38 protein-coding genes, 2 tRNA genes and 2 pseudogenes (1 of these 42 only partly in view) are annotated in these 50,828 nt (G+C 59.6%); 21 read left to right on the plus strand and 21 right to left on the minus strand.

The genetic code is table 11. The features are described 5' to 3' along the window. The 3 genes from glmS to EK16_RS11305 all read right to left on the minus strand — a co-directional run. Positions 1–114, minus strand: the 5' portion of a protein-coding gene (gene glmS / locus EK16_RS02690; RefSeq protein ID WP_038034446.1) for a glutamine--fructose-6-phosphate transaminase (isomerizing). It extends 1,710 nt beyond the left edge of the window; only the first 114 of its 1,824 coding nucleotides appear in the window; it begins with the start codon at positions 112–114; its stop codon lies off the left edge, out of view. Between the two features lie 235 nt (positions 115–349). After that, entirely contained in the window at positions 350–1,705 is a 1,356-nt protein-coding gene (gene glmU, locus EK16_RS02695) for a bifunctional UDP-N-acetylglucosamine diphosphorylase/glucosamine-1-phosphate N-acetyltransferase GlmU (RefSeq protein WP_038034451.1), read from the minus strand. A gap of 160 nt (positions 1,706–1,865) precedes the next feature. Continuing rightward, positions 1,866–2,597, minus strand: coding sequence for a PilZ domain-containing protein (locus tag EK16_RS11305; protein ID WP_051928819.1), 732 nt, complete (start codon positions 2,595–2,597; stop codon positions 1,866–1,868). A gap of 266 nt (positions 2,598–2,863) precedes the next feature. Between EK16_RS11305 and EK16_RS02705 the strand changes: the two genes are divergently transcribed. The 5 genes and pseudogenes from EK16_RS02705 to EK16_RS02725 all read left to right on the plus strand — a co-directional run. Further along, positions 2,864–2,940, plus strand: a tRNA-Pro gene (locus tag EK16_RS02705). A gap of 60 nt (positions 2,941–3,000) precedes the next feature. Continuing rightward, entirely contained in the window at positions 3,001–3,306 is a 306-nt protein-coding gene (locus tag EK16_RS02710; protein WP_038034454.1) for an ETC complex I subunit, read from the plus strand. A gap of 120 nt (positions 3,307–3,426) precedes the next feature. Beyond that, positions 3,427–3,503 (plus strand) — tRNA-Arg (locus EK16_RS02715). 509 nt (positions 3,504–4,012) lie between these two features. Continuing rightward, a complete protein-coding gene (locus tag EK16_RS02720; RefSeq protein ID WP_038034456.1) occupies positions 4,013–4,576 on the plus strand; it encodes a hypothetical protein in 564 nt (187 codons plus the stop codon). A 69-nt stretch (positions 4,577–4,645) separates the two neighbouring features. Further along, positions 4,646–5,098: pseudogene (locus EK16_RS02725) on the plus strand (IS5 family transposase); the annotation flags it as partial. 58 nt (positions 5,099–5,156) lie between these two features. Here EK16_RS02725 and EK16_RS11310 read toward each other — a convergent pair. Then, on the minus strand, positions 5,157–8,426 hold the full coding sequence (locus EK16_RS11310) for a DUF11 domain-containing protein (RefSeq protein ID WP_051928820.1): 3,270 nt from the start codon (positions 8,424–8,426) through the stop codon (positions 5,157–5,159). A 308-nt stretch (positions 8,427–8,734) separates the two neighbouring features. Here EK16_RS11310 and EK16_RS02735 point away from each other — a divergent pair, with 308 nt between their 5' ends. After that, complete coding sequence (locus tag EK16_RS02735) at positions 8,735–8,983, plus strand: GDCCVxC domain-containing (seleno)protein (RefSeq protein WP_038034461.1); 249 nt, start codon at positions 8,735–8,737, stop codon at positions 8,981–8,983. A 17-nt stretch (positions 8,984–9,000) separates the two neighbouring features. Here the strand turns inward: EK16_RS02735 and glpX are convergent, their stop codons facing one another. The 7 genes from glpX to EK16_RS02770 form a co-directional block, all read right to left on the minus strand. Then, positions 9,001–9,975: a class II fructose-bisphosphatase gene (gene glpX / locus EK16_RS02740; protein WP_051928821.1), complete on the minus strand. Its 975-nt coding sequence runs from the start codon at positions 9,973–9,975 to the stop codon at positions 9,001–9,003. 95 nt (positions 9,976–10,070) lie between these two features. Continuing rightward, positions 10,071–11,408, minus strand: coding sequence for a homoserine dehydrogenase (locus EK16_RS02745; protein ID WP_038034464.1), 1,338 nt, complete (start codon positions 11,406–11,408; stop codon positions 10,071–10,073). A gap of 152 nt (positions 11,409–11,560) precedes the next feature. Further along, positions 11,561–12,796 carry an LL-diaminopimelate aminotransferase gene (locus EK16_RS02750; RefSeq protein WP_051928822.1) on the minus strand — a complete coding sequence of 412 codons (1,236 nt, stop codon included), beginning with the start codon at positions 12,794–12,796 and terminating at the stop codon, positions 11,561–11,563. 238 nt (positions 12,797–13,034) lie between these two features. Further along, on the minus strand, positions 13,035–14,225 hold the full coding sequence (locus EK16_RS02755; protein WP_231573577.1) for an ABC transporter ATP-binding protein: 1,191 nt from the start codon (positions 14,223–14,225) through the stop codon (positions 13,035–13,037). Next, entirely contained in the window at positions 14,222–15,094 is an 873-nt protein-coding gene (locus EK16_RS02760) for an ABC transporter permease (protein WP_051928835.1), read from the minus strand. Before EK16_RS02760 ends, EK16_RS02755 begins: the two co-directional genes overlap by 4 nt. 14 nt (positions 15,095–15,108) lie before the next feature. Beyond that, a complete protein-coding gene (locus tag EK16_RS02765) occupies positions 15,109–16,002 on the minus strand; it encodes an ABC transporter permease (protein WP_038034571.1) in 894 nt (297 codons plus the stop codon). Between the two features lie 251 nt (positions 16,003–16,253). Next, positions 16,254–19,808: a YhdP family protein gene (locus EK16_RS02770; RefSeq protein ID WP_197059584.1), complete on the minus strand. Its 3,555-nt coding sequence runs from the start codon at positions 19,806–19,808 to the stop codon at positions 16,254–16,256. A gap of 260 nt (positions 19,809–20,068) precedes the next feature. Between EK16_RS02770 and EK16_RS02775 the strand changes: the two genes are divergently transcribed. Further along, complete coding sequence (locus tag EK16_RS02775; RefSeq protein WP_038034468.1) at positions 20,069–20,539, plus strand: peroxiredoxin; 471 nt, start codon at positions 20,069–20,071, stop codon at positions 20,537–20,539. Between the two features lie 230 nt (positions 20,540–20,769). Continuing rightward, positions 20,770–21,450: a bactofilin family protein gene (locus tag EK16_RS11315; protein ID WP_051928823.1), complete on the plus strand. Its 681-nt coding sequence runs from the start codon at positions 20,770–20,772 to the stop codon at positions 21,448–21,450. Positions 21,451–21,637: 187 nt separating this feature from the next. Here the strand turns inward: EK16_RS11315 and EK16_RS02785 are convergent, their stop codons facing one another. Next, positions 21,638–23,059, minus strand: a complete 1,422-nt coding sequence (locus tag EK16_RS02785) for a DegQ family serine endoprotease (protein ID WP_038034577.1) — start codon at positions 23,057–23,059, stop codon at positions 21,638–21,640. Between the two features lie 370 nt (positions 23,060–23,429). On the opposite strand from EK16_RS02785, the gene uvrA reads away from it, so the two are divergent. The 5 genes from uvrA to EK16_RS02805 all read left to right on the plus strand — a co-directional run bounded on the left by uvrA (position 23,430) and on the right by EK16_RS02805 (position 30,983). Beyond that, positions 23,430–26,321, plus strand: coding sequence for an excinuclease ABC subunit UvrA (gene uvrA / locus EK16_RS02790; RefSeq protein WP_038034470.1), 2,892 nt, complete (start codon positions 23,430–23,432; stop codon positions 26,319–26,321). A gap of 5 nt (positions 26,322–26,326) precedes the next feature. Beyond that, entirely contained in the window at positions 26,327–26,932 is a 606-nt protein-coding gene (locus tag EK16_RS12135; protein ID WP_156098447.1) for a hypothetical protein, read from the plus strand. A 23-nt stretch (positions 26,933–26,955) separates the two neighbouring features. Beyond that, on the plus strand, positions 26,956–27,282 hold the full coding sequence (locus EK16_RS02795; RefSeq protein ID WP_231573578.1) for a hypothetical protein: 327 nt from the start codon (positions 26,956–26,958) through the stop codon (positions 27,280–27,282). Positions 27,283–27,657: 375 nt separating this feature from the next. Further along, positions 27,658–29,247, plus strand: coding sequence for a tetratricopeptide repeat protein (locus EK16_RS02800; RefSeq protein ID WP_038034477.1), 1,590 nt, complete (start codon positions 27,658–27,660; stop codon positions 29,245–29,247). Beyond that, complete coding sequence (locus EK16_RS02805; protein ID WP_038034478.1) at positions 29,244–30,983, plus strand: tetratricopeptide repeat protein; 1,740 nt, start codon at positions 29,244–29,246, stop codon at positions 30,981–30,983. Before EK16_RS02800 ends, EK16_RS02805 begins: the two co-directional genes overlap by 4 nt. Positions 30,984–31,157: 174 nt before the next feature. Here the strand turns inward: EK16_RS02805 and pyrE are convergent, their stop codons facing one another. Further along, a complete protein-coding gene (pyrE, locus tag EK16_RS02810) occupies positions 31,158–31,784 on the minus strand; it encodes an orotate phosphoribosyltransferase (protein ID WP_051928824.1) in 627 nt (208 codons plus the stop codon). 114 nt (positions 31,785–31,898) lie between these two features. Continuing rightward, complete coding sequence (locus EK16_RS02815) at positions 31,899–32,495, minus strand: invasion associated locus B family protein (protein WP_038034480.1); 597 nt, start codon at positions 32,493–32,495, stop codon at positions 31,899–31,901. A 260-nt stretch (positions 32,496–32,755) separates the two neighbouring features. On the opposite strand from EK16_RS02815, the gene EK16_RS02825 reads away from it, so the two are divergent. Continuing rightward, positions 32,756–33,337 (plus strand): NnrU family protein, encoded by a 582-nt coding sequence (locus EK16_RS02825; protein ID WP_038034482.1) that lies wholly within the window; start codon positions 32,756–32,758, stop codon positions 33,335–33,337. A 568-nt stretch (positions 33,338–33,905) separates the two neighbouring features. Here EK16_RS02825 and EK16_RS02830 read toward each other — a convergent pair. Together EK16_RS02830 and cutA are read right to left on the minus strand one after the other, a co-directional pair. Beyond that, complete coding sequence (locus EK16_RS02830) at positions 33,906–34,958, minus strand: SLAC1 anion channel family protein (RefSeq protein ID WP_081910191.1); 1,053 nt, start codon at positions 34,956–34,958, stop codon at positions 33,906–33,908. Positions 34,959–35,203: 245 nt separating this feature from the next. Further along, the gene (cutA, locus tag EK16_RS02835; RefSeq protein ID WP_038034584.1) at positions 35,204–35,557 is read right to left on the minus strand and encodes a divalent-cation tolerance protein CutA; all 354 of its coding nucleotides are present in this window, start codon (positions 35,555–35,557) and stop codon (positions 35,204–35,206) included. 222 nt (positions 35,558–35,779) lie between these two features. Between cutA and cobW the strand changes: the two genes are divergently transcribed. The 6 genes from cobW (at position 35,780) to EK16_RS02870 (ending at position 46,073) form a co-directional block, all read left to right on the plus strand. After that, positions 35,780–36,823, plus strand: coding sequence for a cobalamin biosynthesis protein CobW (gene cobW, locus EK16_RS02840; RefSeq protein ID WP_038034483.1), 1,044 nt, complete (start codon positions 35,780–35,782; stop codon positions 36,821–36,823). A gap of 49 nt (positions 36,824–36,872) precedes the next feature. Next, complete coding sequence (gene cobN / locus EK16_RS02845) at positions 36,873–40,676, plus strand: cobaltochelatase subunit CobN (protein ID WP_038034484.1); 3,804 nt, start codon at positions 36,873–36,875, stop codon at positions 40,674–40,676. Positions 40,677–40,763: 87 nt separating this feature from the next. Next, positions 40,764–41,480, plus strand: a complete 717-nt coding sequence (locus EK16_RS02850; protein ID WP_038034486.1) for an HAD-IA family hydrolase — start codon at positions 40,764–40,766, stop codon at positions 41,478–41,480. Continuing rightward, complete coding sequence (locus EK16_RS02855; protein ID WP_051928825.1) at positions 41,477–42,346, plus strand: ATP12 family chaperone protein; 870 nt, start codon at positions 41,477–41,479, stop codon at positions 42,344–42,346. Before EK16_RS02850 ends, EK16_RS02855 begins: the two co-directional genes overlap by 4 nt. 606 nt (positions 42,347–42,952) lie before the next feature. Then, positions 42,953–44,485, plus strand: a complete 1,533-nt coding sequence (locus EK16_RS02865; RefSeq protein ID WP_038034488.1) for an acyl-CoA carboxylase subunit beta — start codon at positions 42,953–42,955, stop codon at positions 44,483–44,485. Positions 44,486–45,173: 688 nt separating this feature from the next. Then, positions 45,174–46,073: an FTR1 family iron permease gene (locus tag EK16_RS02870; protein WP_051928826.1), complete on the plus strand. Its 900-nt coding sequence runs from the start codon at positions 45,174–45,176 to the stop codon at positions 46,071–46,073. A gap of 440 nt (positions 46,074–46,513) precedes the next feature. Here EK16_RS02870 and EK16_RS11825 read toward each other — a convergent pair whose 3' ends face one another. Then, a complete protein-coding gene (locus tag EK16_RS11825; protein WP_081910193.1) occupies positions 46,514–47,893 on the minus strand; it encodes an ATP-dependent DNA helicase in 1,380 nt (459 codons plus the stop codon). Positions 47,894–47,937: 44 nt separating this feature from the next. After that, complete coding sequence (locus EK16_RS02875; RefSeq protein WP_038034489.1) at positions 47,938–48,801, minus strand: DEAD/DEAH box helicase family protein; 864 nt, start codon at positions 48,799–48,801, stop codon at positions 47,938–47,940. A 353-nt stretch (positions 48,802–49,154) separates the two neighbouring features. On the opposite strand from EK16_RS02875, the gene dksA reads away from it, so the two are divergent. Beyond that, on the plus strand, positions 49,155–49,577 hold the full coding sequence (gene dksA, locus EK16_RS02880; RefSeq protein WP_038034591.1) for an RNA polymerase-binding protein DksA: 423 nt from the start codon (positions 49,155–49,157) through the stop codon (positions 49,575–49,577). A gap of 232 nt (positions 49,578–49,809) precedes the next feature. On the opposite strand, the gene EK16_RS02885 is transcribed toward dksA, so the two are convergent. From EK16_RS02885 to EK16_RS12630, 3 genes and pseudogenes are all read right to left on the minus strand, one after another. Then, positions 49,810–50,346 (minus strand): C-GCAxxG-C-C family protein, encoded by a 537-nt coding sequence (locus tag EK16_RS02885; protein WP_051928827.1) that lies wholly within the window; start codon positions 50,344–50,346, stop codon positions 49,810–49,812. A 69-nt stretch (positions 50,347–50,415) separates the two neighbouring features. Further along, positions 50,416–50,562 carry a hypothetical protein gene (locus EK16_RS12140; protein WP_156098448.1) on the minus strand — a complete coding sequence of 49 codons (147 nt, stop codon included), beginning with the start codon at positions 50,560–50,562 and terminating at the stop codon, positions 50,416–50,418. Next, positions 50,556–50,828: pseudogene (locus EK16_RS12630) on the minus strand (hypothetical protein); the annotation flags it as partial. The gene EK16_RS12140 and the pseudogene EK16_RS12630, both read right to left, overlap by 7 nt.

Below are 50,828 nucleotides of genomic sequence, written 5' to 3' on the forward strand. Positions count from 1 at the left end.
TTCCAGAAACGCAATACCGGCGGAATCGTATCCGCGATATTCCAGCCGCTTTAACGCCTCATACAGGCGCATGGCCACAGGCTCGGTGCCGATGATGCCAACGATGCCGCACATGATCCCTACCGTCCGTACTTAATTTACAAAAAACCTAAGCACATATCCCAACACAATCGGGCACGTGCACCAAATACCTTCATTTCATGCACACGGCACACACATTGTCATACCTGCGAAAGCTGGTATCTCAGGCCACAAATGCATGAGTTTGCGGCACGAGACCCCGGCTTTCGCCGGGGTGACGAGGAAGTTAGCAGTCTTGTGTTGTGTAGTTTGATTCATGCCCCTCAATTCATGACGTTTTTCGGGCAAGCGCGCGCATCTTTTCACGAAAGCGCCGCGCCCATCCCGGCTTGTTCACCTGCCGCGCGCGGGCCAGCGCCAGCGCCTCCTCCGGCACATCCTCCGTGATCACGCTGCCTGAGCCGACATAGGCGCCGCGGCCGATCTTCACCGGCGCCACCAGGGAAGAGTTGGAGCCGATGAAGGCCTCCGCGCCGATGTCGGTGAAATGCTTGGAAAAGCCATCATAGTTGCAGGTGATGGTGCCGGCGCCGATGTTGGCCCGCGCGCCCACACGGGCATCGCCGATGTAGGTGAAGTGATTGACCTTCGCCCCTTCCTCCACCGTCGCCTTCTTCACCTCGACGAAATTGCCGATCTTGGCGCCTGTGGCGATCTCCGCCCCGGGGCGCAGGCGCGCGAAAGGACCGATCATGGCATGAGGGGCGATCGTGGCCTGCTCGATGTGACTGTGCGCCCGGATCACCGCGCCCTCGCCCACCGTTACACCGGGGCCGAACCACACCCAGGGCTCGATGACCACATCCGGTGCAAGCTTCGTGTCAAAGCTCAGGAAAACAGAAGTAGGATCCTGAAAGGTGGCGCCATCGCGCATGGCCTGAAGGCGCAGCCGGTTCTGCATCGCGGCCTCCGCCGCGGCCAGCTGCACGCGATCATTCACGCCCATGACCTCTTCCTCGTCACAAAGGACATGAACGACCTTGCGCCCTTCCGCCGCAGCCATGGCCACCAGGTCGGTGAGATAATACTCGCCCTTGGCATTGTCGTTGGAGACCCTGGGCAGCAAGGCGCGCAGCAGATCGGCATCAATGGCGATAATGCCGGAATTGCAAAGTCTTATCTTTTTTTCTTCATCCGTCGCATCAACTTCTTCCCGAATGCCGGTCACATCGCCCTGATCATTGAGGAGCAGCCGGCCGTAACCTGTCGGGTCCGCGGCGGTAAAGGCGAGGATGACGAGATCGGCTCCCTGCTCCTTCCGCGCCTGAACGAGGCGTTTGAGCGTCTCGCTACGGACCAGGGGCACATCGCCATAAAGAACGAGCACCGTGCCCTCAAAATGCGCAAGCTCAGGCAGAGCCTGCATGACCGCGTGCGCCGTGCCCAGCCGCTCTTTTTGCGCAACCGTAATCGCGCCGGGCAGCCAGCGCTGTGCTTCTGCCTGCACCTCAGGCGCATCCGGCGCAGTGACCACCACCGCGGGATTGGGTTCAAGCGCCGCTGCGGCATCCAGCACATGACCCAGCATCGCACGCCCGGCGATGGCATGCAGCACCTTCGGCCGGCGCGACTTCATGCGGGTGCCGAGCCCGGCAGCAAGAACAACAATGGCGACGGCATGCATGTGGCAAGGCCCCCTGCCCTCTTGATCCCTGCAATCATCCGCACCGTGTCATATGCACATGCGCCCCTAAAAAGAGGTTGCGCAAAGCGCAAAAGGCGCAGTCGCGGATTCCTTTCGGGCATTAGCAGGCCTTGCCGGGCTTGGCCAGTCGCAAGCGGAATCAGAGTTTACGCACGGTCTGCTTGAGAATCTCGGGCCGCGCCGTCTGCACGAATTCGATGGCGATTCCCGATTCGTGATGGCGCACCACCCGCCCGCGCATCTTGCCCAAGGTCACGTGCGTGCCGATGGCCGGCAGCACCGCCATGCGCACCGAGGCGCCGGACAGGGAAATATCCAGCACCTCGCACGGATAGCTGCGCCCGTCGGAAAGCACGATGCGCGACTGACCATCCTGCGGCTCGATGCGCAGATGCCGGCGGCGTTCCCGCGCGCGGCCTTCGGCCTTGGCCTTCAGCCATTCCAGGGTCTGAACCATCTTCTCGCGCCGCTTCGCCGTCATCTTCAGGGCGAGATGAAAACGCTTCCGCTCATCCGATTCGTTTTGTTCATCGCCCTCTTCGGCGTTTTTTTCGGCGTGATCGCCCGCCTTGTCCTCTTCAGCCTTCGCCTTCTGCGCATCAATGGGCGCATCCTCATCGGGATGAACGACCTTCCCTTCCAGACGGCCCACGTCTTCAAGATAAAGAACGAGCAGCGCCCCTTCTTCGGGCAGGATGTCGGCCTCAAGCTGCACTGTTTCGATATCAAGACGCGTGGCCGTGCATGCATGCTCGCTGCGATCCGGCAGCATGAAACGCCCTTTCAGCCGCATGGTGACGACCGGCGGGCTTTTTTCCGGAGTATCGGTGCGAATGGCGTCTCGCTCCTGTATGGCCTGTGCCTGAGTCATGATGCGTCGATCCGTTCCTTGTCTCCGCCCCGTGCATCCGTCCCCACCTGGACGCATCACACGAAATGTCGCCCCCTCATGCTAGGTGACAGTCGTAAACCCCGCGTTAACGCGCTGGGCGTGAAAACTCTCATGCGCGCGCAATGCGTGTACCCTTCGGCAAATCCCTCTTCAGCCTCATGCGCAAATCTGCTATGCAGCATGCGGGTTCGTTTGGAAAATCCTGACGGGGCCTTGTGCTCACGCAAGGGATCTTCGAAGAAAACCGGGGCGTAGCGCAGCCTGGTAGCGCATCTGCTTTGGGAGCAGAGGGTCGCAGGTTCAAATCCTGCCGCCCCGACCAGTATCAGAGACATGCATCGCCCAAGGGTTCAGGCGATGTTCAGGGCGGAGGCTGAAGGACATGCTCGCGCGCATCTACAGACCATCGAAGAACGCCATGCAGTCCGGCAGGGCGCGCAGCGAGACCTGGGTGCTGGAATTTGAGCCGGAGGCCCCTTATGGCCGCGATCCCTTGATGGGCTGGACGACCATGCGTGATGTGCGCCGGCAGATTTCCTTGCGCTTTCCCAGCCGTGAGGCGGCGGAAGCCTATGCCCAGGCGCATGGCATTCCCTATCGCGTTCTGCCCGAACATGCGCCCAGGCCGAAGCACAAGGCCTATGCCGACAATTTCCGCTTCGGCCGCAAGCGCAACTGGACGCACTAGGAGCTTTTATGTCACCTTGAACAGCGCGTCCAAGGAGAATGGATGCACCCCAGATCGCCACGCAGGAGGCGGAAGATAAGGGACAAGGCCGGATCCACAAGCCAGGCGCCGCCCATATACGGCCCCGTAGCTCAGCTGGATAGAGCAACGGACTTCTAATCCGTCGGTCGGAGGTTCGAATCCTCCCGGGGTCGCCAATGAATTCAATGACTTAGGTGGAGCGCTCTCCATTATCAACAACCTGGTTTACAGCTTGGTTTACAGAATTTGTACCCTGACCGTTCTGCTACTCAAAACTCAGCTCCATTCCGAACAGCATTTCGGATGGGAGAAGTGCAAACCGTAATGTTGTGCTACGGATGTGCAAAAGCTATCATTTCACAATGGAAAACGGCTCATGATTGCAAAGCGTTTATCGGGCCTTGGACCGAAAAGGAGAGTCTGAAACAGGTGCTGATTGGGGTGGTGATTAGGGAGCGCTGGGCGTCTGGCGGAAGCTGACCGGTGATCTCGAGCAGGACAGCCTGATGCTCGACGAGTGGTTCCGGAAGTGCCCCCCTGTCGGCGCAGGGCTCCGAGTTTAACACGATCTATGTGAATGGCTCCAACAACTTGCCCAATCTGCGGCAGGCGGAAGACACTTGGAAGGCCCGCCTGATCAAGGAAGCTTTCCATCAAGCGATGTAAGACGTGGAGGGCTGGTAGCGTGGAGTGGCTGGATAAAATACCAAATGGAATTTGGAATATCTTAGCAGGCTTGATCGGTTGGTTCAGCAAAACCATATTCGATGCGTGGCAGAAATCCCGCCGGCCGTTCAAGCAGGACAAAGAGCGATATGAGGCGGTGATAAATGCGATAGATCCTGTGTATCTGCACTACTTTCGGGAAGCCCCATTGAATTCAATTGAAAGTCGAGCCACCGATAGCTTGCATAATGCTTTCTATGTTCTCTCTTCAATTCGTAAGAGAAAGCCGAAGTATCTACACAAAAAACTCGATACGCTTGAAAGCGAACTTTTCGACGCATTGGCAGATGTCGTGTATTTTTTATCTATGAATCTGTTTCCTCATCGAATGCGCGGAGATATTTATACTATGTATTGGGATAATTTTGATGAATTGAACAGAAAGCATCGCGAACAATTTCAAAAAATAAAGAATGAGTTGATGAGAAAGATCGATCGTTTAATTGCCGCTTTTGAGGCTTTTCGTGATGAAGGTAACCGATTGTTTGCAGAGAAGCTTGTGAAAGAAAATTCCGATAGCTAAAGCCAATAAAATAAAAAGAAACAGAAATAGCTCCATCATTCGGGCCCACCAGCATTCGGCGGGGGCAAAAAAGGGGGCGCGGAAGACGAAGCCATCGGCCGTTCACACGGCGGATTGACGACCAAGATCCATGTGGTCACCAATGCGAAGGGACCGCCCCTCGTCATCAAGGCCACGCCCGGGCAATATGCAGACGTCAGCATGGCGCCGGTTCTGATCGAGGCTCTGCTGGAAAATTGTCATGTGGTGGCGGACAAAGACTATGACGCCGACACAGTAATCTTGCACATCACAGAGCGGGGCGGCACGGCCTATATCCCTTCCCGACGGCATCGCAAAAATCAAAGCAGCGTGCCCCGCCATATCTATCGGCTCCGCAATGCCGTTGAGAGATTCTTCAATCGGATCAAGCACTACCGCCGCATCGCCACGCGCTATGACAAGCTCGTCAGAAACTATCTCGCCGCCATAACCATCACTTCCATCAGGCTCTGGTTGAGGGAGGTGAGTGGATGTTTATGAGTCCCGCCCTAAATCGGGGCCGGAGTTTTATCCGGCCCCGAGTATTTTTCATCATTGTTTAATCGTTGTCCGGCCCCACCGGATAGTTCGGATGATGCGGTTCGGGCTGCGGATGATGCGGCGGCTCCGGTGTAACAAGCGGTATCTGCATGCAGCCATGTTTCACCGGAATGGTTCCCGGCGGACACTGCGGCCGACGCGGCTTGGGCGGCCTGTGGCGGATGGGAACGCAGCGTCCGTGAGAAAGCCGGGTTCCGCGCGGGCAATGGGGCTTGCGCGGCGGTTTCGGGCGCGTGCGCACCGGACGGGCACACCAGTAGGCCACGCCGTTGCGCCGCACCAGCCTGCCCCGCCAGCCGCGCGGAATGGCTTTGCGGCTTGCAAAACGCCGCTCGCCGCGCGCGCAGGAGGGCACCGGCCGCCGCGGCCCGGGCCGGGCGCACCAGAGCACCTGACCTCCGCGGCTCACCCTTCTCACCCGCCAGCCCGGCGGCACCGCCCGCCGTGAGGCAAAGGGGCGCTCGCCGCGTCCGCAGGCGATGGACGCAGGCCGCCGCGGCCCGGGCCGGGCGCACCACAGCGTGCGGCCCCGGCGCGTGCGCACCGGGCGCACCAGCCAGCCGGCCGGTGCATCAGCGCGGGTGCGATAGGCCTTCTCGCCCGGGGCACACCCCTGCCCCGTCGGTGGCTGCGGCGGCTGCGGAGCCGGCTGTGCACAGATGATCTGACGCGTGCCCGTGCCAATCCGCTGCACCCGCCAGCCCGGCGGCACCTGATTGATCGAGGGATAAAGCCACCAGCCGTTCGGACAGGTAATCGGCTTCACCGGCGGCGGTGGTGGCGGCGGAGGCGGCGGTGGCGCCTTGCGGCCACAGACGATCTGCCGCCCGTTGCGGGTGATCACCTGCCGCTGCCAGCCCGGAGGCGCAATCCAGCCCGGCGCCTGCCGCAACCAGCCGGGCGGGCATTGCGGCAGCACGATCGGCGGGCCGGCCTTGGGCGAGACCACCGGCGCACACGCCCGGTTGTTGCCGTTGATATCCGGATCAGCAGCATGCTCCGGCATGCCCAGCCGGGCGCAATTGCGCTGTCCTGCGGGCGCCCCCGCCGGCACGAAGATGGAAACCTCCACCCACGCCATGGCACCCGGGGCCAGGGTCGTTCCCGGTAGCAGGCAGTCCACCTGCCCGCCCGCTGTCGTGCAGGTCCAGGCGGGGCTGGAGGCACTGGCCACACCGATGAAGGTGCTGCCGGCCGGCAGGATGTCATTGACGTGCAGCGTACCGGTGAAGGCAGCGTTTCCGGCGTTGAGAACATCCAGCCAGTAATTGCACACAGCACCGCCGGGTGCGGGCACACAGGCCCGAAGCGTCTTGTGCATCTCCAGATCCGGCCCCGGCGGATAGGCCCAGCCGCAATCGTCATTGTTGCCGGCCGGATCGGCAGGCACGGTGATCGTGGCGCAGTTGCGCACGATCAGCCCGGGGAAGGCCGCCAGCCGGCGCACGGTGAGCAGCAGGGTCACGCTCGCGCCCGGCGCCAGGGAGACGGAGGCATTGCTGGCGCAGGAGATGGGCGTGCCCGTGCCGCCCGGCTGTCCGCAGCTCCAGCCGATGGACCCGCCGGGAGGCGGCACATACTGCACATTGGGTGGCACCGTATCGCTCAAGATGAGCGTTCCGGCAAAAGCGACGCCTGAGACGTTGGTGATGGCAATGCGGAAGGTGCACAGCAGATCGCCGGGATTGGCCGGATCGGGCGTGCACATGGTGTCATCTTTCTGGATGCGCAAATCCGGCGTCGTGGGCCACCATGGCGGCGGTGCCCATCCCGGCGGCGGCAGCCAGTCGATGATCACGTCCCATCCCGGCCAGCTCTCGGCGCGGTCATAGCGGCCGGCATCATCGGTGCACCAGCGATAGATTTCCACATCGCCAACCACCCCGGCCCGGCCGGGATCGCCGAACTGTCCATCATAGTCCACATAGAGCGCCGCCCAGGGCGGTTGATTGCGCGGCAGGGTCAGGCGCGAATCCATGCCCTGCAGGCCGTGCACCTCCAGCGCCCCGTCAATGGACAGCGTGGCGGCCAGCGCCGGATCGTTGCGCAGATCATCGCCGGTCATCCACAGCATGCCGCCGCAGGACAGGCCAATGCCGCCGGCGGCATTGCGGTTGTTCCCGGCAAAGCCCACGGCATATTCCTCCGCCGGCAGACGCCAGCCGCCGCGGCCATCAGGCCGATAGAGCAGAACGCGGGCATTGCCGCCCTGATGCAGACGGTTGAAGGCGGGATCGCCCAAAACAGCACCCCGCTGAGCGAGAATCATCTCACCCCGAGGCGTGAACAGAATGTCGGTCACCGGCTGCCCGCCCGGCACCTGTGCGATCTCAACCCGGGCGTCAGTGGCAAAATCACCGGTGTTGGTGATTCCCACCGACCAGATCTGCGGCCCGTCCTCAACGCTGTAATAGAGCCGGCCGTTGTAATAGGCCAGCGCCCAGATGCGCCGCCTCACATCGGTAAAGCCCCAGGTGGCGGGGTTGGCGGGGTCAAAGGTGGCCTGCGTGATGTCAGCGGTGACACCATCATCGGCCACGGCAGGCAGCCCGGCCACGGGCCGCCCGTTCTGGCCATGATCGTAACTGCCGAGGATATTGCCCGCGAGATCCACTCGCCAGATGAGGCCGCTGTCGAGATCGCTGGCATAGAGCTGATAGTGGGCGGGATCAAAGGCGACATCGCCAATCCCCGGCCCGGAATTGTTCAGGGTAAGCAGCGGCGTGGCCTGCCCGGTGCGGCCATCGATCTTCCAGATGGTGCCGGGCCCGCCGCCGGGGCCGAAAAGACCGTCCATGAAACGGGCCTGTGCCTGCCCCGCGGTGAGAACATCCGGCTGGCCATCGCCATTGGCGTCAGGGCCGACAATGGGCAGTCCATAGAGAGACGTGGCGCCGGCATAGATATTGGGCGGGTCGGCATTGTCCAAAGTCAGGCCGAAAACCTGACCAATGGCCGATGCCGGAACGGACAAGCGAACCGGCGGTGTGATCACCTGCCCGCGCGGCAAAGGCAATCCGTTGAGATTGAAAATCCGCAGCGAGGCCCCGTTCACGTCGATGTAGGCAGCCCCGTTCTGCACCACCGAGCCGGAAAAGCCGCTGACAACGGCATCACCGGAAAAGATCACCGGCCCCGCTGTCTGGGCCTGTGCCCGGCCCTCAAAGCCCCGCACAAGAGCCACAGTCACAAAGAGGAGAAACAGAAAAACAGCCGTGGCTTTATCAACTTGCCGCAGTCCTGACGGGGGCAAAAGCGACATGGACATGACCACCTCCTGATCCCTTGGTGGCCGACATACAAGCCCCCGGAATTGCATGCCGTTTCACGATGGGAACCGAATCCGGGAAAGGGATCGGTTTGTAAGCATTCCATCACAACACATGACCAGGAGTTTTGATGTGAATCACATCGCAATCCGCTTTACGACCAATGGATGATGCCGAGTATCCCCAAGCCGGACGTGCACCGAGGCGAAATGAGTGCTCAAGAAAAGGTGCATGGCTTGCCTGGGCCATTCATGCGAAACTGAGGCTCATGAAGAGTTTGTCATGAGTTTCAGGAAGGAATCAGGCCATGCCGGCAGAATTCACGCCCGTTCTTCACTCCACCATCACCTGCCCGCATTGTGGCCACAAGAAAACCGAGACAATGCCCACGGACGCCTGTCAGTGGTTCTATGAATGCACAGGCTGCGGCGTTCTTCTGAAACCGAAGGAGGGAGACTGCTGCGTCTTCTGTTCCTATGGCGATGTCCCCTGCCCGCCCGTTCAGGAAGCGCGCAAGAAAGGCAATGACGAAAACGCCAGCTGTTGCGGAAGCTAAGCGCCGTAAAGCAAGGACTATAAAACGGTGTTGCACAGCTCGCCGTTGTCATCGATGCGGCGCCGGGCGCGCGACCAGCGAACCGTCCGTGTTTTTGCCCGCATGGAGACGGAATGGGTGGAGATATAACCGGGGCGCACGCGCACGCCACGCAGCAGTGAGCCGTCGGTGATGCCGGTGGCGGCGAAAATGACGTCTCCGCGCACCATGTCCTTCAGCGTGAGCTTGGCATCGGGATGATCAATGCCCGCCGCCTCGATCGCGCGGGCATCCTCCCGGGAGCGCACGACAAAACGCGCCTGCATCTGCCCGCCGATGCAGGCAAGCGCCGCCGCGGCCAGAACCCCTTCCGGCGCGCCGCCCGATCCCATGTAGATGTCAATGCCGGTCTCTTCCGGATCGGTCACGTGAATGATGCCGGCAATGTCACCGTCAGAAATCAGCCGGATCGCCGCGCCTGCCTCGCGCACCTCATCGATGAGGCGCATGTGCCGCGGCCGGTCAAGAATGCAGACGGTGATCTCGGAAACCGGCACGCCCTTGGCCTCGGCCAGCCGCTTGAGGTTCTCCGCCGGTGGCAGATCAAGATCCACGAGATCCTCCGGATAGTCGCCGCCGATGGCGATCTTGTCCATGTAACAGCGCGGCGCCTTTAATAGTGTGCCCCGCTCCGCCACCGCCGCCACAGAGAGGGCATCGGCCAGATCCTTCACCGCCAGGGTCGCTCCTTCCAGGGGCGCGGCGGCGATATCCACCGGCATGCCGCCCTGCCCCAGCTTCTCGCCCAGCCACAGATGCGACACCGCGTTGCGGTCGCCCTCGCCGACCACGACCTCGCCGTCAATGTCCAGCCTGTTGAGGGCATCGTGCATGGCCTCAACCGCCGCCTTCATCGCCGCGCGTTCATCACCACGGCCCCGGTGTTTGGCCACGGCAATGGCGGTGGCTTCCGTCACGCGGGCGATCTCGATGGTCAGGGTGCGATTGAGCATCTTCTGCTGGGCTCCCTAGCTTTAAGGTCGTATCCTTTCAGATTTCCCTTGCCAGCTGCCTTTGCATGCGGCATGCGAACGCCGCGCCCTGCTTGCTAGAGGCGCTCGATGCGAATCATGCGCGGTTTACCGGCGCATAAGCCTTCCTTCTCGATGCGCTCCATGGCGGTGCGCATGGCCTGTTCGGTCGTGTCATGGGTGATGAGAATGAAGGGCGCGGTCTCCCGCGTCTCGCCTTTCGCTTCTCCGGCCCCGGGCATGAAGCGGGCAATGCCCGGGCCCTTCTGCACGATGCTCTCGATGGAAATTTTGGCATCGGCGAACACGCGCGCGATCTTGGCCATCTCGCCCGGGCGGTCATAAAGCTCCATGGCCACGTAATAGCCGCCCTCATGCGCCCGCATGCGCGCTCGCTTCAGGGGTGTGAGCTGTTCGGCCGGGATACCAAGCGGCGGCAGCACGATGCCACGGGCGATATCCACAATATCGGACACCACGGCCGAAGCGGTCGGATGCGCCCCCGCGCCACGGCCGGAGAGCATCACGTCATCCACGAAATCGCCCCGCACCTCCACCGCGTTGAACACGCCGGAAATCTCGGCGATGGGCGAGCCGATGGGCACCAGCGTGGGATGTACCCGCTGTTCGATGCCCTCGCCGGTATCCACGGTAATGCCAAGCAGCTTGATGCGATAGCCAAGCTCGCGGGCATAGCGGATGTCGGCCAGGGTGACATGCTCGATGCCTTCCACGTAGACGTCGGCGAAGGAAATCTCCGTGCCGAAGGCGAGCGAAGTGAGAATGGCCAGCTTGTGCGCGGCATCGAAGCCGCCGATGTCGAAGGTGGGATCGGCCTCGGCATAGCCCAGTTCCTGGGCTTCCTTCAGCACATCGGCGAAATCCCGCTCCTCCTCCTCCATCTTGGTGAGGATGTAATTGCAGGTGCCGTTGAGAATGCCGAAAACACGGCGCACGCGGTTGCCGGACAAAGCCTCGCGCAGGGTCTTGACGATGGGGATGCCGCCGGCCACCGCCGCCTCGAAGTTCAGGGCCACGCCCTTTTCCTCGGCAAGGCGGGCCAAGGCGGTGCCGTGATGGGCAAGCAGGGCCTTGTTGGCCGTGACCACATGCCGGCCGTTGGCAAGCGCCACCTCCACCGCCGCCTTGGCCGGGCCGTCCTCGCCGCCGATGAGTTCGACGAGCACGTCAATCTCGGCGCTGCGCGCCATCTCCACCGGGTCGTCATACCAGGCAAAGCGTGAAAGATCGTGATCACCGCGCGGCTTGTGCCGCGACCGCGCCGAGACGGCCACCACCTCGATGCGCCGCCCGGCCCGCTGCGCCAGAAGATCCTGATGCGCCCGCAGAAGATCGAGCACACCAACGCCGACCGTGCCCAGCCCGGCAAGCCCCAGTTTCAATGTTTCGCTCATGCCCCGCTCCACCCCTCGCTCTTCATCCGCGCGAGATTTTCGCCACTCTCAAACGCCGCTTCGCCGCTTTCAAAAACAAACGCCCGTGTTCTGACGTTAAGACGATTCAGCGCCCTGTGAGCGCTTCTAGACCGATCATGGCCGCTTGTCGATCAGCCGGCGGCCTGTGGCGTTGTCTCCTGCCGGGCCTTATGCCCGTCCTTGCGATAGCGATCAAGAAAACGCCGGATGTTGCGCGCTGCCTGACGGATGCGCTGCTCGTTTTCCACAAGGGCGATGCGCACATAGCCCTCGCCGTCCTCGCCAAATCCCACGCCGGGCGAGACGGCCACCTCCGCCTCTTCCAGCAGCAGCTTGGCAAAGGCCAGCGAGCCCATGTCCTTGAACGGCTCCGGCAGCGGGGCCCAGGCGAACATGGTGGCCGGTGGCGGCGGGATCTCCCAGCCGGCGCGGCCGAAGCTCTCCACCAGAACATCCCGGCGCCTGCGATAGATGCGCCGCGTTTCCTCCACACAGTCCTGCGGGCCGTTCAGCGCCGCGGTCGCCGCCACCTGTATGGGCGTGAAGGCGCCATAGTCCAGATAACTCTTCACCCGCGCCAGTGCCGCGATCAGCCGTTCGTTGCCCACGGCAAAGCCGATGCGCCAGCCGGGCATGGAATAGGTCTTGGACAGGGAGGTGAATTCCACCGTCACGTCCATCGCCCCCGGCACCTGCAAAACGGAAGGGGGCGGCTCGTCGGTGAAATAGATCTCGGCATAGGCAAGATCGGACAGCACGATGAGATCATGCGCGCGGGCGAAACGGATCACCTCCGCATAAAAGTCGAGATCGGCCACATAAGCCGTGGGATTGGACGGATAGTTGAGCACCACCGCCAGCGGCTTGGGCACGGAATGATTCACCGCCCGGTAAAGCGCGCGCAGGAAAGCCTCGCCCGGTTCGGCCGGCACCTGGCGGATGGTGCCGCCAGCGATGAGAAAGCCGAAGGCATGGATGGGATAGGTGGGATTGGGAGCGAGAATGACATCGCCCGGCGCGGTAATCGCCTGCGCCATGTTGGCGAAGCCCTCCTTGGATCCCAGCGTGGCCACCACCTGCGTTTCCGGGTCCAGCTTCACGCCAAAGCGGCGTTCGTAATAGGCGGCCTGGGCCCGGCGCAGCCCCTTGATCCCGCGGGAAGCCGAATAGCGGTTGGTGCGCGGCTTGCCGACGGTCTCGATGAGCTTCTGGTTGATGTGTTCCGGCGTGGGCAGGTCCGGGTTGCCCATGCCGAGATCGATGATGTCCGCCCCGTTCGCGCGGGCGCGGGCTTTCAGCGTGTTGACCTGTTCGAAGACATAGGGCGGCAGGCGCTTGATGCGGTAGAATTCTTCCCTGTTCGGCATGGTCCCGTTCACATCAAGGATCTGGTGGCGCTGGCGCAATCGGCGCGCAAGCAAGCCTCACATGTCCGTTTCATCACGGCCCGTGTGCGCAACAGCGCACGGATTCGCTCATACCTTCCGGCATATCTAACACTCTTGTCTGACACCGCGAAAGGCCAAAAAGCGTACAAGGCCTTTTCGGATCAGCCCGGCGTGCCCGCGCAAGCCCTTGGCTCGGTAATATCCGGAAACGCTCTTTTTAAGACGTGAGAACAATCATGGCAGAAGCCGGCCAGGACAGGACGACCGCATCGCCAATGTCGAAGGCTTCCACCGTTTCCTTCGCCGCGTTCTGAAAGACCACAGAGATGCGCCGAACTTCGCCCGACTGTGGCAGCGTGGCCTCCACGATCATGTGCGAGATGCCGCCATAATAGGCCCATTCCGCAATCCGCCCGGTTAAGCGCACATCGGCCTTATCCTGTCCGCCGAAGAGATCGGAATCGGCATCGGCATGATCCCCGGCGCGGGAGATCCTGATTTTTTCCGGCCGGATCGCTAGGGTCAGCGCGTCTCCCAAGGCCAGATCCGCAGCCTTTCGTTCCGTCACCAGACAGCGCACCGGTAGGCTAAGCGGGCCGACCCCGGGCAGAACGACGCGAAGCCCTTCTTCATCCACCTCTTCAAGAATTGAATCGAAGAAATTGATTTTTCCAATGAATTCCGCAACGAACCTGTTGCGGGGCCGTTCATAGAGCCCTTCCGGCTCGTCCAGCTGTTCGATGCGCCCGTTGCGCATGACCGCGATACGATCGGCCATGGACAAGGCCTCGTCCTGATCATGAGTGACCAGCACGAAAGTCAGCCCCAGCCGCATCTGCAATGCCGAGAGCTCCAGCCGCATCTCCTCGCGCAGGCGCGCATCCAGGGCCGAAAGCGGCTCATCCAGCAGCAGCACGCGCGGGCGCTTCACCAGGGCCCGTGCCAGGGCCACCCGCTGGCGCTGACCGCCGGAAAGGGCATCGGGGCGCCTGTCTTCAAGCCCCTCAAGACGCACAAGCGCCAGCGCCTCCCGGACCCGTTCGGCAATGACCGCGCGGGCCAGCCCTTCCAGGCGCAGGCCATAGGCCACGTTTTCCGCCACCGTCATGTGCGGAAACAGGGCATAGGACTGAAAGACCATGTTCACCGGGCGATGGTTGGGAGCGGTTGTGGTCATGTCCGCCCCGTCGATGAAGATGCGGCCGGCATCGGGCCGCTCCAGGCCGGCGATGATGCGCAACAGGGTGGTCTTGCCGCATCCTGACGGGCCAAGCAGGGCGAAGAACTCGCCTTCCCGGATGTCGAGATCGATGCCGTCCACTGCCGTGACCCGGCCGAAGCGCCGGCGGATGCCGCGCAGCGAGACCACGGCACGCGGCGCATCTTCTCTTGCGGATGCGTGCATCATCCCTGCCCTCCTCCCTGCGCTGCCATTTCCGCCCGCGCGGTTTCCTCCGGCCGTTGCAGGCGGGTGGCGATGAGCGTGGCCACGACCGTGAGCAGAATGAGAATGGTGGACGCGGCGTTGACCTTGGGCGTGACCGAAAAACGCACCATGGAATAGATCTTCACCGGCAGTGTCACCGTCTCCGGCCCCGAGGTGAAAAAGGTGACGACGAAATCATCCAGCGACAGGGTGAAGGCCAAAAGCGCGCCGGCTATCAGCGCCGGTTTGAGAAAGGGCAGGAGAATGTCCATGAGAATGCGCCATTCACTGGCGCCGAGATCACGCGCGGCTTCCTCCCATTCCCGGTTGAAATGGGCAAGGCGCGCCCGCACCACCACCGCCACGAACGGAAAGGAAAAGGCCACATGCGCGGCGATGATGTTCGACAGGGAGAGCGGCCAGGGCAGATGCGAAGGCCAGCCGATGGAGGCGAAGAAAACCATCATCGCCACCCCCATGCAGATGTCCGGCACCACCAGGGGCAAGGCCATGGCGCCTTCAAAAGCCCCCTTGCCGGGAAAACGGAAGCGCCAGAGCATCAGGGCGGCAAGCGCGCCGATGATCAGCGAAAGAAACGTGGAGATGACGGCGATGGTCAGGGAATTGATCAGCGCCTCCAGCAGGGCCGGATCGTTGAAGGCCTGTTCGTAATATTTCGTGGTAAACCCGCGCCAGACCACATTGCGCCGCGAATTGTTGAAGGAAAAGACCATCATCACCACGATTGGCGCATGCAGGACCAGGATGGTGAGCGCCACCAGCCCCTTGAGCCAGACGGCCCGCCCGGGCGCGAGCACGGGCCCGCCTCCCTTGTCCCTGCGGCGTTTCATCAGGAGCACTCCCTTCATCGCGCGCCCTCCCCTTTTGCGGCACGGCGGACCAGAAGGGGGCGCACCGCCAGAATGGCGAAGGTGGCATACATCAGCAGAAAGGAAAGCGCGGCGCCAAAGGGCCAGTCATTGGCTTTCTTGAACTGGGCGGCGATGACATTGCCGATCATGTAGGCGTTGGGCCCGCCCAAAAGCTCCGGAATGAGAAAGGAGCCAAGGGCCGGAATGAACACCAGCAAGACGGCGGAAGCGATGCCGGAACGGGTCAGCGGCAGGGTGATGGTGAGAAAGGTGTGAAACCTCGAGGCGCCAAGGTCTGCCGCCGCTTCCAGCAGGCTCCTGTCAAGCCGCTCGATGGCCGCATACATGGGCAGCACGGCAAAGGGCAGAAAGACGTAGACAATGCCGAAGATCACCGCGAATTCATTGTAAAGCATCGGCAGCGGCTGAAAGGGACCGAAGAGCGCATCAAGGCGCAAAAGCCCATAGAGCCATTCGAGCGTGAAGTTGACATAACCCCGGGTGCGAAAGACGGCGATGAGGGCATAGGTGCGGATCAGCATGTTGATCCAGAACGGCAGCATGATGGCCAGCAAAAGCCAGGTGCGCACCTTAGGCGGGGAAAAGGCGATGACATAGGCCACCGGATAGCCGATGACGATGCAGAGAAGGGTGACGATGAGCGAGATGCGCACCGTCTTGAACAGAATGCCGAGATAGACGGGATCAAAGGCGCGCAGATAATTTTCCAGCGTGCCGGTGATGGCAATGTCCACGATGCCGCGCTTTTCACCAAAGCTCATCAGCCAGACGAAGCCGAGCGGCACCAGAAAGAAAACGATCAGCCAAAATATGCCCGGCAGGCCCATCGCCCAGAAGACCAGCGGATGCCGCCGCCAGCTTTCCATGGGCATCCCCTCCCCTCTCCAGCATTTTCCCGCAACCAGGCAAGAAGATCCGTCCCAGCCCGATTACGGCCATGACCCCACATGGTGTCGCGCAAGACACAACAAACAGGGCGCCACCGCCCGGATCTTCAAGGCCGGCAGGCCCGTGATGTAGCACACGCACGAAAAAGGAAAAGATGGCTTGCACCTCTGATCACGCCAGCCATGAAATTCGTATCCTTCAGGAGTCAGGCTGGAGGACACCTGCGGCGTCATTTTCCTGCTGCGGGCCTGCGCCGGGGCGTGGTTCGGCGCTTGGGCGTGCCGTCGGGATTCACGTTGTGCCCGCCGATCTGGAAAAATTCGCGAAAGATGCCCGGCGCGATGGCCGAGACCGGATTGACCACGAAGCGCGGCCGTTTCATGGTGCCGCGCAAGGCAAAGGTCAGGCCGAAAACGCCCTTGCCGCCCCCGCCGGTGAGGATGTCGCCGATGATCGGTACCTTGCCGATGGCGGCATTGACGGCATAGGCCGGGATGATGGTGCCGCCGATGTCCATGGCGAGATCGCGCTTGCGGATCAGGCCGTTGGCCGTGGCGCCCAGCTCCTTGCCCTTGATCAGCGCATTGCCGATGCGCACGAAGTTCTCATCCGTGGAAAACGGCAGGATCAGCTTCTTGAAACGCATGCCGCGCCGGGGGCCGCGCCGTTTGCCCTTGCGGGTGATATTGGCAAGCCGCGCCTCGTTGCGCACCTCGAAACGCCGAATGACGAGCAGACCGCGCTGCACAGAGCCATTGGGCTTGAGCAGGGCGGTAAAGTCCATCTCACCGCCGGCGATGCGCGAATATAGCCCGGAGGCGCGCAGCACCGCGCCGGCATCCCGCGCCAGAATGCGCAGGCGGCGCAGGCCATTGGCCGCCGGCGTCAGATCAAGGCTGACCGGCTGACCGGAAGACAGCTGCCCCTTCAGGTTCATGCGCGCCACATGCCCGCCGCGGATGTCAATGGTGCCGCGCACATCGGTGATCATCTCGCCGCGCTCCGCCACGATGCGCGCGATGTTCACCTGAATGCGCACATCATCAAGCCCGCTTAATGCATCCTCCTTGCCGGCAGCAGCCTGGGCCGCGCCGCGTTCGGAAAGATAGCGGCGGATCAGTGGTCGGGCATCAAAGATCTGACCGGCCGCTCCCACTTCCAGCCGTGAGCCGCGCATGGACAGGCCAATGGCGAGCCTGTGCAGGGTATCGAGCTCAAGGCGCGGAAAGGTCGCCTCGATCAGTCCGCCATTCTCCTTGAGATCCAGCCGGCCCGTAACCTTGAATCCCCCGGGCCCGGCAATGTCGATGTCCCGGATGAGGATGCGCCCCTTGCGCGTGAAGACAACGCGCAGGCGCGCACTCGTCCCTTTCATGGCCGGCCGCGACCAGTCGATAAAGCCCAGACGCAACGCCACTTTGGAAAGATCCGCCTTCACCCGTGCCTCGGTGAGCCTGCCGCCTTTCTCATCGGCATCGAGATTGATGGTGATCGGCCCGCTGATCCATGGCGAGAAATCCGCGCCCAGCTTCCTTCGGTCGCGATCATTCAAGCGCATGCGCACGCGCAGACGGCTTGTATCTTCCGTCAAACGCCGCTGCCAGGACAGATCGGCGGGCATGCCATCCAGCTTCACCTTGCCTGATGCCTTCAGCACATCATCGGCATAGGCGAGATCAAGGGTGCCGCCGGTGATCCTGAAACCGCTCGGCAAACCGCTCAGCCGGGCATTCTCTATGCGCGCCTCGGCGGAAATGCGGATCTGTTCCGGCTTCATCGCCCGCGACAAGGGCATGCGGAAATGAATGCGCACATCTGCGCGGCCATTGACCTGCGTCTTGCCAAAGCCGGTGCTGCTCGGCAGCTTCAGGGGCGGCAGATCAAGAAGCTCCACGAACGAACGCGCCCCGCCGCGCACACTGACGTCGATCCGCGATGGTGAGACCTTGCGCGCCAGATCGCGCGTTTTCATCACCCCGCGCACCAGCGTGAGACGCGCGCCGGAAGGCAGCCGGCTATGTCCCTTGTCCAGAACGAGCGTGAAGTGATTGCCGGTCATGTTCACGCTGCCGGCGGCATTCTTCACCGGCGGCAAGCCTTCCAGATAGTCGAAGGAGACATCCTGCACCGAAAAGGCGATCCTGGCCATGGCGTCCGGAACCGGTTCGTCCCGCTCGATCGCCGCGCGGATCACCCGCCCGGGCATGGCCAGCTGAAACGTCCCCTGCGGGATGATGCCCGTTTTCAGATGTTCGCGGATCCAGGCCCGGGCACCGGGCGAGACGATGGGCGGCCAGAGTTTTTTCACAACGCGTGCGGTGATGTCTCCGCCGCGCCCGCCAATATAGACGCCGATACCCTCCTTCTCGCCAACGAAACGGCCCTGCATGCGAATCCAGCTTTTGCCTGAGCGCAGCAGGAAATCCTCCACCTCCACCGCCGCCACATCGAGGCGGAACTGCCCGCGAAAGGCGATCTGATCGATGATGATCTCGCCCTTTCTCTGCGGCGCCTTGACGTTGCCGCGGCCGATATCGAAGCGCACGCCGATGCGTTTCAACCGCCCCTCCGGTGAGAAAACGGGCGTCATGCGCCCCTGCATCTCCATGGGTGTGCCATTGACGGATAGAAAGGAGGGATGAATGACAAAAGTCCCGTCCTTCGGATCATAGTCTATGCGCACCAGCCCTTCCTGCACCTTCGCCGGCCGCGCAATGTAGCCCGGGAAATAGACCGTGCCCTGCCCCACAGAGAGTTCCGCCGTTGCCTGCTGCAAGCCCTCCTTGCGCGTAAAATGCATTTCCATGTGGCCGGATACCGGCACCTTCATCTGCGCAAGCTGGGAGACGGCAAAGACATTGCTGGCCACATCGGCGATGACCACATCGAAAATGCGCATGCTCACCTGAATGCTGTGATCCTCGCGCAGGAAACGCGCGGTGAATTCAGTGCGCCAGGTCTTGCCGCCACTGGAGAGCCCTGCCTCGGCATAGAGCACGAAACCATAAGGCACACGCCTGAGCTGCAGATCCGCCTTGGGCGTGAACATCAGGATGTCGGCGATTTCGTCATAATAGGAAATGGAGGCGCGGCGGATATTCAGCCCCTCCAGCGAGGATAATGCCGCCCTGTTATCGCCTTGCCCGAACAGTTCCCGCTCGATGAAATCGAAGACATCCTGCAGGCCGGTCAGCTGACTGAGTTCCTCGCCAATGCCCACTTCCCCGGAGGGCCGGCGAGAGACATCCCTTTCCGGCGCCGGATTCCTTTTCGCCTCTTTGAAGCCGGCATCTCCGGGCTGTTTACCTGGGGCGACGTCTCCCCGGCGATCCTGCTTGTCCTGTTCAGCCGTTTGGGAACCGCTGCGAAAGCCCACCTCAAACCGCCCGTCCTGACGGCGGCGGATCACGATGCGCGGCCCGATGAGGTCGATGCGCCTGATCGCCACCCGGCCTTTCATGAGCGCGGCACCATCGATGCCCACCGCGCCCTTGGGCGCCTGCACCAGCACACGCCCGTCCGCCCCCCGGATCTTCACATCACGCATGTGCAGGATGGGCATGCCCCTTTCCTCGTCACGCTCCAGCACGATGTCCGAGGTGGAAAGGGAAAGCCCCGTGGCCGCCATGGCCTCGTTGGCCATGCGTTCGACCCGGTCCTTCAGGAACGATAGCGAGATCGGCCCCTGTTCGAGCCGCCACCACAGCCCGCCAATGGCAACGGCAAGGCCGGCGAGGATCACAAGCCCCGCGATCAGTACGATCCTGCCTATGCGTCTGCTCAAGGCCCTTGCCGCTCCGGGTGCTGCCAAACCGAAATGCCGAAATGTCGTGAAGACGAAAGGCGCATCTTTGCGTAGCCGAAAGGCGGCGCGCCGTGAAAGCCGCATGCCTGTGGCGTCCGCCCCATGTGAACCAGCACGCTTCGTCTCCCCTATAGCGGAATCATCTGGGCCAGATTGTGATGAGCTCTTGCGTCTTTGCAAGCGCTTCGGCACATAAGGCTATCGACACACCACAGGCGTCTTCAGTTGGGAGACCTGTCATGAGCACACCGGATGTGGGCGATCCCGCCCCTGATTTCGAGCTGGAGACCGATACCGAAGGCACGATCCGCCTGTCCGACTTTCGCGGCAAGAAGGTGGTCGTCTATTTCTACCCCAAGGACAACACGTCCGGCTGCACGCAGGAGGCGAAGGATTTTTCCGAGAAAATTGCCGAATTCGAGAAGGCCGATACCGTCATCATCGGCATCTCGCCCGACAGCGTGCGCAAGCATGCCAATTTCCGCGCCAAGCATGACCTGAAGGTGATCCTCGCCGCCGATCCGGAGCGCAAGGCCATAGAGGCCTATGACGTGTGGAAGGAAAAATCCATGTACGGGCGGAAATACATGGGCGTGGAGCGCTCCACTTTCCTCATCGACCGCGACGGGCGCATCGCCCGTGTCTGGCGCAAGGTCAGGGTCAAGGGCCATGCGGATGAAGTGCTGAAAGCGGCGCAGGAACTGCCCTGACAGGTGCCGTTTACGGAACCGATGGCCGAAGCCCTTCTCGGACAATGAAAATTTGACCGGGCTGTTTACCATGTTCGGTCATTTTTTCACAATTCTTGCCCTCTATGGTTTAATAAACGGGTAACCATCAGGGGCAGGCATGCGTGCTTCTATCCGTGCAGATATGCACTAGGGTCCTACACCTGTCGGGGACGCATGACCGGGACACAAGCCTGTAAAAGAGGCAGGGCATGATTTTCGGAAAGGACAGGAAAGCGCCGGAGCAGCCCGCGCAACAACAGCAGGAGACCGCCACGCAGCAACCCGCTGCCGAGATGCAGGAACAGACCACGCAGGCATCCAGCGGCCCTTCGGTGCTCACCGCGGAATCGGTGCTGGAAGGCAATCTCGCCACCAGTGGCGAGCTGCACATCGACGGCACGGTCCATGGCTCGGTGCAGGCGGCGGTGGTCATCGTCGGCACCAACGGGGCGGTGCATGGCAACGTCGTCGGCGAGGAGGTTTTCATCCGCGGCCGTGTCATCGGCCCCATCTGCGGTGTCAATGTCGTGCTCGTTTCCGGCAGCCATGTCGAGGGCGACATCATCAACCAGACCATCGCCATCGAATCCGGCGCCTACGTGGACGGCAAGATCCGCCGCAGCGAGGACCCGCTCGGTGAATGGCAGCGCATGTGGTATGGCGAGGAAACGGAGCAGCAGCCCGCCTATGGCGCCGATGCCGGCATGATGGGCATGCCAGAAGGTGAGATGTCTCCGGATGCGGCCTATGCCTACCCCAATCCCTACGATCAGCAGGCAACATCCGAGGCCGCTCCGGCCCAGCCCTACCCGGCCGAACAGGCCTTCCCCGGCGAACAGACGCAGCCAGCTCCCTCACCTGAAGAAGACGAGGGCAAGAAGGACGGTTGATCGCCTGGGTCTGACGCATGCGTAGCCCACGCAGCCCATTCCGCATGCGTCCCATGTCTGACATCAGGGCGTGGACTCATAAAAGTCAGCGAGATGCAGCGAAAATGTCGGCCTTAAAGGGCTGGCGCGTCGGATTTTATGAGGACACGCCCTACCCTGCCCGTCTTCGTTCCGCGTCTGGGATAACTCAGCGCAAGAGTTTCAGAATGTCGCCGCCGCGGTTCACCGCCACCTCGTGAATGACGCGGACGCGGTCAAGCAAGGCGGTGAAATCCTTAACACTGTGCACGCGCACATTGTTCACTTCCAGAATGACATCACCGCGCCGAAAACCGGCCCGCGCCGCCGGGCCGCCCAGCACCTTCGTGACCACAACCCCGCCCTTGCGCCAGACACGGGTGGGCAGATCAAGCTCCGCCGCCACCGCCGGCGAGATGTTGGCCACCTTCAGCCCGGCGAACAGATTGCGCCCGCGGATCAGGGTCTCCTCCCGCGGCGGCACTTCAGGCGGGGCGATGCGATCGATGGTCATGTTCAGGCGCCGCTCCCCGCGCCGCACCGTCAGCCTGGCCGTGGTGCCCACGGGCTTCGCCGCAAAGCGATAGCCGAATTCGCGCACATCGCCGATGGGCTTGCCATCCACGGCGATGATGACATCGCCCGGCTTCAGCCCCGCTTTCTTCATGGGCGAAAGCGGATGAAACGACACCACCAGCGCCCCGGCCGGCCGTTTCATGCCCAGCGATTCCGCTATATCCGGCGTCACCTCCTGCAGATAGACCCCGGCCCAGGGCCGCACGATGCGCCCGCCTTCCCGCACGCTGAGCAGCATGGTCTTCACCAGATTGGAGGGAATGGCAAAGCCGATGCCATTGGAGCCGCCGGAGCGCGAAAAGATCATGGTGTTGATGCCGACCAGCTCGCCTTTCATGTTGACAAGCGCACCGCCGGAATTGCCGGGATTGATGGCTGCATCGGTCTGAATGAACAGCTGCGTGCCGTTGCGGCCGATGCCGGTGCGTGCGGTGGCCGAAACGATGCCCTGAGTCACCGTCTGCCCGATGCCGAAGGGATTGCCGATGGCCAGCACGATATCGCCCACCTCCAGCTTATCGGAATCGCCGATGGGAATGGTGGGCAGCTTCTCCTTGGTCTCCACCTTGAGGATGGCCAGATCCATGCGCGGATCGCGCGCGACGATGCGGGCATGAAACTCGCGCCGGTCGGAAAGCACGACACGAATGTCATCCGCCTTGTCGATCACGTGGTTGTTGGTGACGATATAGCCGTCCGGCGTGACAATCACGCCCGAACCCAGCGAATTGCGCACCCGCTCCACCGGACGGCCGAAGGTCAGCCCGCCGCCGAAAAGGTCGCGAAAGAAGGGATCGTCGAACAGAAGCGGCACCCGCCGCCGCACCCGCACCACCTGCCGCGCATAGATGTTGACCACCGCCGGCATTGCCTTCTTGGCCACCGGCGCAAAGGAAAGGGTGATCTCCTGCTTCGTCTGCGGCACCTTGTTCTTAAGGCCCAAAAAGGCCTGAGCCGGTGCATAAGGCAGGGCAAGCAGAACAAGAGCGAAAAGCAGGGACAGCAGCCACCGCACCCGGCGCCACGCATGCGGGTCTGCCCGATATTCAGCACGTTTCGAGAAAGAGGCCGCCCTGGCCTTGCGCAGCATCCGACACGACACAAGGTCGCTGTTTTTCTCGTCATCCCGGCGAAAGCCGCAAGCTTCTGCCGCAAACGCATGCGTCAATGGCCTGAGATACCGGCTTTCACCGGCATGACGGTCTATGTGCTTTGTAGCGGGCCTGCGGACGGTGTTCCGTTCAGAAACGGGCATTGGGGATGTGTCCTTCATCCTTGCGGCCGGGATCATGCGCACGTCAACCTCGCAGCGATCTTGTTCATGGTGTTCATCATTCCCATATCCCCCTTTGCCCCGCCGCGCGCACTGGTCTATCACACCCGGCATGAGCGACAAAGACTTCGATCCGCGCAAGAGCATCATCATCCGCGGCGCCCGCGAGCACAATCTCAAGAATGTCTCGCTGACGCTGCCCAAGCAGAGTCTCATTGTCTTCACCGGCCTGTCCGGCTCGGGCAAGAGCTCGCTGGCCTTCGACACCATCTATGCCGAAGGCCAGCGCCGCTATGTGGAGAGTCTTTCGGCCTATGCCCGTCAGTTTCTGGAGATGATGGGCAAGCCGGATGTGGATTCCATCGAAGGCCTTTCTCCGGCCATTTCCATCGAGCAGAAGACGACGAGCCGCAATCCCCGCTCCACCGTCGGCACCGTCACTGAAATTTACGACTACATGCGCCTGCTGTGGGCGCGGGTGGGCGTGCCGCATTCGCCGGTCACCGGCCTGCCGATCGAGAGTCAGACGGTCAGCCAGATGGTGGACCGCATCATGGCCCTGCCCGAGGGCACGCGGCTGTATCTGCTGGCGCCCGTGGTGCGCGGCCGCAAGGGCGAATACCGCAAGCTCTTCGCCCAGCTCCTCAAGGAGGGCTATCAGCGCGTGAAGGTGGACGGCGCCTTTCATCACCTCGAGGAACCGCCGGAGCTGGACAAGAACCGCAAGCACGACATCGAGGTGGTGGTGGATCGCATCGTCGTCCGCCCCGGGCTTGAGCAGCGCCTCGCCGATTCGCTGGAAACGGCATTGAGGCTGGCCGATGGCATCGCCATTGTCGAATTCGCTGATGAAAAGGATGAAGACGGAAAGCCTAAGCGCCTCATCTTCTCGGAAAAGTTCGCCTGCCCCGTCTCCGGTTTCACCATTCCGGAGATCGAGCCGCGGCTGTTTTCCTTCAACAGTCCGCAGGGGGCCTGTCCGGAATGCGACGGCCTGGGCACGCGGCTCACTTTCGAGCCGGAGCTTGTCGTGCCCGATGAAACCTTAAGCTTGCGCGAGGGGGCCATCGCTCCCTGGCATCGCACCGGGGCCGGCTCGCCCTACTATGAACAGGCGCTTTCGGCCATCTGCCGCCATTTCGGCGTGTCCATGGACACCCCGTGGAAGGATTTGCCGCAGGCGGTGAAGGACGTCATCCTCTATGGCTCCGGGGAAGAGGCGATCACCTTCGTCTATGACGATGGCGTGCGCAAGTTCCGCACCACCCGCCCCTTCGAGGGCGTGATCCGCAACATCGAACGCCGCTGGCGCGAAACGGAAAGCGACTGGGTGCGCGAGGAGCTCTCCCGCTATCAGTCCGATCACCCCTGCCCTGCCTGTCAGGGCTATCGCCTCAAGCCCGAGGCGCTGGCGGTGAAGGTGGCCGGCAGGCACATCGGCGAGGTTTCCGCCCTCTCCATCGCCGCCGCCCATGAGTGGTTCGCCACCGTTGAGGATACCCTAAGCCCGGCCAAGCGTGAAATTGCCGCGCGCATCCTCAAGGAAATCCGCGAGCGCCTGCGGTTTTTGCGCGATGTCGGGCTGGACTATCTGACCCTGGACCGCAAATCCGGTACGCTCTCCGGCGGCGAAAGCCAGCGCATCCGCCTGGCCAGCCAGATCGGATCGGGCCTGACCGGCGTGCTCTATGTGCTGGATGAACCGAGCATCGGCCTGCATCAGCGCGACAACGACCGGCTTCTGGCCACCCTCACCCGCCTGCGCGATCTCGGCAACACCGTCATCGTGGTGGAGCATGACGAGGATGCCATCCGCAGCGCCGATCATGTGGTGGACATCGGCCCGGGTGCTGGCGTGCATGGCGGCGAGATCGTGGCTCAGGGCACGCCACAGGAGATCATGGCCGCGCCCGAATCCCTGACCGGCCAGTATCTCTCCGGGCGTCTGTCCATCCCGGTGCCGAAGCGGCGCCGGCCGGTGAACCGCCAGCGCATGCTCCGGCTCATCGGCGCGCGCGGCAACAACCTGAAAAACGTCACCGCCGAATTCCCCCTCGGCCTGTTCATCTGCGTCACCGGCGTGTCCGGCTCCGGCAAGTCGACACTGACGGTGGACACCCTCTATGCCGCCGCCGCCCGGCAGCTGATGAAGGCGCGGCTTACACCTGCGCCCTTCGAGCGGCTGGAGGGGCTTGAGCATCTCGACAAGATCATTGACATCGACCAGTCGCCCATCGGGCGCACGCCGCGTTCCAATCCCGCCACCTATACCGGCGCCTTCGCCCCCATTCGCGACTGGTATGCCTCCCTGCCCGAAGCCAAGGCGCGCGGCTACAAGCCCGGGCGCTTCTCCTTCAACGTCAAGGGCGGGCGCTGCGAGGCCTGCAAGGGCGACGGGCTGATCAAGATCGAGATGCATTTCCTGCCCGATGTCTACGTGACCTGCGAGCAATGCGGCGGCAAGCGCTATAACCGCGAGACGCTGGAGATCACCTGGAAGGGCAAGACCATCGCCGATGTGTTGGACATGACCGTTTCCGAGGCGCTGGAGTTCTTCTCCGCCGTGCCCGCGGTGCGCAACAAGCTGGAGATGCTGCAGCGCGTCGGCCTCGGTTACGTCAAGGTGGGCCAGCCGGCCACGACGCTCTCCGGCGGCGAGGCCCAGCGTGTGAAACTGGCCAAGGAGCTAAGCCGCCGCGCCACGGGCCGCACGCTCTACATCCTCGATGAGCCGACCACGGGGCTTCATTTTCACGACGTGGCCAAGCTTCTGGATGTGCTGCACGAGCTGTTGGATCAGGGCAACACGGTGGTGGTCATCGAGCACAACCTGGATGTGATCAAGACGGCCGACTGGATCATCGACCTCGGCCCCGAAGGCGGCAACAAGGGCGGCGAAATCGTGGTGGCCGGCACCCCGGAGGAGGTCGCCGCCCACGAGGGCAGCTGGACCGGCAAATACCTGGCGCCGATGCTGAGGCGGAGGAAGGAGGAGGCGGAGTGAGGACGATGCCTGATGATGCATTTTATCTATACGAACTACCAGAAAGAACAGAATGCCTTGATAAACATTTTTCTTTAATAGGAAGAGTGATATTTTTTGCAGCACAAATAGAAGATAAATTGCGCCAGATTGCAAGAATTATTGCATTAAACAATATTACATCCGATATGAACGCGAAAAATATAAACGATTTAATCAACAAGGCTTTTCTTAAGGCAACTGACCATATTTATAAAAAACCTAGCAAAAATATCGTTAAATTAATGACAAAAAAAATTGGCAAAGCGTTTGAAAAGCGAGGTATTGATGCAGACGCAATAAAATACCTCAATGAAGATTTAAAAGACATTTTATTTAATGGCATAAATGCAAGAAATAAAATTATACATGAATATATTCACATTGCAACCAAATACGACTTTTTTCAAGAATCTGATATTCCAGAAATGCATTCAAAAGTCCTTATAGGTATATTATGTGAAGATATTGATAAAATTATTGTGGCGAACTACGCATTATCATCTATTTTGGCTTCTGCTGGAAAATCAGCTACTCTAGATTTAGATTCGTATAAAGCTAATGTAAAAAAATGGATATGTGAGCTTGAATAATTTTCCATCTCCCCAAATGGATCTTGGCCTGTTACGGAACTTTTCAGACCAATTTTTGTGAGAAGATACATCCCCATCCCATAAGAGGATTTCAGGAGGCGCAAGACATGAATGCAGAACCTCAAACCCGCTGCATCACAAAGCTCGTGCGCGAGGGTGACCTGGCAGCGGATGTGGACGTGCTGGTTGTTGATCGTGATGATCTTTTTGAAGAAGGACCCTATTTGCCGTCTGAGGAGGCGAAAAAGCTCGACGCTGTCCGCCGCGCCCTGCGCAACGGCGATATTCGCGCGGCATCCCGCCTTGCCAGACGCGTGTATGCCTTAAAACCGGTTGATGCCGAAGAATAAACAGCCACCATTGGAAGGATATTGTATATCCTTTCGGAACAATTCTGCGGTTTTTCAACCCCGCCCAGAGTACAGATGGCGGGGTAATATCCCCTGCCGAAACGTTCCGGAACGGGATAAAATCCCGTTTCGGCTTTTTTTGCCATAAGGCACTAATCAGGCCACGGGCCAATGCCACCGTGTTTCAAAACTGGCTTGATTGTGGCCCTGAAACGCCCTACCCGCGCATTTCAAACCATTGCCCACGTTTTCATTCAGCAGACCAGGCATCTTATTGAAATATGCGCGAATTCATTTACAATCGCTACCAGTGAGTGTAGCATGCGTTTGCATTAATTACATCTCAATAGAAAAAACGCGTGAGGCGCAGCGCATATGCTCTTCAAAGCAAGCATGATGAAGTGCACCAAGATGATTTTTGCCGGAGCACGCCTTTCGGCGATTATTTCCCTGCTTTTCACAATGATTCCACTTGCTTTTGGGTATCAGGCAAGAGAAGGGTATATAAAAGAAACCATTTCTGCTCCTTCCACCAAAGAGAAAGAAGATCAATATATCCGTTCCATTGCAAATATCACACCGGGCAGCAAGATTTTATCCAAATATTCCTCCAAAGAACACTACCGGGCACTATTTCAACGCATGTTAGAAATTAAACCTGCACCATCCGAAATTGAGGCAGCACGGAAAGCCGTGGCCAGATATCGGCATCTGGCAAAAAGTAAACCGCAACAATACCTACCCGCCCTGGCCAAGAGTCTTGATAACTTGGCCAATGTTCTCTTTGCAAATATGCAAGACGATGAGGCATTGAAAGTCGATCAGGAAGCCATAGCAGTATATCGTGTTCTGGCACAAAGAAATCCCAAAAAATTTGAGTTCATCCTTGTCGTTCGATTGCATGACAAGGCCGTTCGATGGGATTTCGCACAAAGGAAATTTGAATCGATCAAATTTCTTAAAGAATCGGTGGATGTTTTGCGTAAAATGGCTCGGAGCGATATGGAAGTCTATCAATCCGCGCTTGGTATTCTTCTCTCGCGTCTTTCTTCCTATCTTTCCGAGGCCGAACTGTATGACAAGGCCATCCAGGCCGCAAAGGAAGCAGTGAATATTAAGCGCGCTTTGGCGCAAGGCAAACCGATATATTTAAAAGAATTGGCTGAGGATTTGGACAAGCTTGCCAATATTTACTCTAAAGTACATAAGCCAGATGAGGCGATTAAGGCCTTTCGAGAGGCCGTAAATGTCTATCGTTTAATACTTCCGCAAAACAAAGAAAAATATCTATCAAATATAGCTCAAGACCTGAAAAAGATCGCCCACCATTTATTTGATTTGAAGTGTAACCGGGAAGCCTTGAAAGTAGCGCGCGAATTGGTTTGGGTCTGCCAGGAATCAATCAAGCTAAAATCAAGAACAAATGTAATTTTAATACTTTCTGGCATAAAAGATTTAACAAAGCGTATGAAAGAAGCCGGTATGAAGCAAGAGGCAAGTGAATTTGAAAAACTGATTAAAGAAATTGAACAAAACAAACTCCCTCCACCTGCCCCTTTCGATCATGGTGAGGAGCTGCTCCTTAAAGCCATCTTTGAATACGAGGCCAAAAAATATTCACAAGCAAGCAAGACGGCGCAAGAGGCAATTTCAATATTTCGGAATTTTGCGCCGCACGATATCCTGGCAGCCTCCTTGCTCGTGCAGGCACGGATCGTATTGGGAAGTGCCCAATTGGCTTTAAACAAGCCGGAAAAGGCGGTGCACGTTTTTGCACGAGGATTGCGGGAGGTTTTTCAGCCTTTGTGGACAATGCCAAAAAGTACCGTCCCTCTCGCCCAGGAGCTTCTGGATGGTTACCTGAAAGCCTGCCGCCAGATCGGACAACCGCCGAACAAGGATCTGATCGCCCCCATCCAAGCGATCTTGGAAAAATATCCCTCATCGCAAGAGAAGAAACCATGACATGGCCCAAAGCGGGAACTTGCAGGAGGTTGTCACTCCTGGCTCTTGTTCTCTTCATGCTCGGTAGCTTCTCTCTTGCCCATGAAGAGGCCACAGGACGTAATGCCTTGGAGGTGACGGGATCGAAGTCTTTTTCCCGGCCAATGGCCGTGCCCGTCAAAACCGATGCCCATCGCGGCAGCTTGGCGGCGCACACCACCGGCAAAGGCGCCCCATCAACCCCCGTAATGCGTAACATTGACATGATCGTACTTTGCGGAAGCGTTCAGAAAACGCCGGAAGCCGCAAGCGAGGCAGTCTTGAAAGATCGGCGGCGAGCCGAAAAATCCGGTGAAGAGATGCATCTTGCAAAATTGGCCATGAGTTTGCGGGAGCTCTCTTGCACCCTGTTCCAGAGGGGGCAGAAAGATGAAGCCTTGCGGGCCGAACGTGAATCTCTGGTCATTGTTCGCAAACTGGCCAAGCAAAACCCGGAATTTTTTCAGACACTCCTCGCAGACAAACTCATTGACTATTCTAAAATCCTGCACGCACTTGGACGGACGCAAGAGGCAATTGCCCCCTTGCAGGAAGCCGTCGATATCCAACGCACATTGGCTAAACAGTCACCGGCGTTCTCTCTGAACAAGCTGCTGAGCAGTTTGCGCACACTGGCGGATTACCTGCTCGAAGCCGGAGACAAGCAAGCAGCGCTCATGCCCGCGCGCGAGATTGTGGATATCCACCGCAAGCTGGCTAAACGCAATCCCAATCTCAACCTGCCCTATTTGGCGCGAAGTCTGGAGAAGTTCGCCCGGCGTTTGGAGAAAGCGGGCCACCCTCAGGAGGGAATTGAAGCCTTGCAAGAGGCCGTATCGATTTATCGCCAGCTGGCCAAACGTTTTCCCGAAAAATATCTCTCAGAAGCGGCGCGTGTTCTTGGGGACATGGCCTATAGTCTGGAAGACATGGGACGCATGAAAGAGGCCCTGAAAGCCGCGCGCGAAGCAGTTGCCCTTCGTCGCAGGCTTGCCGATAATCTTGCATCACCACTTTCCAAGACAAATCAATCCGAACTCGCTGACAGTCTTGACCAGATGGCCGATCTTCTGTTCGCGATGGGGCGCGCAGAAGAGGCGCTGAAGGTGGATTATGAGGCGGTATCCATTTACCGAGGATTCACCCGTCAGGACCCGATTATCGGCTCTTCGCAGCTGGCCACAAGACTCCAATTTCTCGCTGATCGTCTTTTCAAATTGGGAAAAACGGAGGAAGCGATCACGACCTTGCGGGAAGCAGAGGCTCTTCACCGCAAATTGATGCGGTTTCCTGACCTCGCCGACATTGAAACCGCCAACTTGTCTGAAATGCTGCACAAATTGGCCCGTTATCTTGCGAAAATGAAGCGGTGGCCCGAGGCCTTGCAGGCGGCCCAGGAAGCCGTGGCTCATTGTCGCAGGGTCGTCGCGCAAATGCCCGATGCAGGTTTCGCTTTGGCAAAGGCGCTGAACACCTTGGGGGATGTTTATATGGGATTGAAGCAACCCCGAAAGGCGGTTCGCGCTTATGCAGAGGGGTTGCAGATACTCTTGCAGCCCCTGGAGGAATTGCCAGAGCCCCGTGCGCCTTTTGCTGCAAGGCTCATTCTTCATTATGAAAAGGCATGCAAAGAAGCAAAAGAAAAGCCAGATGAGAAATTGATTACACCTCTTCGTCACATAATAGAAAAAATAAAAAACTCAAAGATGCAGAAATGATTTTTTTTAAGTTTTTGCCAACTCCAGTCATTTATAATCTCACAAACTTCAAGCGCTGTGTGCATGTAAACATTGTATTGCACGCACAGGGCGCTGTTTTGTCAAAAATCCAATGAGGCGCTCAAAAGCCGTTTACGGTGTGCTATCGACGGATCGATTTGCTTTGCGCCCGGCTCACGCCTCATCGAGACCGGGGATGGCGAAATCGCTTTTGAACAGGAGGGCGTGCAGGGTGATGCCGTGTTTGGCCAGATTTTCGGTGGCGCCTTCCTCGCGGTCGACGATGGTCAGGGCGTGGCGGCAGGACACCTCAAGGCCGCTTTCGCGAATGGCATCCAGCGTTTTCAGAAGCGAGCCGCCGGTGGTGCTCACATCATCCACCAGGAGGATCTCCGCGCCGTTTTCCAGATAGCCGTTGATGCGCTCCTTCGCGCCATGGCTCTTGGCCTGCTTGCGGGCAAAGAAGGCGGCGACGGGATAGCCCATGTCATGGCTGCGCACCGCCACCGCCGAGACCACCGGCACCGCCCCCATCTCCAGCCCGCCGATGCAGGCAAGGCCCGAGCGGCGCATGAAATCCACGATCAGCCCGCCGACGAGCCAGGCGCCTTCCGGATGCAGCACCGTCTGCCTGAGCTGAAAGAGATAGCGCGAGCGCCGCCCGGAAGAGAGAACGAAATCGCCGGTCATCAGCGAATGTTCGGCCACGATGGCGCGCAGCCGCGCAAGACGCGGATCATCCGGCGCTGCCGCCCGCTGCGGCGCCCTGCCCCCTTCTTCCGGCTTCAGGCTGTCCTGCATTCCTTGTGCTCTCCCCTCTCTCGCCGCGAAGCGGCCAATCCTCATCGCCCCATGTGCACGAAGCCGCTTGATGAAGCGGGCGCGCATCCATGAATGCGCCCCTGCCCTGCCCGCTCACTTGCCCATCTGCTGCATGGCCCGCGCCTGTGCATCCAGTTTCTGCAAGGTGCAGTCAGCCCAGTCCATCACCTTGCGCAGCGGCCGGATGGGAATGGCCACGTCCATCTTCTTGCCGTCCTTGCGCACATAGGACCAGTTCACAAGCTTGCCCTTGCGCAGCGCCGGCACGATCACGCTCAACACTTCCGGCCGGATGATGATGGCGCGCCCGTCCGGACGTTCATCCAGAAACTCCGGCGGCACCCGCATCGGCTCGCCGTCATCCACCCGGATGGTAATCCCCTCGGAGATGTCGGCCTCCTTCGGCACATCAAGCAGCACCCGCCAGCTCTTCTCGTGCGCCTGCCGCGAAAGCTGCAGACGATGCCCCAGCACCAGATCGGAGAACATGGAACACCCCTGCAGGGCCACGCACATGGCGCTGAAATTCTCCTCGCGCGTGCCAGCCTTCCATTCATCAAGAAAGGTCACCAGGCCGCACAGTTCCTTCGCCTGCGCAGCACTTGGGGCGAAGGGCGCGGTCAGGCCGGACAGGAGCGCAAGACCAAGCCCGGCGCACAGAAAGCCTTTCCGCCATGCGGCTGACGTCATGCACGTTTGCCTTTGATCAAGGGCGGCAGTGCGGTTCGATGCAAGGAAGAGAGCCATGGTCGCCTCCCGGGGATGGAATGATCGAAACATGCGGCAGGTCTTCGCCGCCCTCGCCTTCTTGCCGCGCAATCGCGCGGAAGTGCGCGGCAGCGAAAGGAAAGCGGGCGGCCTGGCCGCAGACGATCTTGCGAAAGAATGCATAGCACGTTACCCACCGAGTGCAATGCCCGTCGTGAAGTCATGAACGCGCTTTCAGGATCATGATCCGCATCATTCTGCTGGCCCTGGCCATCGCCCTGTTCGGCATCACCCATGCCGTGCCCGCCCTGCCGCGGCTAAAGGCGCGGATCAAGGCCGTGCTCGGGCGCGCCTATCTGCCGCTGTTCATTGCCTTGAGCGTCTTCAGCACCGGCGCCATCGCCTGGCTGTGGGCGACAAGCCCCTTCATTGCGCTTTATGATCCGCCGCCCTGGGGGGCGCATGTCACCTTCCTTCTGATGTTCTTTGCCTTTCTCCTTTTCGGCATCTTTCTCTACCCCTGCCGGCTGAAGCGCTTTTTTCGCCTGCCCTTCGCCTATGTGGTGCTGCTGTGGGGCACGGGCCACCTCTTCGCCAATGGAGATGCCGCCACCGTGGTGCTCGCGGCCGGCTTGATGATCGTCGCCGCCGTTCTGCTCGCCCTGGCCCTGAAAAACGGGGTAAGGCCCGAGGCAAAGGACGGCTTGTCCCTGGATCTCGCCGCCCTGCTCACCGGCATGATCCTTTATGTGTTCATGGCCATGTTCCACGGCATGCTCATTGGCGTGCCGGTTCTGCATTACATCGGCATCGACATCGGTTGATCAGACCCCGCCCTCAAAAAGAAAAGGGGCTGTTAGAAACTGGTTTTGCTGTTCCACAACTCATTGAATGTCAAGCACGGCCCTGCGGGCCGCCGCGAAGCGGTTTCATGCTTGACATTCAATGAGTTGCGAAAAGAATGGTCATGAAGCGCCAATGGCGAAAAATCGCCATTGACGCTTCTCTCAGCCCTGAAAGATCATTCTATTAAGACACTGAAAAATTACTATGATTTCAATGATATAAAGCCAAATATTTGTCTAGGACAGCCCCAAAGAAAAACGACCCGGCAGTCAGGACATCGCCTTTGATGATACTCCGGGTAGTCTTGTTTCACGCATGAAACGCCGCTTTTCTCCCCTCCCCCTGGCAGGGGAAGGGACAGGGAGGGGGTCGGGCCACAAGCGCATGAGTTAAACAGCCCCACCCCCTCCCGGCCCCTGGCGGGGCCGACCTCCCCCTATCAGGGGGAGGATTAAGACCTTGCGTTCTTTTGCCTGCTGCTCACGTTTTCATCACCGGGCCGTCTGATCATTCGCATGTGCAGGGCCTGTGGCACAGACGGTCACATCAGTGCTTCATGGGCACGCAGATCTTGCGCGCCATGACCGCCTGCACCGTCTTGATCAGCAACAGCAGCAGCAGAAGCGTGAGCAGAACCAGCAGCACCACCGCCAGCCGGCTCAAGAAAGCCGAGCCGGTAAGAGACGCCATGACGAAGGTTGCCGCCGTGATCGCCGCGGAAGGAAACGAATAGGCCCACCAGGAGAGGAAGAAGGGCAGCCGGGCGAAACGCGGCGCCTCGATCACCAGAAGCAGCGTGAAGAACAGCGCGAGATAGTAAAGCACGCGCCCGAAGGAATCGAGCTCCTTCACCAAACCGAAATAGGACAGAAAGCCCACCGCCGGCGGTGCGATGAGAATGAACAGCGTGGGCAGCAGCCGATCCGGCAGGGGCTCGTGAAACAGCATGCGGTTGAAGACGATGACCAGCAGAATCACCCAGAAGGAGATGCCCACCGCGAAGAAGAACCAGGACAGCTCGATATAGCCGAAGGCCACCCCGCCGAGCGGCACCAGCACATTGCCGACCGCCGGAATGAACCAGGCGGGATTGAGATGCCCCACCTGAAACTTGGTGTGATGGATCCAGCTGCGCACCACATGCAGCGACAGTATGAGATGCAGCACGGTGCCGATGACCCACAGGATGAAGGCAAAGCCGGGCCACAACGGCTTTAAGCACATGGTCATCAGCAGGAAGGAAATGGAGATGGTGGGGAAGAAGGCCATCATCACCGGATGGTTGAGCTCGCCCACGACCGCCTGCGGATAACGGATGGCCTTCGTGGCATAAATGGCAAGAAGCACGACAAACAGCGCAAAGGTGAACAGCCCGAGGGCATGCGCGATGGGCAGACCGATCCCCAGCGCCTTCTCGCCCTTGTGCCAGGCCAGCGTCAGCCCGGACAGGCCCATGACCATGGCGAAGAAAGAGACGGGAAAATACTTAAGCCGCGGCTCGTTTTCGGCCTGGGCTGCCGCCTTAGTGTTGGCATTGGCCTTCGCCGGCTCCTGTGCTGCGTCCTTGCCGGCTGCATCCGCAGCAGGGTTGCCACTCATCGTTCCTGCACTCCCGATTTCATCATCAAACCTGGCGAATTCCGAAAGATGGCGCGCCGTCAATGCCTTTTTCAGCGCATTCTTTCATTCGGCACTATATCCAAGACCGCGCCGAAGACCTGTGACGTGATCACGGAATAACATCGCGGCTCATCCTTGCGCCCTTATCTCTTCCGTGATCCGGAAATGCCTCCCTTCACGATGCAGGCATGAAAGAACAGGCGTGTTCGGTCAGAACGGATGCCTCAGCGCCCCGGGCGCGTCTGTGTGTGCAGCCAGTCAAGAAAGCTGGCGGAGACATCCGTGGCCGGCAGGCGAATGATCGCCGGTTCCTCATAAGGGTGCAAAAGCGCGATTTCCGCCATGCACTCCCCGGCACGGTCCGGCATGGTCTTGACGATCATCACCACCTCCTCGTCATGCTCAAGCCGCCCTTTCCATTCATAGATCGAGCGCATGCCGGGAATGATGTTCACACAGGCGGCCAGCCGCGCCTTCACCAAGGCCTCGCCCAGGGTGCGCGCGGCCTCCTCATCCGGCAGGGTGGTGTAGATCAGGCTTGCCCGTTCCTCCGCGGGGCCTTTAGCTGCGCTTGACATGGCCGTCCCTCCCGCCACATTCGGCACCGATGCGGGCGCCGGTTTCGTCATGAAAAGGTCGCAAGCTGATGCGCCCTGTCCGCCAAACGCCTTGTCCTCGTTTTCAGAATGGGGCACCCTCCGCGCCGGTTCAAGAGGCATGAGGGGCCAAAGGGACTGTTGCGTTCAGAACATCTTCGTGATCGCCCCAAAGGATCAGTCCAAGGGAGAGTGTCAGACAGCATGATGCAGAAGCGCATACCGGCCACGGTGATCACCGGCTTTCTCGGCGCCGGCAAGACCACGCTCATTCGCCATCTGCTGGCCAACGCCGGCGGCAGGCGCATCGCCCTGATCATCAACGAGTTCGGCGATGTCGGCGTCGATAGCGAGCTGGTGAAAGGCTGCGGCGATGCATCCTGCGGCGAGGAGGACATCGTGGAGCTGGCCAACGGCTGCATTTGCTGCACCGTGGCCGATGACTTCATCCCCACCATGACCCGCTTGATTGAGCGGGAGAACAGGCCGGATCATATCGTGATCGAGACCTCAGGCCTGGCCCTGCCCCAGCCGCTCATCCGCGCCTTCAACTGGCCGGCGGTGAAGGCCACCGTGACCGTTGATGGCGTCGTTGCCGTCATTGACGGCCCGGCGGTGCGCGCCGGGCTCTTTGCCGCCGATCCCGAAAAGGTGGAGGCCCTGCGCAAGGCCGATGTCAACCTCGATCATGAAAGCCCCCTGCATGAGCTGTTCGAGGATCAGCTGCGCGCGGCCGATCTTGTGCTGCTGAACAAGGCCGATCTGCTTTCGGCTAAAGAGCGCGAAGAGCTTATCGCGGAGCTTTCGCGCAAGGTGCGTGATGGTGTGACCATCGTGCCCACGGAACATGGCCGCATCGCCCCGGATGTGCTTCTTGGCATCGCCGCCGCCGCGGAAGAGGATGTGCACAACCGCCCCACCCATCATGAGCTTGCAGGCGAGGCCGATCATGATCATGACGATTTCGTCTCCTTCGTGCTGGACCTTCCGGCATTTGCGGATCGCGAGCGCCTGCTGTCCCGTATCCGCCATGTGATGGAGCGCTTTGGCATTCTGCGGCTGAAAGGCTTTGCCAGCATAGACGGCAAGCGCGCGCGTCTTGCGGTTCAGGCGGTGGGGCCGCGGGTGGAAGGCTGGTTCGACCGCCCCTTCAAGCCCGGTGAGCCGCAAGAGAGCCGCCTGGTCGTCATCGGCCTGAAGGGCCTTGATGCCGAGGCCGTGCGCGCAAGCCTGCTTGCAGAAGACTGAAACCGGCCAAAACAAAACGAAACCCCCGACCGGGAGAGGTTGAGGGCTCATGCATCTGCTCGCTGCCACATCCGGCATCGTCGGCGACGGCGAGGAAGCGGTGGATCTCGCCCAGGATCCGGCCGATATCATCGTCATCTCCGCCGCGGATTCGGAACTGGCCGCACTGGCTGCCGCGCATGCCGCCTTGCGCAAGCAGGCGCAGGATACAGGCGTGAGTGTTCCTTCCCTGCGCCTGTCCTCCCTGCTGCTTTTGCGGCACAACATGTCGGTGGATCTGTGGCTTGAAAGGACCGCGCGGCATGCACGGCTGATCGTGGCCCGCATTCTCGGCGGCGAGGCCTACTGGCCCTATGGCGTGGAGGAGCTGGAAGCGCTGGCCCGCGCGCAGGGAATCGCCCTTGCCCTGCTGCCCGGCGGCCATGGCGTGGACGAGGCGCTCATGCGCCGCTCCAGCCTGGACATGCCCTTGTGCGAGGCCATGCGGGCGCTTTTGGCCGCAGGGGGTGTGGAAAATGCCCGGCGTTTTCTTGAGCTGGCCATCACGATCGTGCGCAACGGGGCGGAACAGGCCGCCCGCGCCCTGCCCGCGCCTTGCCCCCTGCCCTCGGCCGGCCTCTGGCATGAGGGGCGAATGCACACAAGCATTCCGCAGGGCCTGTGCAGCGATTCCAGGCCAAAGGCGCCGATCCTCTTCTATCGCGCCCTGCTGGAGGGCGGGCTGACCGCGCCGGTGGAGCGTCTCGCCAGCGCCCTTGAAGCGGAAGGCCTGTGTGCCATGCCGCTCTTTCTCACCTCGCTGAAGGATGAGGGCGCCCGCCTGTTCATCCAGGAGGCCCTCGCTGAACTCGCTCCGGATGTCATTCTCAACACTACCGCCTTTTCCGCCGGCGCGGATGATCCACTCTCCCGCGCCGATTGCCCCGTTTTGCAGGTGATCCTCTCCGGCTCCACCCGGCTGGCCTGGCAGGAAAACCCGCAAGGGCTGGCACCGCGCGATCTGGCCATGAACGTCGCCCTGCCGGAGCTCGATGGCCGCATCATCACCCGCGCCTGCTCCTTCAAGCGCCAGAATGCCTTCGATGAGGCCACCCAGTGCGCCCTTATCCGTTACGAACCGGACGAGGAGCGCATCCGCTTCGTTGCCACGCTTGCCGCGCGCTGGGTCCGCCTGCGGCGCACACCGCCCGAGGCTCGGCGCATCGCACTTATCCTCGCCAACTATCCCAACCGCGATTCGCGCATGGCCAACGGCGTTGGGCTGGACACACCGGAGAGCACCGTGCGGATCTTGCGCGCCCTGAAAGAAGCGGGATACGACATCCCGCACCTGCCTTCGGATGGCACCGCCCTCATACGCTGGCTGCAAGAGGGGCCGACCAACGCACAGCCAACGCCAGCCTCTCCATCGGATGCGATTTTAATTGTCGATGATTATATGCGTTACTTCAATGAGTTGAGCAATGATATTAAGAATTCGGTTCTAAAGCGTTGGGGCCCGCCGCAAAACGATCCCTTCTGTCATGACGGCGCCTTTCACCTGCCGCTGCGCCTGAATGGCAAGGTGGCGCTCGCCATTCAGCCCGCCCGCGGCTACAACATCGACCCCGCCGCCACCTATCATGATCCCGCTCTGGTGCCGCCGCATGGCTATATTGCCTTTTATGTCTGGCTGCGGGAGGTTTTCGGCGCACAGGCAATCGTGCACGTTGGCAAGCACGGCAATCTGGAATGGCTGCCCGGCAAAGCGCTGGCGCTTTCGCCCTCGTGTTATCCCGATGCCGTGTTCGGCCCCCTGCCGCATCTTTATCCCTTCATCGTCAACGATCCCGGCGAGGGCGCCCAGGCCAAGCGCCGCACGCAAGCGGTGATCATCGATCATCTGGTGCCGCCCCTTGCCCGCGCCGAAACCTATGGGCGGCTGGCGGAGCTGGAGCGCCTCATGGACGAATACTGGCAGGCCTCAAGCCTCGATTCGCGCCGTTTAGACATCCTGCGCCGCGACATACTCGATCTTGCCCATGTCTCCGGGCTGGACGCCGACGCCGGCGTTGACAACAGCACCGATGAAGAGGAGGCGCTGGTGCGGCTGGATGCCTTTCTCTGCGAGGTGAAGGAGGCGCAGATCCGCAATGGCCTGCACATCCTCGGCGATCTCGTGGAAGGCCGGGCTTTGGCGGAATTCCTCGTGGCGCTGGCGCGTCTGCCGCGTCGGGACGGCCGCAAGGGCAACGCCGGGCTCACCCAGGCACTGGCGAAGGATCTCGGCCTGAACTTCGATCCCCTCACCTGCGAGCCCACAGCCCCCTGGCAGGGCCCGCGCCCTGAGGCGCTGCAATCCCTCGCCGAAGGCCCCTGGCGCACGCATGCCGATACCGTGGAACGGCTGGAAGCGGCCGCGCTGAGGCTCATTGAGCATCATGTTCTGGGCAAGGAAACCGCCCTGCCCGCAGCACTGGCCCATGCGGCCCTGCCGGAAACGCGCGCCGTGCTCGCCTGGATCAGCACGGAGCTTCTGCCGCGTCTGCAACAGGGCGTTTCGGATGAAATCGGCAATCTCTTAAAAGGCCTTGATGGCCGCTTCGTGCCGCCCGGGCCTTCCGGCGCGCCCTCGCGCGGCCGTCCGGACGTGCTGCCCACGGGGCGCAATTTCTATTCGCTCGATCCGCGCGGCCTGCCCACGCCGGCGGCCTGGCGCCTGGGCCGCGCCTCGGCGGAGAACATGCTCATGCGCCATTTTCAGGAAACCGGGGAATTCCCGAAAGCCATCGGGCTGTCCTGCTGGGGCACGGCCAACATGCGCACCGGCGGCGATGACATCGCACAGGCGCTGGCGCTGATCGGTGTGGAACCTGTGTGGGATCACGCATCCGGGCGCGTGACCGGCTTTGCCATTATCCCGCTTGCCCGCCTGGGCCGTCCACGCGTGGATGTCACGTTACGCATCTCCGGCTTTTTCCGTGATGCCTTTCCGGAGCAGATCGCCCTGTTTGACCGCGCCATCCGCGCCGTTGGCGCCCTGGATGACGAACCGGAAGAGGACAACCCCATCGCTGCGCGCATGAAGGCCGAGCGCGAACGTTTGCGCGCTGCCGGCTTCGATGCGGAACAGGCTGAGCGCATGGCTGGCTATCGCATTTTCGGCGCCCGCCCGGGCGCCTATGGCGCCGGTTTGCAGGCCCTGTTTGATGAGAAGCTCTGGCAGGATCTCTCTGATCTGGCCGAGAGTTATGTGAACTGGGGCGCTTATGCCTATGGCAGCAAGGAACAAGGCGTGCGCGCCGAGGAAAGCTTCCGCCGGCGGCTTTCCGCGCTCGATGCCGTGGCCCACAATCAGGACAACCGCGAGCACGACATCCTCGATTCCGATGATTATTATCAGTTTGAGGGCGGCATGGCCGCGGCTGTCAAGCATCTGAAGGGCCGCGCCGTGCCCGTCTGGCACAATGATCATTCCCGCCCCGAAGCCCCGCGCACGCGTTCTCTTGAGGAGGAAGTCTCGCGCGTGATGCGCGCTCGCGTGGTCAATCCCAAGTGGATTGCGGCCATGCGCCGGCATGGCTACAAGGGCGCCCTCGAGCTTGCCGCCACCCTCGATTACATGTTCGCCTTCGCCGCCACCACTGCGGCGGTCAAAAGCCATCACTTCGAGCTTGCCTTCGATGCCTGGCTGCGCAACGAAGAGGTGCGCGAATGGATTGCGGAAGTGAACCCGCATGCCTTGCGCGATATGGTGGAGCGCTTCGAGGAGGCGCTGGCCCGCGGCTTCTGGCGCCCGCGCGCCAATGACGCCGCAGCCCTGCTCGATACCTTGCGCGAAACGGCCCGGCAGAATTCGACCGTGAAAAAATGATGGCCCTTAAAGCTTGACAAAGCGGGGGCTGGGCGCCGACATCGCGGACAAACGCAGGCGAAACAACAGCATGCATGCAAGCGGCATATGATGAAACTCATCCTGTTTGATTGCGACGGCACCTTGGTGGACAGTCAGCACAACATCGCCGCCGCCATGCGGCAGGCCTTTGCCGCCCATGGCGTGCCCTACCCTGGCGATGCGGCCACGCGGGAGGTGATCGGCCTGTCGCTTCTGGAGGCCATTGCCCGTCTTGTGCCCGAGGAAACACCTGAGATGCATGAAAAGCTGGCGCGCGCCTACAAGGAGGCCTTTCTGGCGCTGCGCACGTCACCGGATTTTCACGAGCCGCTGTTTCCGGGCGCGCGCGAGACCATTAAGGCCCTGGCCGCGCGCGATGATGTCCTGCTTGGCATTGCCACCGGCAAGGCCCGGCGGGGGCTGGACGTATTGCTGGAGCGCTTTGCCTTGCGCGAGTATTTCGTCACCCTGCAGACGGCGGATGATGCCCCGTCCAAGCCGCATCCCGGCATGGTGCTGCGCGCGCTTGAGGAAACCGGCGCGGAGCCTGAGCGCACCGTGCTCATCGGTGATACCACCCATGACATGCTCATGGCCCGCAATGCCGGCATTGCCGGGCTGGGCGTGGCCTGGGGCTATCATCCGCCCGAGAGCCTGAAAGAGAGCGGGGCGGCCGCCATCGCCGAAACCTTCAGCCACGTTCCGGATCTTGCCCATCAGATTGTTGAAACGCGCAAGACCGGGCAGACGCCTGCCACAGCCCTGTCGAGAGCCCCGTCATGATCTCTGATGAACAGAACAAGCGCACTCCTCTTGACCCCGAAGGCGCGGGTGATGATGCCCCGTGCCCGGATACCGCACGCACCGGGCATGAACAGGGGCTTGCCCTGTCTGCCGAGGCCATGGAACGCCTGATGCGCGATCGCTTTGAGCGGCCCATGCCCAAGCGCTTTTACGAGACGGTTTCGGTGAGCGAAAAGGGCCCGCCTTTTGCCATTCTGCTCGATGAGCGGCCGGTGAAGACGCCGCAGAAGCATCCGCTTGCCCTGCCCACGCAGGCGCTTGCCGAGGCCGTGGCCGAGGAATGGCGGGCGCAGGAAGAGCGCATCCGGCCCTTTACCATGCCGCTCACCCGCCTGTGCAATGCCGCCATTGACCGCCTGCCGCAGCAGAAGGCCGAGACGATCGCGCATCTGCTTAAGCTGGCCGCGCATGACATGCTCTGCTATCGCGCGGAACATCCGGCCGAACTGGCCGCGCGCCAGCAGGAACTCTGGGATCCTGTCCTCGCCTGGGCCGAGAAGACGCTTGCAGGCCCGCTGCGCATCACCGCCGGCATCCTGCCCGTCACCCAGCCGCCGGAAACACTCACCGCCCTTGAACAAAGGCTTGAGCGCCTTGACCCTTATGCGCTCGTTGCCGTGGCCGCCATGGCGGATCTGACACGCTCTGCTCTGCTTGCCCTTGCCGTTCTGGCCGGTGCCATGACACCTGAACACGCCTGGGCCGCGGCCAACGTGGAGGAGGACTGGAACATCGCGCAATGGGGCGAGGACATGGAGGCCGCCGCCCGCCGCCGTCAGAATGCGCGCGATTTCTTCGCTGCCGCCCGCCTGCCTGCCCTCGCCGGCAGCGCCGTATCACTCTGACCGGTAACATCGTTCCGGTTCTGAAGATTCAGGGGCACAATGTCTCGCCGGCAGCGCCGTATCACTCTGACCGGTAACATGGGGCCTTTTGCGCCACTTATGCGCAACGATTTCACCAATGGGCTTAAGAAACAGCTTATCGCCGGAAGGATATTGTATATCCTTCCGGAACGTTTCGGCGGGGGTTTTTAACCCCGCCTAATGCATGAAGGGCGGGGTAACATACCCCGCCAAAACGTTCCGGAACGGGATGAAATCCCGTTCCGGCATTTTATTTTCATACGGCTCAAATAAAAACTGTTGGCAAATGCCATCGTCCTCCAAAGAAGCTCCATTTGTGGCCCTGGATTGCCGCACCAGGCCGGCAATAAAGATTTCCATTTGTTTATCAATGAGTTAAACAACAAACTCTCAACTCATAAAAAGTCGGCTTCGCCGGTTTGACGATATGTGTGTCGCATAGGGTGTGAATCAGCCCGTCACCGCCCCAATTCTTAAGCGGGTCATCCTTCGTCTGTCTTTGCCGGGCAGGGCGCATCTGCTAGCGTGCCGTCTTGATACACATCATCGTTCGCTTTCAAAAGCCAAGGGGAACAGCAAGAAGCCATGCAGGACATCCTCGAAGAGCTGCAAAGGCGGCGGGCGGAAGCGCGCCTGGGCGGAGGCGAAAAGCGCATTGCCGCACAGCATGCCCGCGGCAAGCTCACCGCGCGCGAACGGCTGGAGCTTCTGCTCGATGCCGGCTCCTTCGAGGAATACGACATGTTCGTGGAACATCGCTGCACTGATTTCGGCATGGCCGAACGCAAGGTGCCCGGCGATGGCGTCGTGACCGGTTGGGGCACGATCAACGGCCGCCTTGTTTATGTCTTCGCCAAGGATTTCACTGTCTTCGGCGGCTCGCTTTCCGAGACCCACGCCGCCAAGATGGTCAAGATCATGGATCTCGCCATTCGCAACCGCGCCCCGGTCATCGGCCTGTTTGATGCCGGCGGCGCCCGCATTCAGGAAGGCGTGGCCGCGCTTGGCGGCTATGGCGAGGTCTTCATGCGCAATGTCGCCGCGTCCGGCGTCATTCCCCAGATCTCGGTGATCATGGGGCCCTGTGCCGGCGGTGATGTCTATTCCCCGGCCATGACCGATTTCATCTTCATGGTGCGCGATACCTCCTACATGTTCGTCACCGGTCCGGATGTGGTGAAAACCGTGACCAACGAGGAGGTTACCGCCGATGAACTCGGCGGCGCGGATGTGCACACCCGCCGTTCCTCCGTGGCCGACGGGGCCTTCGACAACGATGTCGATGCCCTGCTGCAGATCCGGCGCATGATGGATTTCCTGCCCTCATCCAACCAGTCCGGCGTGCCGGTGGTGCCCACCTTCGATGATCCGGAACGCTCCGAGCCGTCGCTGGACACGCTCATTCCCGATAACCCCAATCAGCCCTACGACATGATGGAGCTGATCGAGAAGGTGGTGGACGAGGGCGACTTCTTCGAGCTGCAGAAGGATTTCGCCCAGAACATCATCATCGGTTTCGCCCGCATGGAAGGGCGCACCGTCGGTATCGTCGCCAATCAGCCCATGGTGCTGGCCGGGGTGCTGGATGCCGATGCCTCGCGCAAGGCGGCGCGTTTTGTGCGCTTCTGTGATGCCTTCAACATTCCCATCCTCACCTTCGTGGACGTGCCCGGCTTTCTGCCTGGCACCGCGCAGGAATACGGCGGCCTGATCAAACACGGCGCCAAGCTGCTCTTCGCCTTTGCCCAGGCCACCGTGCCCAAGGTGACGGTGATCACGCGCAAGGCCTATGGCGGCGCCTATGACGTGATGTCGTCCAAGCATATCGGCGGTGATGTCAACTATGCCTGGCCAACGGCGGAGATCGCCGTCATGGGCGCCAAGGGCGCGGTGGAAATCCTCTATCGCCGCGAGCTTGACGATCCGGAAAAGATCGCCCACCGCATTGCCGAATACGAGGAGCGCTTCGCCAACCCCTTCGTTGCCGCCGAACGGGGCTATATCGATGATGTGATCATGCCGCGCAACACCCGCCGCCGCCTGATCCGCGCATTGCGCATGCTGCGCAACAAACACGTCGAGGCCCCCTGGAAGAAGCACGACAACATCCCCTTGTGATCATGCCGCGGCATGCCGCCCCTCTTCATGTAAGATCGGTTCGCGTTTTGAAAGCGCCATTGTCCTTCAAAGCCAATTCTTAAGCCTGCCAACGAAAAATTTCCCATCCGGCGCATGTTCATCCCGCACGCCTGCTCCAGGCCCCTCGCGTAGGTCCCCCATGTCGTGCCCTGAATAAGCTGCTTGGCCAAGAGCGCGGAGGCGGAGTGATGACCATTCAAGGGCGCATGGTGAGCCCATCCAGCAAAAATGCTATTGCAAATGATTTGCAATTGCATTAAGGGAAAGACCAGCCAGGCTGATGCGCTCATGCAAGGGCGCACTCAGGCGATGAGCAGAAGAACCTCCGGGGGCGACGCACTGACATGAGACAAGAAGAGGCATGACCATCATGATCGGCACGGATCGCTCCCCTCATCTGAACACGCGGATTTTCCGCCTTTTTTCAAACAGGGCCGACCACAGAAAACCATCCTTATCCACGACACGACACCCGCATCGTCATACCGGCAAAAGCCGGTATCTCAAGCCATTGACCCATGCGTTTGTGGCCCGAGACACCGGCGTTCGCCGGGATGATGCGAAAGATGACACCGTTGTGTCGTGTCCTGTGCCGTCCCCAAACAGACGAAAATCCCAAGGCCCGTTCCGCTTTCCTGTCTCCTTCATGATAACGGGAGCTGTGACGTTGACATGCATTGCCGCCTCCCTGCCCGCTTATGCGGCGGAAACGGCGCAGCAGGCCGGAATGGGCCAGGCCGGTCTGTCCGGTCTGTCCTCCTTCGTGCAGGCCCTGATCATCCTGCTGCGGGAAGGGGCGGAGGCTGTGCTCATCTTCGCCGCGCTCTGGCTGGTGCTGAAGGGGCTGGCCGCTCCTGTGCGTGCCTTCAAGGCTTTGAGTGCAGGTGCCGTTTCCGGCATTTTGGCTTCGCTGCTCACCGCTGCCCTGCTGCTCATGCTCACTGCTGAAGCCGAAGAGATGGCCGAGCTGATCGAAGGCGTATCCCTGCTCACCGCCGCTGTCGTGCTCCTTTTCGTCTCGTCCTGGCTGCTGGGCCAGCGCAAGGCCATGCACTGGAAACACCAGGTTGAGGCGAAAACCCGAAATGCCATGCAAAGCGGCCGCCTTTTCGGCTTGTTTGCCATCGGTTTTCTCGTCGTCTTCCGCGAGGGTGCGGAAACCGCCCTGTTTCTTCAGGCCCTCATCGCGGCGGAAGGCTGGCAGCCCATCGCCCTGATGGCGGCCAGTGCCAGCGCCCTGTTCATTCTGGCTTCAGCCTTCATGCTCGTGCGATTTTTGGGCATGCGCCTGCCTCTGCGTCACTTCTTCATGATCACCGCCTGGGCCCTGTTCGCGCTCGCCGTCGTCTATGCCGGCAAGGGCGTGCACGCATTGCAGGAATATGGCCTGCTGGCCGAAACGCCCCTGCCCGCCCTGCCCCGCCTCGGCGCCCTCGGGATGTATCCTTACGTGGAAACCCTGCTGGCACAGGGGCTTACGCTCCTGCTCGGCCTGGCGCTCAATGCCCGCGCTTTTCGCAAGTCGCCTTCAGATGAGAAGGCTTCAAGCCTCACGCCTGCGGAATGATGGGGCGCAAGAGCCCCTCAACAGGCTTCACATCAGCATGCCACAACACCAGCCCCCGGATGCTAAGCGCCTCCGGGGGCTTTCACGATAACAGCCATGCGCCCGTGTCACTTCATGGCTGGCCCAGAGGCAAGAATGAAGCGGTTTTGATGGGCGATTGCACTTGCGAGCAGGCTTGATCTGAGCTGTGAGAGAAAACTGCCGGAACGGGATTTTATCCCGTTCCGGAACGTTTTGGCGGGGTATGTTACCCCGCCGTCCGTGTTTTAGGCGGGGTTAAAGAAACTGCGAAACTGTTCCGGAAGGGCATGAAACATCCTTCCGACATTAAAAATTCCTTTTTCTCAAATAAGAAATTATGTTAGAATCTACTTTAATATCAGAATAGCCTATCTCTCTAGCTAAATATAATCCATCTATACTTCTGCACCTACTTAATGCTACATAAACTTGCCCCGATACAAATGCCCCCCTTCCATATCTATATATATAGTATCATAAGTTTGCCCTTGAGATTTATGAATAGTTATAGCCCAAGCCAATTTAACGGGAAATTGCTCAAATGATGCAACTTCAATTTTTTTAATTTTATTCATATGTTCATCATATTCATATTTATATTGCGGCCATTTATATCTAGATACTTTATATAAATTATTATTAATATTTACTACTATATAATCATGATCATATGATATTGAATGAATTTTCGCTATTGTTCCATTAACCCACCTTTTATTAGGGTCATTATTAAGCATCATTACTTGCGCTCCGACTTTTAAACATAACTTTTCCTCAGCAGGAAAATAACCCCTTGCTAAATTTCCATTTATTCTAGCATTAAATACATACTCTTTTCCATTCAATTGCATTAAGTTTTCATCATTAATCCTTGAGGCTGTAGCATTCCTAGCAGTCAGAGTAATATAATTTTTATTAACAGGCTTTTTCACTCTTCTATTTAAAGTATTTAATATTTCATCATCTACAATTCCTTCTCGTATTTTATTTAAAATATTTATAAAAATTTGATCAGACTGTCTATATACATGATTTAATTCCACTATATTAAATTCTGCTTTTATTTTATTAATTGCATTAAAAAAGTATATGCCACCAAAATTATTTTCTAAATATTTTAATATTTCACCATCCTGAACTACTGGTGGTAATTGATATAAATCACCAAAAAATATCATTCTTTTTCCACCAAATGGCAAATCAATTCCTGTGGCGTATCTCATCTTAATATCTACTGCTTTTAATAAGTCCGCACGGACCATAGATATTTCATCTATTATTATTAAATCAGCATGTTGAATTATTTTTTTAGTTTTACTATTTACATACGGTTTTAGCTCAATTTCATCTAGTGTAAAATCAGGAGGTATTTTAAAAAAAGAATGAATAGTTTGCCCCCCTACATTAATAGCTGAAACGCCTGTTGGAGCCAATACAATAGATCTTTTTCTAGAATTTTTTAAAAAATATTTCAATAAATAAGATTTACCAGTGCCCGCCTTTCCTGTCACAAATAAGTTGTCATTACTCTCCTCCATAAGCATAAACACTTTCCTCTGATCAATTCCTAAACAATCAATATCTAAATGATTTGACTGCAAATTTACTTCATGAGAGTTATAATAAGGTATTACCACATTATTAGCTTCTTCTTCCTTCTTCTCATTTTGCTGTTTAATATGATCATTATAATTGTTGTTATAAGTTCCATTTGATTTTTCTTGTTTTTTATTAAACAAATAATAAATATAAAGAAAGATAAAAATTAGTAATATATATTGAAAATAATGACTCTCCATTTCGTACCTCTCTTTTTATAATGTATTATATATATTATTAAATATTAATGCTGTTTGTCAATCACCTCCGCCACCAGTGCGTTGAAATCATCCTCCGAGCGCACGGACTGAATCGCGTCCATGTCTACCGTATAGCCCCAGCGGCGCGCGATGCGCTCATAAAGCGGGCGCCGATGCGCGATCAGCCGCTCAAAGCCGTAGACGGCAAAGGCATCCGGATCCACGTCCTCATCGCGCGTAATGCCGTGTTCGCGCTTGAAGTCCGCCCAGACCTCCTCGAGGAAGCGCGGATGATAGTACATGGGCTTGGGATTTTCCCGGAAGCGCTCAATGAGCGTGGCCACATGATCATCGGTCTCGCGGATGTAAAGCAGCAGTGTGTGCTCTTCGAGCGTCATGGCCACGGGATCGGAAGGATTGGCAAAGTCGATCACCTCACACAGCGACCCTCCGGTATCACACAGGAAGTGATCATAGTCATAGATCTCGCGCGCCTTGGCGATGAATTCCGGCACATCAAGCAGGGCGCGGATCTCGCCATGGCGATGCTGCGCCTGCCGCCGGCGGTATTCCTCAAAGCTCAAGCCCCCCTTGGCCGGATTGCCGGGCTTGCCGAGATAGGTGGCCAGCGGCTCCAGATTCTCGAAGGTGATGTTGGAGGAAATATAGATGGAATCGGAGCGCAGCAACTGCCTGAGCAGCGGCACCTTCATCGCCTCACGCTTGAAACTGTCGACGATGTGCTCGTTCATGTAACGGGTGCCGATGCGATAATCCACGGAATAGAGAAACCATTCGGACTTCCGCAGCAGGCGCCCCAGGGTCGTCTTGCCGACACCGGACATGCCGAACAGCGTGACCGCCTTGTTCGGCCAGGCCAGATACTCCTTGCCGCTTGCAAATCGCATGGGATTGCCGCCGGATCGTGAAACGGGCCTGTCGCTCACTCTCTGGATAGCCCAAGCCTGCCCTGCCCGGCAAGCCGCCCATTTGGCTCAAAAGGCGCGCGGCCTTTGATCCCTTGGAGCTTATAGACCAGGAACACACGCATTGCCTTCCTGAGAACGGAACAGAAATGCGCAAATCACGTTTCACTCTTGCCGGATTGGGAAAAATTTCATATCGGTGCGGATCCATATTGGGTTCCCGAGGCTTTCGCAGGGAGAGGAAAGAGGCTTGTCGAGCTTCTCGCTCCCCCTTATACAGACGGTGCATTCTGCAGAAGGCCCCTTAAGGCGGATGAACGCATGTGGAGGTGTTCATGGTTTCGGAAATCGAGCTGGAGGACGACTACAGGCCGAGCGAGGACGAACCCTTCATGAACGAGAAGATGAAGGAGTATTTCCGTCGCAAGCTTCTGGCCTGGAAGGAAGAAATCCTGCGCGAAACCCGCGGCACCTTGCAGCAGCTGCAGGATGCCAATGAGACCCTCACCGACATTGCCGACCGCGCCTCGACCGAAACCGACCGCGCGCTGGAGCTGCGCGCCCGCGACCGGCAGCGCAAGCTTCTCGCCAAGATCGACGCCGCGCTGAAACGCATCGAGACCGGCGAATACGGCTACTGCGAGGAGACGGGCGAGCCCATTTCCATCAAGCGGCTGGAGGCACGGCCCATCGCCACACTCTCCATCGAGGCGCAGGAGCGCCACGAGCGCCGTGAAAAGGTCTATCGCGACGACTGAAAAGGGTGGTTTTTCCTCGTTTGGTCTAGGGCGTGTCCTCATAAAATCCGGCGCGCCAGCCCCTTAAGGTCGACATTTTCGCTGCATCTCGCTGACTTTTCGCCCTTTAAAATAGCTTTGGCTATTTCCTGCGGGCGAAAAGATCAGCGATATTTTGCGAAAATGCCGCTGGCATCGCCGTCTTTTATGAGTCCACGCCCTACGCCCCGGCCGCCTGATCGCCAGGGGCGGATCATGTGGTGGCTTTGGCGGGGCGGGGCTTTTCGCGCTCTTCCAGCTCCAAAAGCTTGCGCACCACCCAGCGCGTCACCCAGGCCGTGGCCTCGGCGCATTTGCTGCCGCGCGCACGGGAAAAAGCGGCGTATTCCTCAGGTCTCCACATGTCATAGGTACGCCCGGTGAAGGCTTTCTGCAGATCCTCGCAGGTAAAGCCGCCGAACTCCTTCTGAAAGGCCTCGGCCAGCTCCTTGCCGAGCTGAAAATTGCCCATGCCGCGGCCGGCATGCAGCTTGTCACGATCGCGCCCGGCACGGGTGGACAGGGCAATCAGCCCGCCGGATAACGCACCGCAGGCCCCCTTCCCTTCCAGGGCGCAACCGCCGGAGAGGCCATGTGATGCCTTGATCAGCTCATCGGAGATCCCGCCCAGCAGCTCCTGAACCACGGCGAGCACGCATTGCGGACAGCAGCCGAATTCCAGCTCGTAATCCAGCGCCCGATGCCAGGCTTCTTCCGCCAGGGCCTCCTTTTCCGCATCCGATCGTTTCATGGTGCGCTCCCCTCCTCGATTCAAGGGATTGTCCGCATATCCCGCACCATGCTGCCCCCATTTCTTCGTTCATGAATTGCGCAAGATCAAATGCGCGAAAAAGGCGATAGCGGCCAAAGACACACCCTCGCCAAACAGTTCGGTGAGACACAACGACACGATGCCCATCTCGTCATACCGGCAAAAGCCCACTGGTGTCCAAGGAAAGTTCAGCATGGGAGGAGCTCCTCGAAAAGGGGCAGGGAAGTGGTGGGGTGGGGTGTGGCGCGTGGCGGTTTTGGCGGCGGGTGAAAAAGGGTTGCGGCCACGAGCACGCGGATGTCCTTGAGCCTCATTGCACCACTTGCGGTATCTGCTTTCGTGACCAGGCGGTGATATTCACGCAGCAGAAGCCAGGCGATCACCGCCACCCACAGTTGTACAAGAATGGCGTTGCGGCTTTCGCCCATGAAACGCTTGACCTTCAGATTTTGCTTCAACCA

Source organism: Thermopetrobacter sp. TC1, from assembly GCF_000746275.1.
Lineage (GTDB): Bacteria > Pseudomonadota > Alphaproteobacteria > Rhizobiales > Aestuariivirgaceae > Thermopetrobacter.

Coding starts and splice junctions, on each gene's coding strand:
- EK16_RS11305 (WP_051928819.1), bottom strand. CDS start 2,597: ATGACTCAGGCACAGGCCATACAGGAGCGAGACGCCATTCGCACCGAT.
- EK16_RS11315 (WP_051928823.1), top strand. CDS start 20,770: ATGATTTTCGGAAAGGACAGGAAAGCGCCGGAGCAGCCCGCGCAACAA.
- EK16_RS02750 (WP_051928822.1), bottom strand. CDS start 12,796: ATGCCGAACAGGGAAGAATTCTACCGCATCAAGCGCCTGCCGCCCTAT.
- EK16_RS11825 (WP_081910193.1), bottom strand. CDS start 47,893: ATGGAGAGTCATTATTTTCAATATATATTACTAATTTTTATCTTTCTT.
- EK16_RS02800 (WP_038034477.1), top strand. CDS start 27,658: ATGCTCTTCAAAGCAAGCATGATGAAGTGCACCAAGATGATTTTTGCC.
- uvrA (WP_038034470.1), top strand. CDS start 23,430: ATGAGCGACAAAGACTTCGATCCGCGCAAGAGCATCATCATCCGCGGC.
- glmU (WP_038034451.1), bottom strand. CDS start 1,705: ATGCATGCCGTCGCCATTGTTGTTCTTGCTGCCGGGCTCGGCACCCGC.
- dksA (WP_038034591.1), top strand. CDS start 49,155: ATGGTTTCGGAAATCGAGCTGGAGGACGACTACAGGCCGAGCGAGGAC.
- cobW (WP_038034483.1), top strand. CDS start 35,780: ATGATGCAGAAGCGCATACCGGCCACGGTGATCACCGGCTTTCTCGGC.
- cutA (WP_038034584.1), bottom strand. CDS start 35,557: ATGTCAAGCGCAGCTAAAGGCCCCGCGGAGGAACGGGCAAGCCTGATC.
- EK16_RS02855 (WP_051928825.1), top strand. CDS start 41,477: ATGATCTCTGATGAACAGAACAAGCGCACTCCTCTTGACCCCGAAGGC.
- EK16_RS11310 (WP_051928820.1), bottom strand. CDS start 8,426: ATGTCCATGTCGCTTTTGCCCCCGTCAGGACTGCGGCAAGTTGATAAA.
- pyrE (WP_051928824.1), bottom strand. CDS start 31,784: ATGCAGGACAGCCTGAAGCCGGAAGAAGGGGGCAGGGCGCCGCAGCGG.
- EK16_RS12140 (WP_156098448.1), bottom strand. CDS start 50,562: ATGCTGAACTTTCCTTGGACACCAGTGGGCTTTTGCCGGTATGACGAG.
- cobN (WP_038034484.1), top strand. CDS start 36,873: ATGCATCTGCTCGCTGCCACATCCGGCATCGTCGGCGACGGCGAGGAA.
- EK16_RS02830 (WP_081910191.1), bottom strand. CDS start 34,958: ATGAGTGGCAACCCTGCTGCGGATGCAGCCGGCAAGGACGCAGCACAG.
- glpX (WP_051928821.1), bottom strand. CDS start 9,975: ATGCTCAATCGCACCCTGACCATCGAGATCGCCCGCGTGACGGAAGCC.
- EK16_RS02805 (WP_038034478.1), top strand. CDS start 29,244: ATGACATGGCCCAAAGCGGGAACTTGCAGGAGGTTGTCACTCCTGGCT.
- EK16_RS02865 (WP_038034488.1), top strand. CDS start 42,953: ATGCAGGACATCCTCGAAGAGCTGCAAAGGCGGCGGGCGGAAGCGCGC.
- EK16_RS02825 (WP_038034482.1), top strand. CDS start 32,756: ATGATCCGCATCATTCTGCTGGCCCTGGCCATCGCCCTGTTCGGCATC.
- EK16_RS02735 (WP_038034461.1), top strand. CDS start 8,735: ATGCCGGCAGAATTCACGCCCGTTCTTCACTCCACCATCACCTGCCCG.
- EK16_RS02745 (WP_038034464.1), bottom strand. CDS start 11,408: ATGAGCGAAACATTGAAACTGGGGCTTGCCGGGCTGGGCACGGTCGGC.
- EK16_RS02850 (WP_038034486.1), top strand. CDS start 40,764: ATGATGAAACTCATCCTGTTTGATTGCGACGGCACCTTGGTGGACAGT.
- EK16_RS02710 (WP_038034454.1), top strand. CDS start 3,001: ATGCTCGCGCGCATCTACAGACCATCGAAGAACGCCATGCAGTCCGGC.
- EK16_RS02755 (WP_231573577.1), bottom strand. CDS start 14,225: ATGATGCACGCATCCGCAAGAGAAGATGCGCCGCGTGCCGTGGTCTCG.
- EK16_RS02885 (WP_051928827.1), bottom strand. CDS start 50,346: ATGAAACGATCGGATGCGGAAAAGGAGGCCCTGGCGGAAGAAGCCTGG.
- EK16_RS12135 (WP_156098447.1), top strand. CDS start 26,327: ATGCCTGATGATGCATTTTATCTATACGAACTACCAGAAAGAACAGAA.
- EK16_RS02815 (WP_038034480.1), bottom strand. CDS start 32,495: ATGACGTCAGCCGCATGGCGGAAAGGCTTTCTGTGCGCCGGGCTTGGT.
- EK16_RS02765 (WP_038034571.1), bottom strand. CDS start 16,002: ATGGAAAGCTGGCGGCGGCATCCGCTGGTCTTCTGGGCGATGGGCCTG.
- EK16_RS02760 (WP_051928835.1), bottom strand. CDS start 15,094: ATGAAACGCCGCAGGGACAAGGGAGGCGGGCCCGTGCTCGCGCCCGGG.
- EK16_RS02875 (WP_038034489.1), bottom strand. CDS start 48,801: ATGCGATTTGCAAGCGGCAAGGAGTATCTGGCCTGGCCGAACAAGGCG.
- EK16_RS02775 (WP_038034468.1), top strand. CDS start 20,069: ATGAGCACACCGGATGTGGGCGATCCCGCCCCTGATTTCGAGCTGGAG.